Raw genomic sequence first — 54,592 nt, forward strand, 5'->3', positions numbered from 1 at the left:
GAACGGCTGCGCGACCCTTCTGGCTTACCTGTTTTTGCTTTTGTCATCGGTCCTCGCCTGTTAACCAACCTTTAGAACCCGCCGTAGATCCCCTTGTGGGAGCGGGCTTGCTCGCGAAGGCGGTGTGTCATTCAGCATTGATGTCGACTGGTACACCGCCTTCGCGAGCAAGCCCGCTCCCACATTGGATTGGTGTTGGGCCGGTTACACCGCGACATGCATGAAGTCCTGGGACTGTGCCAACGCAAACGGGCTGAACACTTGCCAGCTCTGCTCGCGCTGGAACCGGCCCTGCACGAACGCGCCAATCGCGCCGTTCAACTCGCTCGGCGGCACCGCTTCCAGGCTGTCCTGGGCAAAGTGCTGCAAGCCGTAGACTTCATCGACCATCAACCCGGCAAACACGTCTTTGTATTCCACCACCAGCACCCGCCGTTGCTTGCGCCCCCCCGACAACTCATGCCCAAGCTCTTTATCCGAAAAGAAGGCGCAGATATCCATGATCGGCAGCAACCGCCCGCGCAAGTTGGCCACGCCCTTGACCCAGGGTTTGACGCCGGGCAGTTGGGTGCAGCGCGGTTCATGCAGGACTTCGCTGACTTCGCCCATCGGCGCGACGTACCAGTGCTCACCCAGGCGAAAACCGATGCCGCTCCAGCTGTCCTGGCGGGTCGGCTGGGACGGCAAATCCGCCGCCAGCACGCGACAACGCTGGTCGATCTGCAGCAGCAGTTCGAAAGCCGTCAGCGACTCGGTCATGGCCGGGGGATCAACCGGCCAGCACGTTGTTCAGGGTTTTGATCAGGGTGTCTTCGTCGACCGGTTTGGTCAGGTAGTCCTTGGCGCCTTGGCGCGTGCCCCAGACCTTGTCGGTTTCCTGATCCTTGGTGGTGATGATGATCACCGGGATGTGCCCGGTTTCCGGGTCTTTGGTCAACTGGCGGGTGGCCTGGAAACCGTTGAGGCCGGGCATGACGATGTCCATCAGCACGGCGTCGGGTTTTTCCTGGCGGGCCAGGGCCACGCCGTCGGCGCCGTTTTCGGCTTTCAACACTTCATGACCGTGCTTTTCCAGCATGCCGGTCAGTTTGTACATTTCAGTCGGCGAATCATCGACGATCAGAATACGTGCCATGGTCTTCCCCATTCTTGTCAACGCCGGGCCCGCTGGCCGAGCGTCACTGTGCGTGTCCTACTGCGGCAAAACGGCGGCGAAGCCCGGTACATGGGCCTGGATCGCGTTCAGCAGTTCTTCCTTGCTGAAAGGCTTGGTCAAAAACTGGTCGGAGCCGACGATGCGCCCCTTGGCCTTGTCGAACAGCCCGTCCTTGGACGACAGCATAATCACTGGCGTGGACTTGAACGCACTGTTGTTCTTGATTAAAGCGCAGGTCTGATAACCATCCAGACGCGGCATCATGATGTCGACAAAGATAATGCCCGGATGATTGTCGGCAATCTTGGCCAGCGCATCGAAACCGTCGATGGCCGTGATGACTTCACAGCCTACGTTTTTCAGCAGCGTTTCGGCGGTGCGGCGAATCGTCTTCGAATCATCGATCACCATGACCTTCAAGGCGCTGGAATGCTGTTCCATAAATGCTCTACCGTCGCCTTTGAGAAACAATTTGTCCGTTTGACGGCTCGAAACCCTTGATACTGAAGGGCCAGCGCGACATGGCGACCTTTTTAGCACAGTCTCAATAACCAATCTATCGGCCGACCCGCGCAGAGGTTTTTCCTTGACCGGGAACACACTCAGCGCCACTCTGACGCCACTTTTTCGTGTCCATTCGGGCCACCCCATTTCGAGGAAAAACCCATGAGCGTTCGCGTCGGGATTGTCATGGACCCTATCGCCAGCATTTCCTATAAAAAGGATAGCTCGCTGGCCATGCTGCTGGCTGCGCAGAAGCGCGGCTGGGAACTGTTCTATATGGAACAGAAGGATTTGTACCAGGGCGAAGGTGAAGCACGGGCGCGGATGCGGCCGCTGAAAGTCTTCGCCAACCCTGAGAAGTGGTTCGAACTGGAAGACGAGACCGACGCGCTGCTGAGCGATCTGGACGTGATCCTGATGCGCAAGGATCCGCCGTTCGACATGGAATTCGTCTACTCCACGTACCTGCTGGAGCAAGCCGAGCGCGCGGGCGTGCTGGTGGTCAACAAGCCGCAGAGCCTGCGCGACTGCAACGAAAAACTGTTCGCCACGCTGTTCCCGCAGTGCACGCCGCCGACCGTGGTCAGCCGCCGCGCCGACGTGTTGCGTGAATTCGCCGCCAAGCACGGCGACGTGATCCTCAAGCCGCTGGACGGCATGGGCGGCACGTCGATCTTCCGTCACCGCGCGGGCGATCCGAACCTGTCGGTGATTCTGGAAACCCTGACCGCGCTGGGCACCCAGCAGATCATGGGCCAGGCCTATCTGCCGGCGATCAAGGATGGCGACAAACGCATCCTGATGATCGACGGCGAGCCGGTGGATTACTGCCTGGCGCGGATTCCTGCCGCTGGCGAAACCCGTGGCAACCTCGCCGCCGGTGGCCGTGGCGAAGCCCGCCCGCTGAGCGACAAGGATCGCTGGATCGCCGCCCAGGTTGGCCCGACCTTGCGTGAGAAAGGCCTGCTGTTCGTGGGCCTGGATGTGATCGGCGAGCACCTGACCGAAATCAACGTCACCAGTCCGACGTGCATTCGCGAGATTGATAACGCGTTTGGCACCGACATTGGTGGCCTTTTGATGGATGCCATCGATCAGAAGCTCAAGGCCCGTTGATATAGAACAGCCAAGAAACGACCAACATTGCGTTATCATCCCCGGCCTGTAAAAAACGCGATGTTGGTTTTCTTGTCATGACGCTCCCGTCCGATCTGCCCGCTGAACTCGCCCATATTGGCGTGCGCCCGGCCGATCGCCTCGGTTTTACCCTGTTTCTCGCGGCGTTGATTCACTTGGCCTTGCTGTTGGGCGTCGGCTTTTCGATGGTGGAACCCAAGCAGATCAGCAAAACCCTGGAAATCACCCTCGCCACCTTCAAAAGCGAAACCAAGCCGAAGAAGGCTGACTTCCTGGCCCAGGAAAATCAGGAAGGCAGCGGCACCCTGGATAAAAAGGCGATCCCCAAGACCACCGAGGTCGCGCCGTTCCAGGACAACAAGGTGCAGAAAGTCACCCCGCCACCGGCCGCCAAACCTGAAGTGCAGGAAGCCGCGCCCAAGGCTGCCGTGACCACCGTCGCGCCAAAGCCGAAAAAAGCCGCCGCCAAAAACGAAGAACCCAAGACCCAGCCCAAACCCGCCGTGGCCGCGCCGACGTTCGACAGCTCGCAGCTGTCCAGCGACATCGCCAGCCTGGAAGCGGAGCTGGCCAACGAACAACAGCTGTACGCCAAGCGCCCGCGGATTCACCGCTTGAGCGCGGCCTCGACCATGAAAGACAAGGGCGCCTGGTACAAAGACGAGTGGCGCAAGAAGGTCGAGCGCATCGGCAACCTCAACTACCCCGACGAAGCGCGGCGCAAGCAGATCTACGGCAATTTGCGCCTGATGGTCTCGATCAACCGCGATGGTTCGCTGTATGAAGTGTTGGTGCTGGAATCCTCCGGGCAACCGCTGCTGGATCAGGCAGCCCAGCGGATCGTGCGGCTGGCGGCACCGTTTTCGCCGTTTACCGGGGATTTGTCGGATATCGACCGGTTGGAAATCATCCGTACCTGGAAATTCGCCCGCGGCGACAAACTCTCCAGTAATTGACACCCCAAAAATCCCTCTTGTGGGAGCGAGCCTGCTCGCGAAGAGGGAGTGTCAGTTACATGAATGTTGCCTGACACACTGCATTCGCGAGCAGGCTCGCTCCCACATTTGATCTCGATTGTTTGCAGGATTGAGGCATTTCCTGTGCATCCCCAGCTTGTCAGTTCGCCCCTCCAACGCCACACTAGCGCTCATGAAGAACGTCAGCCCCAGCTACCTCAAGCATCACTTCCTGATCGCCATGCCTCACATGGCCGACCCGAACTTTGCGCACACCTTGACCTACATCGTCGAGCACACGGCCAATGGCGCCATGGGGCTGGTGGTCAACCGTCCGCAAGACCTGAACCTGGCCGATATCCTCGAACAACTGCGTCCTGACATCGAGCCACCCGTGCTCTGCCAGCACGTGCCGATCTTTATCGGCGGGCCGGTGCAGACTGATCGCGGCTTTGTCCTGCATCCGTCGGGTAAAACCTTCCAGGCGACCGTTGATCTGGAAGGCGAGTTGTCCTTGTCTACCTCTCAGGACGTGCTGTTCGCCATCGCTGACGGCGTCGGCCCGGCGAAAAGCGTGATCACCCTCGGTTACGCAGGCTGGGAAGCCGGGCAACTGGAGGCCGAACTGGCCGACAACGCCTGGCTGACCTGCCCTTACAACGCCGACATCCTGTTCAACACCAGCAGCGAGTCGCGCCTCGAAGCGGCGGCCCGGCACCTGGGGATCAATCTCAGCCTGCTGACCAGCCAGGCGGGCCACGCCTGATGGCCCTGCGACTGATTCTGGGTTTTGACTACGGCACCAAACAGATCGGCGTAGCGGTCGGCCAGGTGATTACCGGCCAGGCCCGCGAGCTGTGCACCTTGAAGGCGCAAAACGGTATTCCCGACTGGAATCAGGTCGAAGCCCTGATCAAGGAATGGAAGCCCGACGCCGTGGTGGTCGGCCTGCCGCTGAACATGGACGGCACGCCCAGCGACATGTGCCTGCGGGCCGAGAAGTTCGCCCGCCGCCTCAATGGCCGCTACAACCTGCCCTTCTATACCCACGACGAACGCCTGACCACTTTCGAGGCCAAGGGCGAGCGGCGTGATCGTGGTGGGCAAAAAGGCAGTTACCGCGACAACCCGGTCGATGCCATCGCCGCCGCCCTGCTGCTGCAAGGCTGGCTCGACGAAAACACCGCACTGTTCGAATCCTGAAGAGCCGCTGCAAGCGACTCTCTATAGCGACAACCCGAGCCAAACCCCGCACGCACCGGCTCGGGCCCAAGAAGGAGCAACCATGAGCCTGCCCAATCCCGCCGAACTGATCAGCCAGATGGCGATCCGTCTCAAGGCACACCTGGAACACCGTGGCATCAGCGAACCGCGCTACATCGGTATTCGTACCGGTGGCGTCTGGGTCGCCCAGGCGTTGCTCGATGAACTGGGCAGCGACTCGCCGCTCGGCACGTTGGACGTCTCCTTCTACCGCGACGACTTCAGCCAGAACGGTCTGCACCCGCAAGTGCGCCCTTCGGCCCTGCCGTTCGAGATCGAAGGCCAGGACCTGGTGCTGATCGACGACGTGCTGATGAGCGGCCGCACCATCCGCGCCGCCATGAACGAATTGTTCGACTATGGCCGCCCGGCCAGCGTGACGCTGGTGTGCCTGCTGGACCTGGACGCCGGCGAGCTGCCGATCCGACCGAACGTGGTCGGCGCGACCCTGGCCCTGGCCGCTCACGAACGAGTGAAGCTGTCCGGCCCTTCGCCGCTCGTACTTGAACTGCAAGACCTCGCCCTTTAATTCGCCCTATTGAGAGTCCCCCTCGCGATGACGCCTCTAGAAACCAAGCGCCCGCTGCAGCTCAATGATCAGGGCCAGCTGCGCCACTTCCTCTCGCTCGACGGTTTGCGCCGCGAGTTGCTGACGGAAATCCTCGACACCGCCGACTCGTTCCTCGAAGTCGGCGCCCGGGCGGTGAAGAAGGTCCCGTTGCTGCGCGGCAAGACCGTGTGCAATGTGTTCTTCGAGAACTCGACCCGTACCCGCACCACCTTCGAACTGGCAGCCCAGCGCTTGTCGGCGGACGTGATCACCCTGAACGTGTCGACATCCTCGGCGAGCAAGGGCGAAACCCTGCTCGATACCCTGCGCAACCTGGAAGCCATGGCCGCCGACATGTTCGTCGTGCGCCACGGTGACTCCGGCGCCGCGCACTTCATCGCCGAGCACGTATGCCCGCAAGTGGCGATCATCAACGGTGGCGACGGCCGTCACGCGCACCCGACCCAGGGCATGCTCGACATGCTGACGATTCGTCGGCACAAGGGCGGTTTCGAAAACCTTTCGGTGGCCATCGTCGGCGACATCCTGCATTCGCGGGTCGCGCGCTCGAACATGCTCGCGCTGAAAACCCTCGGTTGCCCGGACATCCGCGTGATCGCGCCGAAAACCCTGCTGCCGATCGGCATCGAGCAATACGGCGTGAAGGCCTACACCGACATGGCCGAAGGCCTGAAAGACGTCGACGTGGTGATCATGCTGCGCCTGCAGCGTGAACGCATGACCGGCGGCCTGCTGCCGAGCGAAGGCGAGTTCTATCGCCTGTTCGGCCTGACCACCGCGCGGCTGGCCGGGGCGAAGCCGGATTGCATCGTCATGCACCCGGGGCCGATCAACCGAGGAGTGGAGATTGAGTCGGCGGTGGCCGACGGCCCGCACTCGGTGATCCTCAATCAGGTCACCTACGGTATTGCGATTCGTATGGCCGTGCTGTCCATGGCCATGAGCGGGCAAACTGCCCAGCGCCAATTCGAGCAGGAGAACGCCCAGTGAAACTCAGCATTCTCGGCGCCCGCGTCATCGATCCAACCTCGGGTCTGGATCAAGTTACCGATATTCATATTGAAGCCTGCAAGATCGTCGCCCTTGGCGCGGCACCGGCCGGTTTTGTTCCGGTCGAGACCATTGACGCCAAAGGCCTAGTGGCCGCGCCCGGCCTGGTGGACCTGAACGTCGCCCTGCGCGAACCGGGCTACAGCCGCAAAGGTTCGATTGCCAGCGAAACCCGCGCCGCTGCGGCCGGTGGCGTGACCAGCCTGTGCTGCCCGCCGAAAACCAAACCGGTGCTGGACACCTCGGCCGTGGCCGAACTGATCCTCGACCGCGCCCGCGAGGCAGGCAACACCAAGGTCTTCCCGATTGGCGCCCTGAGCAAAGGCCTGGATGGCGAGCAGCTTGCAGAGCTCGTTGCCTTGCGCGACGCCGGTTGCGTGGCCTTCGGCAACGGCCTGGAGAGCTTCCGCAACACCCGCACCCTGTGCCGGGCGCTGGAATACGCAGCGACCTTCGACCTGACAGTGATTTTCAACTCACAGGACCATGACCTGGCCGAAGGTGGCTTGGCCCATGAAGGCCCGACCGCGAGTTTCCTTGGTCTGCCGGGGATTCCGGAAACCGCCGAAACCGTGGCCCTGGCCCGGGATCTGCTTCTGGTCGAGCAAAGTGGCGTGCGTGCGCACTTCAGCCAACTCACCAGCGCCCGCGGCGTGGCCCTGATTGCCCAGGCCCAGGCTCGTGGATTGCCGGTGACTGCCGATGTCGCCCTGTACCAACTGATCCTGACCGACGAAGCGCTGATCGACTTCAGCAGCCTCTATCACGTCCAGCCGCCGCTGCGCACCCGCGCCGACCGCGATGGCCTGCGTGCAGCGGTGAAGTCCGGGGTGGTTTCGGCCATCTCCAGCCATCACCAGCCCCATGAGCGCGATGCCAAACTGGCGCCGTTCGGTGCGACTGAACCGGGGATCAGCAGCGTTGAACTGCTGCTCCCGTTGGCGATGACGCTGGTTGAGGATGGTTTGCTCGATTTGCCGACGCTGCTTTCGCGCCTGAGTGCCGGCCCTGCCGAGGCGTTGCGCCTGCCGGCGGGCAAGTTGGCGGTGGGTGGCGCGGCGGATATCGTGCTGTTCGACCCAGCGGCCTCCACAGTGGCCGGTGAAACCTGGCTGTCCAAGGGCGAAAACTGCCCGTTTATCGGCCATAGCCTACCGAGTGTGGTGCGCTACACCCTGGTGGATGGGCGGATTAGCCACCAGGCTTAAGACCGCGTCGCCTGCATTCGCGAGCAAGCCCGCTCCCACAGGGGGAACGCATTCCCATGTGGGAGCGGGCTTGCTCGTGAAGATTTACTCGAAGGTGCCTTAGTCCTTAGGTCATTCAGCATCCCCATTACCAACTAGCTCTCATCTACGGGCTGACATCCTCGCGTCACATCCTCATCAACCCATCCATAACAAGAACATCCCTTCAAGCCATAAAGAAAACAGCCACTTATCAGTACGAAAGTTCTGACGTCTCACAATCCAAATGAAAAGAGCCTCATAACAATAAGAAACACCCTACAATTTATCAGATGCAAATTTTCAGTCCGCCATCTAGCATTCAAACAACCCAAGGAGAACCACCCAGGCAACTCTCTGCAACAGAGACGCAAGGCAAAGGAGCAGCACATGAAAAATGGACTTACATTGCCAGGCAGCCCTGAAAATGAAAAAGCTCAGTAACCAAATGCATTACGCCTATCCAGTGCTTCTCTTGATCACCTCCGCCATAGGAGTATTGACCGTAGCGAATAACCTTAGCGCTGGTTTATACAGAGCTGACCAAGATTCGATCGGACTACCGATAGGCGAAATGTTCATTATTTGCATAATGCTATTGGTCATGCATTTAGTGCAGGTATTCAGCAGCAGAAAGGCCAGAGCTAACTTTTACGGCCGAATTTTGCTTACTGCGTTATCACTGATTTCTGCGGCGCTATCGTCGATGATCCTCGCCGGCTGTATCACTTACTGGTTCATTCCTGACCATATAATTATTGCAATCTCTTATAGCTTCACTGCGGTCGCATTTGGTGCATTTCAAATCCAATTATTAAAAACAGGGCGGATTGGTCGGCAGACTTAAGTCCGTGTTACCGGCCTTCGCGAGCAAACCCGCTCCCACAGGGGGAACGCATTCCCATGTGGGAGCGGGTTTGCTCGCGAAGGCTTACTGACAGACACCCTCTTTAGCGGGAGGCCGCCCGGTTACTGATGGTGTTCACCACGGAAACCTGGGTATTGAGCGTCCAGAAGTCAAAAAGCACCCCCAGGAAGAACACCCCGCCCGTCACCAGGTACAGCAAACCGCTGATCCACTTCCCCTGATACATCCGGTGTACGCCGAACACGCCCAGAAACGTCAGCAGAATCCACGCCACGCTGTATTCGATCGGCCCGGCCTCAAAGCGCAGGTCGGCCTCACGGTCCATGGCCGGGATCAGGAACAGGTCGATCAGCCAGCCGATACCCAGCAAGCCGAAGGTGAAGAACCAGATCGTCCCGGTCACCGGCTTGCCGTAATAGAAGCGGTGAGCCCCGGTGAAACCGAAAATCCACAGCAGGTAACCGATCAGTTTGCTGTGGGTGTCTTGATAGGCTGCGGGGTGTTGATAGGTGTTCATGAAGGTCCTCGAATCACACGATAGATAAATATTGTTGAATTCTTTGTGACTTTTTTACAGGCGTCCGACGTATGGCAAATGCTACCTTCACTCCCGTCAAAGCCTTGTAGTACAAGCGCTCTGTCCGACAATTGCGTCAACTAGCTGCTTATTTGGTTCCGTTGACCCCAAGGTCCAATCGACCAACGGCCTCGGAAGGGTCAAAAAAGCTGTTATAAAGTTGCGCGCTAACCCATATGAGCCTTGCCTAATGCGTCCATTTTTCAAGACATGGCTAACCATTTGCCTTTTGATGCCACTGGCCGCCCACGCCACCAATCGTGAGCAACGTCTTCCTAACGTTAATGGTTACACCCCGAAATCCCATGTTTCTGCTCCTTCGAGCAAAAACAAGCAATCTGCCAAACACTCCACCACGCTGGCCACCGCCAACAGCAAGCTGGTGCCGCCGATGGCGACCAAGCAAAGCAGCAATGTGTTGAGTCGTGCAGTCAACGTCCTCGGTACTCCATACCGTTGGGGCGGCAGCAGCCCAAGTAAAGGGTTCGATTGCAGTGGCTTGGTGAAATACGCGTTCAACGACGCGACATTCGACCTGCCACGCACCTCGAACGCCATGGCCAGCGGTCATGGCCAGAAAGTCGATCGCGCGGATCTGAAGCCGGGCGATCTGATTTTCTTCAACATCAAGAGCCGTCGGGTCAATCACGTTGCCATTTACCTGGGCAACGATCGCTTCATCCACGCACCTCGCCGTGGCAAAGCAGTGTCCATCGATACGCTGAAGAAGCCGTATTGGGAAAGCCACTACGTGGTAGCCAAGCGGGTTCTGCCAAAAGAACCGAACCAGATGCGCGTTGTTCAGCGCTGATCCAGCAATGATCGTTCCCACGCAGAGCGTGGGAACGATCACTTCCTCTTAGAAGTTATCCGGCGACCGCGCCTTTTCCCGCGCATGCTCGCGGCTGATCAAGCCCTTGGTCACCAATTCCTTCAAGCACATATCCAGCGTCTGCATCCCCAGGTTGCCCCCGGTCTGGATCGACGAGTACATCTGCGCCACCTTGTCCTCGCGGATCAGGTTACGGATCGCCGAGGTGCCGAGCATGATCTCGTGCGCCGCAATTCGCCCACCACCAATCTTCTTGACCAGCGTTTGCGACACCACAGCCAGCAGCGACTCGGACAGCATCGAGCGCACCATCGACTTTTCGTCCCCCGGAAACACGTCCACCACCCGATCGATCGTCTTCGCCGCCGACGTGGTGTGCAGCGTGCCAAACACCAGGTGACCAGTCTCAGCGGCGGTCAACGCAAGACGAATGGTTTCCAGATCGCGCATCTCCCCCACCAGAATCACATCCGGATCTTCCCGCAATGCCGAACGCAACGCAGTGGCGAAGCTGCGGGTATCACGGTGGACTTCGCGCTGATTGATCAGGCATTTGCGTGATTCGTGGACGAACTCGATCGGATCTTCGATGGTAAGGATGTGGTGATGGCGATGGTTGTTCAGGTAATCGATCATCGCTGCGAGGGTGGTGGACTTGCCGGAACCGGTCGGTCCGGTCACCAGCACCAGGCCACGAGGGGCTTCGGTAATCTTGCGAAACACATCGCCCATGCCGAGGTCGTCCATGCTCAGGACCTTCGACGGAATGGTGCGGAACACCGCGCCGGCGCCGCGATTCTGGTTGAACGCATTGACCCGAAAGCGCGCCACGCCCGGCACTTCGAAGGAGAAGTCAGTCTCCAGGTGCTTTTCGAAGTCCACCCGCTGGGTGTCGTTCATGATGTCGTAGATCAGCTCGTGCACCTGTTTATGGTCCAGGGCCGGCAGGTTGATGCGCCGCACATCGCCATCGACACGAATCATCGGTGGCAGGCCGGCAGACAGGTGCAAGTCGGACGCGCCCTGTTTGGCGCTGAATGCCAGCAGCTCAGTGATATCCATAGCGCTCCTCAATTCCAGTAGAATGCCGCGAACCTTCAGACCGCCGGCGCCTCTTGATGTCCACGATAGCAGACAACATTCTCCAGGTTAGTTCGCGCATACATGCGGCAACAGTTGCTGCCAAACGCGACGAGCACAGCGTCCAGCTACTGGCCGTGAGCAAGACCAAGCCCGCCGAAGCCCTGCGTGAAGCCTACGCCGCCGGGCTGCGGGACTTTGGCGAGAACTATCTGCAGGAAGCCCTGGGCAAACAGCTCGAATTGGCCGACCTGCCCTTGATCTGGCACTTCATCGGCCCCATTCAATCGAACAAGACTCGCGCTATCGCCGAGCACTTCGCTTGGGTGCATTCCGTGGATCGTTTGAAAATCGCACAACGCCTGTCCGAACAACGTCCTGCCGATCTGCCGCCGCTGAACATCTGCATCCAGGTCAACGTCAGCGGTGAGGACAGCAAGTCCGGCTGCACCCCGGCCGACCTGCCGGCCCTGGCCAAGGCCATCAGCGAATTGCCGCGCCTCAAATTGCGCGGGTTGATGGCGATCCCTGAGCCGACTGAAGATCGCGCCGCCCAGGACGCCGCTTTTGCTGCTGTGCAGCACCTGCAAGCCAGCCTCGAACTGCCGCTCGACACACTTTCCATGGGCATGAGCCACGACCTCGAGTCGGCCATCGCCATGGGCGCCACGTGGGTCCGCATCGGTACAGCCCTGTTTGGCGCTCGCGGCTCTCAACAAATGCATGGCCAGCCTTGAACAATGGCTGACTCCTCTCTTGATAAGGACCTGACATGAGCAAGACTCGTATTGCCTTTATCGGTGCCGGCAACATGGCCGCCAGCCTGATCGGTGGCCTGCGCGCCAAAGGTCTGGACGCGGCCCACATCCGCGCCAGCGATCCCGGCGCGGAAACCCGCGCTCGTGTAAGCGCCGAGCACGGCATCGAAGTATTCGCCGACAACGCCGACGCCATCCAGGACGCCGACGTGGTCGTGCTGGCGGTCAAACCCCAGGCAATGAAAGCCGTGTGCGAAGCCATTCGCCCAAGCCTCAAGCCGAATCAACTGGTGGTGTCCATCGCCGCCGGCATCACCTGCGCCAGCATGAACAACTGGCTCGGCGCCCAGCCAATCGTGCGCTGCATGCCCAACACCCCGGCGCTGCTGCGTCAGGGCGTGAGCGGTTTGTTCGCCACGGCTGAAGTGACGGCCGAGCAACGCCAACAGGCCCAAGAGTTGTTGTCTGCCGTCGGCATCGCGCTGTGGCTGGACGAAGAGCAACAACTGGACGCGGTGACCGCCGTTTCCGGCTCGGGCCCGGCGTACTTCTTCCTGTTGATCGAAGCGATGACCGCAGCGGGTGTGAAACTCGGTCTGCCGGCGGACATCGCCGCGCAACTGACCCTGCAAACCGCACTGGGCGCCGCGCACATGGCGGTGGCCAGTGACGTCGACGCCGCGGAACTGCGTCGCCGCGTGACCTCGCCTGCGGGCACCACGGAAGCAGCCATCAAGTCGTTCCAGGCCGGGGGCTTCGAAGCCCTGGTCGAAAAAGCACTCGGCGCCGCGGCACACCGCTCGGCCGAGATGGCCGAACAACTGGGTCGCTAATCAGCTCTTACAAAGGAATCAATGATGCTCGGACTCAATGACGCTGCCGTTTTTATCATCAAGACGCTGGGCAGCCTGTACCTGCTGATCGTGCTGTTGCGCTTCATCCTGCAACTGGTTCGGGCGAACTTCTACAACCCGCTCTGCCAGTTCATCGTCAAAGCCACCCAACCGCTGCTTAAACCGCTGCGCCGGGTCATCCCGAGCATGTTCGGGCTCGACATGTCGTCGCTGGTGCTGGCGCTGATCATTCAAATGCTGCTGATCGCGGTGATCCTGCTGCTCAAAGGCTTCATGGTGGATTGGGTGCTGTTGGTGCCTTGGGCATTGATCGCGTTGTTCTCGCTGTTCTTGAACATCATTTTCTACGCGATGATCATCAGCGTGATCCTGTCCTGGGTCGCCCCGGGCAGCCACAATCCGGGCGCCGAACTGGTCGCTCAGATTACTGAACCGGTACTCGCTCCGTTCCGCCGAATCATTCCGAACCTGGGCGGCCTGGATATCTCGCCGATCTTCGCGTTTATCGTGATCCAGCTGCTGCAAAGCTGGCTGATCCCGCGCCTGGCGTACTTTGCGTTCATGCCGCAGGGATTGCTTGGGCTGATCTGATCGGGGTGACCGACAGGCTGACCGCGTCATCGTTCTTCGCGAGCAAGCCCGCTCCCACATTTGGAATGCATTCCCCTGTGGGAGCGGGCTTGCTCGCGAAAGGCGCACCTCGACCCAACTGAATGAAATCAGGCCCGCCCATTGCTTGCTGCTACGGGCAGCGGTCTTTAGACTTACGCCTCATTTCAACGAGAGCAGGGTCGATGCCAACTGCCTTTCCCGCCGATTCTGTTGGTCTGGTGACGCCGCAAGTGGCGCACTTCAGTGAACCCCTGGCCCTGGCCTGCGGCCGTTCGCTCCCAGCTTATGACCTGATCTACGAAACCTACGGCACGCTGAACGCCACGGCGAGCAACGCCGTGCTGATCTGCCACGCCTTGTCCGGCCACCATCACGCTGCCGGCTTCCACAGCCCCGACGACCGCAAACCCGGTTGGTGGGACAGCTGCATCGGCCCCGGCAAGCCAATCGACACCAACAAGTTCTTCGTGGTCAGCCTGAACAACCTCGGCGGCTGCAACGGCTCCACCGGCCCGAGCAGTATCAACCCGGAAACCGGCAAGCCATTCGGCGCCGACTTCCCAGTGCTGACCGTGGAAGACTGGGTGCACAGCCAGGCGCGCCTGTCCGACCTGCTCGGCATCAGCCAGTGGGCGGCGGTCATCGGCGGCAGCCTCGGCGGCATGCAGGCCTTGCAGTGGACCATCACTTACCCCGACCGCGCGCGGCATTGCCTGGCCATCGCCTCGGCGCCCAAGCTGTCGGCGCAGAACATCGCGTTCAACGAAGTGGCGCGCCAGGCGATCCTCACCGACCCCGAGTTCCACGGCGGCTCGTTCCAGGAAGCCGGCGTGATCCCCAAACGCGGCTTGATGCTCGCGCGGATGGTCGGGCACATCACCTACCTGTCCGACGACTCCATGGGCGAGAAATTCGGCCGTGGCCTGAAGAGCGAAAAGCTCAACTACGACTTCCACAGCGTCGAGTTCCAGGTCGAGAGCTACCTGCGTTATCAGGGTGAAGAGTTTTCCGGGCGTTTCGACGCCAACACTTACCTGTTGATGACCAAGGCCTTGGACTACTTCGACCCGGCGGCGAATTTCGACGATGACCTGGCGAAAACCTTCGCCGGCGCTACGTCCAAGTTCTGCGTGATGTCCTTCACCACCGACTGGCGCTTCTCCCCTGCCCGCTCCCGGGAACTGGTGGACGCGCTGATGGCGGCCAAAAAAGACGTGTGCTACCTCGAGATTGACGCTCCGCAAGGCCACGACGCCTTCCTGATTCCGATCCCGCGTTATTTGCAGGCGTTCAGCAATTACATGAACCGAATTAGTTTGTGAGTAAGCCATGAGAGCTGATCTGGAAATCATCCAGGAATGGATTCCCGCCGGTAGCCGCGTGCTCGACCTCGGTTGCGGCGACGGCGAACTGCTGACCTGGCTGCGGGACAACAAGCAAGTCACCGGTTATGGCCTGGAAAACGACGCGGACAACATTGCCGAGTGCGTGGCCAAGGGCATCAACGTGATCGAGCAGGACCTGGACAAGGGCCTGGGCAACTTTGCCAGCAACAGTTTCGACATCGTGGTCATGACCCAGGCGCTGCAAGCCGTGCACTACCCGGACAAGATCCTCGACGAAATGCTGCGGGTCGGTCGCCAGTGCATCATCACCTTCCCCAATTTTGGTCACTGGCGCTGCCGCTGGTACCTGGCGAGCAAGGGCCGGATGCCGGTGTCCGAGTTCCTGCCGTACACCTGGTACAACACGCCGAACATTCACTTCTGCACTTTCGGCGACTTTGAAGAGTTGTGCCGCGAACGTGAAGCGAAGGTCATTGATCGGCTTGCCGTGGATCAACAGCACCGACACGGGTGGGCCAGTAAGCTATGGCCTAATCTATTAGGTGAGATCGGTATCTACCGCGTCAGCAGCCCAGGGCTGCAAGACCACAAGGTCGCGGTCTGAACCACGCCATTTCAAGGAGAACGATCATGGGTCGTCTAGCGCTGTTTCTACTTACTGCCTGCCTGAGCGTCACCGCCATGGCCGCCGACATCATCAAGGGCGAGCGCCAGGAAACCTTTGGCGACGTGACGGTGCACTACAACACCTTCAACTCCACGTACCTGACACCGGACATTGCCAAAGCGGCGGAACTGGTGCGCAGCAAGAACCAGGGTGTGATCAACGTTTCGGTGATCAAGGACGGCAAGCCGCTGATCGCCCAGGTCAACGGCACCATCAAAGACCTCACCAGCCAAAGCGTGCCGCTGAAATTCAAACAGATCACCGAACAAGGCGCGGTTTACTACATCGCGCAATACCCGGTGGAGCAGCAGGAGGTCCGCACCTTTGAAATCAAGGTGCAGAACGGCGACAAAATCAACACCATCAACTTCAACCAAGAGCTTTTCCCCGGCGAATGATGAACTTCACGCAACTCGTACTGGCCAGCCATAACGCCGGCAAACTCAAGGAACTCCAGGCCATGCTCGGCGACTCGGTGCAACTGCGCTCGATCGGCGAGTTCAGCAGCGTCGAGCCTGAAGAAACCGGCCTGTCGTTCGTCGAAAACGCCATCCTCAAGGCCCGCAACGCCGCGCGCATTTCCGGTCTGCCGGCACTGGCCGATGATTCGGGGCTGGCGGTGGATTTCCTTGGTGGTGCGCCAGGGATCTATTCCGCTCGTTATGCCGACGGCAAGGGCGATGCGGCGAATAACGCCAAGCTGCTCGATGCTATGAAAGACGTGCCTGAAGCCGAGCGCGGCGCGCAGTTCGTCTGCATCCTGGCGCTGGTGCGGCATGCCGACGATCCGCTGCCGATCCTGTGCGAAGGCCTGTGGCACGGGCGCATTCTGCCGGCGGCCAGCGGCGAACACGGTTTTGGCTACGACCCGCTGTTCTGGGTGCCCGAGCGTGATTGCTCCAGCGCCGAGCTGAGCCCGAGCGACAAGAACCTGATCAGCCACCGCGCCCGTGCAATGGATCTGCTGCGCCAGCGTCTGGGCCTGAAATGACCCACGACTCATCCGCGTCGCCGCTGATCTTCGGTGGCGCCGCACAATCGCCTCGGGCCGCGTTGCCTACGCTGCCGCCCCTGGCGCTGTACATCCACATCCCGTGGTGTGTGCGCAAATGCCCTTATTGCGACTTCAACTCCCACACCGCCAGCCCGGTGCTGCCGGAAGAAGAGTATGTCGACGCGTTGCTGGCAGACCTCGATCAGGATTTGCACGCGGTCTACGGCCGAGAGCTGAGCTCGATTTTCTTCGGTGGCGGCACGCCAAGCCTGTTCAGCGCCGAGGCGCTGGGTCGTTTGCTTAAAGGTGTGGAACAGCGCATTCCGTTTGCCAGCGACATCGAAATCACCCTGGAAGCCAATCCGGGAACGTTCGAGCAAGAGAAGTTCGTCGCCTACCGCGCGCTGGGCATCAATCGCCTGTCGATCGGCATCCAGAGCTTCCAGGAAGAGAAACTCAAGGCCCTGGGGCGGATTCACAACGGTGACGAAGCGGTACGAGCCGCCGGCATGGCTCGTCAGGCCGGGTTCGACAACTTCAATCTGGACCTGATGCACGGCTTGCCCGATCAGTCCCTGGACGATGCATTGAGCGACCTGCGCCAGGCCATCGCCCTGAAGCCGACCCACTTGTCCTGGTATCAGCTGACCCTGGAACCGAACACGGTGTTCTGGAACCAACCGCCGACGCTGCCGGAAGACGACACCTTGTGGGACATTCAGGAGGCCGGGCAGGCGTTGCTGGCCGAGCACGGTTACGCGCAATACGAAGTTTCGGCCTATGCCCAACCCGGTCGTCCGGCGCGGCATAACCTCAACTATTGGAGTTTCGGCGACTTCATCGGCATCGGCGCCGGCGCCCACGGCAAGCTCAGCCACCCGGACGGGCGCATCGTCCGCACCTGGAAGACGCGCTTGCCGAAGGATTACCTCAACCCGGGCAAAAGCTTCAAGGCGGGCGAGAAAGCCCTGACTAATGATGAGCTGCCATTTGAGTTCCTGATGAATGCCCTGCGCCTGACCGAGGGCGTCGAATCGCGCCTGTATCCAGAGCGCACCGGGCTGCCCCTGGAAAGCCTCGCCGAAGGTCGCCGGGAAGCCGAACAAAGCGGCCTGTTGCAGGTCGAACCGTCACGTCTGGCGGCCACCGAGCGCGGACAACTGTTCCTCAACGACTTGCTGCAGACATTTCTGAGCTGATTTCAGCCTTAAGGGAAAACCAATGGATTTGATCCTCGACCTGCTCGCCACCGTGTCCCGCTGGAGCCGCAGCAACCTGTCGGAAATCTCGCTGGCCCTGGTGGGCTGCCTGCTGGTGCTGTTCGGCGCGGACATCAAAGGCTGGGTCGAACAACGCCTGGGCGGCATCGCCGGCGCCCTGCGCGTCCCGCTGATGGCCCTGCTGTGCATGGTCGGCAGCGGCGTGGCGCTGATCTACGCCACGCCATGGATCATCAAAGGCCTGAGCCAGTTCAACAACTACAGCCTGGCGCCGGTGTTGTTGGTGGTGCTGGTACTGATCGGCGTAGTGGCTGACCGCCGCTGAATCCCGAACACACCACAAAACAAATGTGAGAGCGGGCTTGCTCGCGAAAGCGTCGTGTCAGCCAACATCGATGTTGAATGAACAACCGCCTTCGCGAGCAAGCCCGCTCCCACATTAGGTTGTGATCCAACGTATTTTTCCGACAGTCAGGGAAGATCATGAGTAAAAAGCTGCTGGATGAGACAAGCAAATTTCTCAGCTACGTGTTGCGTCACGAGCCGCAGGCCATTGGCCTGGAACTGGATATCGACGGCTGGGCGTATATCCACACGCTGATCAGCGGCGCGGCACGCGACGGTAGAACCCTGGATCGACAATTGATCCAGCAAGTCGTCGACAGCAGTGACAAGAAGCGCTTTTCGATATCCGACGACGGTCAACGCATTCGCGCCGTACAGGGCCATTCGACAAAAACCGTCGACCTGCAATTCGAAGAAAAACGCCCTCCTGCAACGCTGTACCACGGCACCGCGACTCGGTTCATGGCATCGATCCAAGAACAGGGGCTGATTCCGGGGTCCCGGCACCACGTGCACCTGTCCCAAGAAGTCGAAACCGCCAATGCCGTAGGCCAGCGCTATGGGACGGTGGTGATTCTGAAGGTGGCGGCATTGCAGATGCTGGAGCAAGGCTACAAGTTCTACCAGGCCGAGAATGGCGTCTGGTTGACGGAACAAGTGCCAGTGACGTTCATCACGCCTCTTTAACAAAAGCGGCGCAAAACAAATGTGGGAGCGGGCTTGCTCGCGAAGGCGGTGTGTCATTCAACAGTGATGTTGACTAATACGACGCCTTCGCGAGCAAGCCCGCTCCCACATTGGGTGTTGCGTAGGGCTTAGGACTGTTTCTCGAACTTCAGGTCCCACACGCCATGCCCAAGCCGTTCGCCGCGGCGTTCGAACTTGGTGATCGGGCGTTCGGTCGGGCGCGGGACGCATTTACCGTCTTCGGCGAGGTTGCGGTAGCCCGGCGCGACGTTCATCACTTCAAGCATGTATTCGGCGTACGGTTCCCAGTCGGTGGCCATGTGCAGAATGCCGCCGACCTTCAACTTGCTGCGCACCAGTTCAGCGAACGACGCCTGAACGATACGGCGCTTGTGGTGACGGCTCTTGTGCCATGGGTCCGGGAAAAACAGCATCAGGCGATCGAGGCTGTTGTCGGCGATGCAATGGTTGAGCACTTCGATCGCGTCGCAATCGTAGACCCGCAGGTTGGTCAGGCCTTGGGTCAGCACGCCATTGAGCAGCGCGCCGACACCCGGACGGTGAACTTCCACACCGATGAAATCCTGCTCCGGCGATGCCGCAGCCATTTCCAGCAGCGAATGGCCCATGCCGAAGCCGATTTCCAGCGAACGCGGTGCCGAGCGGCCGAACACTTGGTCGAAGTCCACCGGCGCATCGGCCAGCGGCAGGACGAACAGCGGCGTGCCCTGCTCCAGGCCTTTTTGTTGGCCTTCGGTCATGCGCCCGGCGCGCATCACGAAACTCTTGATGCGGCGGTGTTGGCGCTCTTCGCCTTCTTCCGGCTGGATAGGCGTTTCGTTCGATTCAGTCATCAATGGCTCTTACTTGATCAGACCATCCAGCGGCGAGGAGGCGCTGGCATAGAGTTTTTTCGGCATGCGGCCGGCGAGGTAGGCCAGGCGACCTGCAACGATGGCGTGTTTCATGGCTTCGGCCATCATGATCGGCTGCTGGGCGTGGGCGATGGCCGAATTCATCAGCACCGCTTCACAGCCCAGTTCCATGGCGATGGTGGCGTCGGAGGCAGTGCCGACACCGGCATCCACCAACACTGGAATCTTGGCTTCTTCGAGGATGATCTGCAGGTTGTACGGGTTGCAGATCCCAAGACCGGTGCCGATCAGGCCGGCCAGCGGCATGACTGCGATAACGCCGATTTCCGCCAGTTGACGGGCGATGATCGGGTCATCGCTGGTGTAGACCATCACGTCGAAACCTTCCTTGACCAGCACTTCGGCGGCCTTGAGGGTTTCGATCACGTTGGGGAACAGGGTTTTCTGGTCTGCCAGCACTTCCAGCTTCACCAGGTTGTGGCCACCGAGCAGCTCGCGGGCCAAACGGCAGGTGCGCACGGCCTCGGTCGCGTCGAAGCAACCGGCGGTGTTCGGCAGGAAGGTGTAGCGATCCGGCGACAGGACTTCGAGCAGGTTCGGTTCGCCGGGGTTCTGGCCCAGGTTGGTGCGGCGCACGGCGAAGGTGACGATCTCGGCACCCGAGGCTTCGATGGCCAGGCGGGTTTCTTCCATGTCGCGGTACTTGCCGGTGCCTACCAGCAAACGCGACTGGTAAGTACGACCGGCCAGGACGAAGGGCTTGTCGCTACGAACGATGCTCATGGGAAATCCTCTGTAGGGGTGAGGTTCTTGCAGAATTCTGTGCCCTTGCGGGCCGGGCGACTAGCCGCCGCCGATGGCGTGCACGACTTCGACACTGTCGCCGTCGTTCAGCGTGGTGTCGGCATGCTGGCTGCGCGGGACGATATCCAGATTGAGTTCGACCGCCACCCGGCGTCCGGTCAGATCCAGACGGGTCAGCAGGGCCGCAACGGTTTCACCGTCGGGCAGTTCAAGGGATTCGCCGTTCAACTGAATGCGCATGCAAGAAGCCGCCATCATTTTTAGGGGCTGGCATTCTAGCCCGATCAGTCTTGGCGACCCAAGCCATTCGTCTTGAAACACGATTCCGTAGGAGCTGCCGCCGGCTGCGATCTTTTGATCTTGCTTTTGGAAGGTCAAAAGATCGCAGCCGGCGGCAGCTCCTACAGGGTTAGCTCAAGCGCCAGGCGGCGAGGCCCAGGCAGAACCAGCCGACCAGGAATGCCAGACCACCGAAGGGCGTAACGATGCCGAGCTTGCTCACGCCAGTGATCGTCAGCAAATACAAACTGCCGGAAAACAGCAGGATGCCGATGGCGAAGGATGCCCCGGCCCAAGTGATCAGGCGACCGGGAATCTGCGAGGCCAACAGCGCCACGCCCAGCAGCGCCAGGGTGTGCACCAGTTGGTAGGTGACGCCAGTGTGGAAAATTGCGAGGTATTCCGGCGTCAGACGGTTTTTCAAGCCATGGGCGGCGAACGCGCCAAGGGCAACGCCGGTGAAGCCGAAGAAAGCGGCCAGCATCAGAAAGCCACGCAGCATGAAGAACTCCAGTCAGACTCGATCAACAGGGTCTGTATAATGGCCCGCTCAACGGGTTCGGCCAAGCCATCTCTATGCTGCGTTTAATTTTGCGACGATTCACGAAAGCCCTGCTCTGGTTCGCGGGCGGCAGCGTGTTGCTGGTTCTGATCTTTCGCGTAGTGCCGCCACCGGGCACGGCGCTGATGGTCGAGCGCAAGGTCGAATCCTGGTTCGACGGCGAACCCATCGACCTGCAACGCACCTGGCAGCCCTGGGACCAGATCTCCGACGACCTGAAAGTCGCAGTGATTGCGGGCGAAGACCAGAAGTTCTCTGAACACTGGGGCTTCGATTTCGGCGCGATTCAAGCGGCGTTTGCCCATAACGAACGCGGCGGCACGATTCGCGGTGCCAGTACATTGAGCCAGCAGGTGTCGAAAAATCTGTTTTTGTGGTCCGGTCGTAGCTGGCTGCGCAAAGGCCTGGAGGCGTGGTTTACCGGGTTGATCGAAGTGTTGTGGCCCAAGCAGCGGATTCTTGAGGTTTACCTGAACAGCGTTGAATGGGATGACGGTGTGTTTGGCGCTGAAGCGGCGGCCCGGCATCACTTTGGTGTGAGCGCCAAAGGTCTTAGCCGTCAGCAATCGAGCTTGCTGGCCGCTGTACTACCAAACCCGAGGGTATGGAGTGCTAGCCATCCAACCAACTACGTGGCGCGGCGGGCCGGGTGGATTCGGCAGCAGATGAGCCAGTTGGGTGGTGAAAGCTATCTGGTGGGGCTCAATGATTCGCGGCGCGCGCCTTGGTCTCAGTAACGCCGCAAATCCCCTGTGGGAGCGGGCTTGCTCGCGAATGCGGTGTATCAGTCAACATCATTGCCGAATGACACACCGCATTCGCGAGCAAGCCCGCTCCCACAGGGGGTTATGTGTCGAGCACAGAAACAAAAACGCCCCGATCATCACTGATCGGGGCGTTTTTTATTGGCGGTTCACCGGTTAGGCAGCGATCGACAACTTGAGCTTGTTCATCGCGCTCTTCTCGAGCTGACGAATACGCTCGGCCGACACGTTGTACTTCTGCGCCAGGTCGTGCAGCGTAGCTTTTTCTTCTGCCAGCCAGCGCTGGTAGAGGATGTCGCGGCTGCGGTCGTCCAGCACTTCCAGCGCTTCGTGCAGGTTGTGGTTGGAGTTGTCGCTCCAGTCGGCATCTTCCAGTTGACGGGCCGGGTCGTACCGGTGGTCTTCCAGATAGTTGGCCGGCGACTGGAAAGCACTGTCGTCGTCCGCTTCCGCGGCCGGGTCGAAGGCCATGTCATGGCCGGTCAGGCGACTTTCCATCTCGCGCACTTCCCGCGGCTCTACGCCGAGGCTTTCCGCCACGCGGTGGACTTCCTCGTTGTTCAGCCACGCCAGACGTTTCTTCTGGCTGCGCAGGTTGAAGAACAGTTTGCGCTGGGCCTTGGTGGTCGCGACTTTCACAATGCGCCAGTTGCGCAGGATGAACTCGTGGATTTCCGCCTTGATCCAGTGCACAGCGAACGAAACCAGGCGCACACCCATTTCCGGGTTGAAACGCTTCACGGCTTTCATCAAGCCGACGTTGCCTTCCTGGATCAGGTCAGCCTGGGCCAGGCCGTAGCCGGAATAGCTACGGGCAATGTGTACGACAAAACGCAGGTGGGCGAGCACCATCTGCCGAGCCGCCCCCAAATCCTGCTCATAATAGAGACTCTCGGCCAGTTCACGCTCCTGCTCCGGAGTCAGCAATGGAATGCTGTTCACCGTGTGCACATAGGCCTCCAGGTTTGCGCCTGGGACCAGAGCATAAGCAGGTTGCAAAGAAGTGGTCATACGAAAAAACCTCCGACTTACATAACTCGTGCAGTTCAGCACTGCGAAAATTGACCGGAAACCAAAGGACAAGTTCCCATAAAAACCGAAAGGTCAATACGCGCAAAAAGATACTACTTCGGCGCCAACTCCCTGAGATGACGTGCGACTGCAATCCATGCACCGATATAACCCAACAGCACCGCGCCAAGCAAGAGCGACAGACCATCGGCAACTGGCACTCCGGCCAGCGCAAAATTACTGCCGTACAAGCCGGCCAAACCAACCACTGCGTCGTTCAGCCAGTTCAGGCCGAACGCCAGGACGCCCCAGGAAAGAATCCCCGCACCGAAGCCATATAACGCGCCCATATACAGAAAGGGCCTGCGCACATAGCTGTCCGTGCCGCCGACGAGTTTAATCACTTCTATCTCTGTGCGGCGGTTTTCAATATGAAGACGAATGGTATTGCCTATCACCAAAAGTAATGCAGACACCAAAAGCACGGTCAGACCGAAGACAAACCGGTCACCCAGCTTGAGGATGGCGGCCAGACGCTCGACCCAGACTAGATCAAGTTGTGCCTGTTGTACCTTCGGCAATTCGGAAAGTTTTTGTCGTAATGCTTCAAGCGTGGGCTTGTCGACCTCGTTCGGCGTCACCAACACCACGCCTGGCAGCGGGTTTTCCGGCAGCTCCTTGAGCGCCTCGCCCAGACCGGACTGCTGCTGGAACTCTTCCAGCGCCTGATCACGGCCGACGTATTCAGCATCCGCGACGCCGGGCATGCCTTTGATCTGCTCGCGCAGCGACTCGCCCTGCTCCGGACTGGCGTTGAGTTCCAGATAAAGGGAAATCTGCGCCGCACGCTGCCAGGAACCGCCCAGTCGCTCGACGTTATTCAGCAAAAGTGACAGCCCCATGGGCAAACTCAGGGCCACCGCCATCACCATGCAGGTGAAGAAACTGCCGATCGGCTGCTTGCCCAACCGACGCAGACTGTCCAGCAGGCTGGCGCGATGGCTTTCGATCCAGGCGCGCACCAGCGTGGCGAAATCCGGGCCGTCGTCATCGTCGCGTTTTTTCTTTTGCGGTTGCGGGTCGGCAGCCTTCGGGGCTACGCGCTCGGAAACCTTGGGGCTGCGTGTCGCACTCATACGCCAGCCTCCCCGTCACCGATCAATCGACCGCGCTGCAAGGTCAGCATGCGGTGGCGCATGCGGGCGATCAGGGCCAGGTCGTGACTGGCGATAAGCACGCTGGTGCCCAGACGGTTGATGTCTTCGAACACGCCCATGATCTCAGCCGCCAGGCGCGGGTCGAGGTTACCGGTCGGTTCATCCGCCAGCAGCAAGGCCGGGCGGTGAACGATGGCGCGGGCAATGCCGACACGCTGTTGCTGACCGGTGGACAGATCACCCGGGTACAGATCGGTCTTGTCCGAGAGCGCCACGCGCTCCAGGGCCGAGTCTACACGCTTGGCGATCTCGGGCTTGGACAGGCCGAGGATCTGCAACGGCAGTGCGATGTTATTGAACACCGTGCGATCGAACAGCAACTGGTGGTTCTGGAACACCACGCCAATCTGCCGCCGCAGGTAAGGAATCTGTGCGTTGCTGATGGTGCCCAGGTCTTGGCCGGCCAGCAGCAATTTGCCGGTGGTCGGACGCTCCATGGCCAGCAACAGCCGCAACAAGGTGCTTTTACCGGCACCGGAATGGCCGGTGACAAACAAGAACTCACCCCGACGGACTCGAAAGCTCAGCTCATGCAAGCCGACGTGACCGTTCGGGTAGCGTTTACCGACCTGTTCGAAACGAATCATGAACGCTCCCGCTCGGCAAACAATGCCTGGACAAAGGGTTCTGCTTCAAAGGTACGCAAATCATCGATGCCTTCACCGACGCCGATGTAGCGGATTGGCAAACCAAACTGCTTGGCCAGGGCGAAAATCACCCCGCCCTTGGCGGTGCCGTCAAGCTTGGTCAGCGCCAGACCCGTCAACTGCACGGTCTGGTTGAACTGCTTGGCCTGGCTGATGGCGTTCTGGCCAGTACCGGCGTCAAGCACCAACAGCACTTCGTGCGGCGCGTCGACGTCGAGTTTACTGATGACCCGGCGAACCTTTTTCAGTTCTTCCATCAGGTTGTCTTTGGTGTGCAAACGACCGGCGGTGTCGGCGATCAGCACGTCGATGCCACGGGCCTTGGCGGCCTGCACGGCATCGAAGATCACCGAAGCGGAGTCGGCGCCAGTGTGCTGGGCGATCACCGGGATCTTGTTGCGCTCACCCCAGACCTGCAATTGCTCCACCGCCGCGGCACGGAAGGTGTCACCGGCGGCGAGCATGACTTTTTTGCCTTCCAGTTGCAGCTTCTTCGCCAGTTTGCCGATAGTGGTGGTTTTGCCTGCGCCGTTGACGCCGACCACCAGAATCACGAACGGCTTGTTCTGCGAGGTGATTTTCAGCGGCTGCTCGACAGGCTTGAGCATCGCCGCCAGTTCCGCTTGCAGGGATTTGTACAGCGCGTCGGCATCGGCCAGTTCTTTGCGCGCGACTTTCTGGGTCAGGCGCTGAATGATCACCGACGTCGCCTCGACGCCCACGTCGGCGGTCAGCAGACAGGTTTCGATGTCTTCGAGCAGTTCGTCATCAATGATCTTCTTGCCGAGGAACAGGCTGGCCATGCCTTCGCCGATGCTGGCGCTGGTCTTGGACAGGCCTTGCTTGAGGCGGGCGAAGAAACCGGCCTTGGTCTCTTCGGTGCGCGGCGGCTCGGCTGGGGTTTCGATGATGGCGACAGGTGCATCGACGACAGGCGCGATGACCGGTGCAGGTGCAGGTGCAGGTGCAGGTGCAGGTGCAGGCTCTGGCGCTTGCACAATCGGCGCAACTGGCGCAACTGGCGCAACGAATGCAGGCACGACAGGCTCTGGAGCAACCGGCGCAGGCTCGGCCACGATGACTGGCTCAACAACCGGTTCAACCACCGGCACATGAACCGGCTCAGGGGTAAACGCAATCGGCGCTGGAATCGGTGGAGTAACGTGCGGTGCCAGCTCGTCTTCAACCAATGCCACCGGCTCTTCCGCCACCGGCAATGTCAGCCAGGGTTCAGCGGCTGGCGTCAGCGGCAACTCGGCCACGACTTCGACTTGAGGCTCAGGCTCAGGCTCAGGCTCAACCGGTTGCAATACCGGCTCGACGCTCGGCAGAACGATTGGTGCCGGCTCTTCTTCTATTACCGGCGTGGGAATGGGCTCAGGAGTGGCCTGTGGCTGTTCGACGACGGTTTCCTGCGGCTTTTTGCGCAGCCATCCGAACAGGCTTTTCTTCTCGCCAGCCGCAGCTGGGGTCTTCTTGTCGTCGTTGGAACCAAACATGGAGGACGGCTATCTCACGGTAGCGGCGCGCCAAAGGGCGCCCCGGCAAATAAATATTCGATGCAGAACAGACTGCGATTGACCCAGCTTGTTCACGCGCAACAATTTGTCGAAGTGCCAACGGCACCTCAAAGGTCGACTAATACGAAGGACTGGACCGGCATCGTCGGCGAAAACGCAGAGTCTAGCTGACAAACTCAAAGCTTCTGCCGAGAACCCATACAACCTGCGAACCGATAAAAGGCTCACAGGCGTGGCCGCCAGTAAAACGGATCAGTATCCTAGCACCCTCTCGCCCGCCGACGCTAAGAACTAGCGGGCAGTCCCAAAGGTTTAAAAACGTATGAATGCTCTAGCCCGCCGCGCTGCAGGCCTGCTGCTCAGCACAGTTTGTCTGCCCCTCTCGGCCCTGGCTGCCGATCCGCAACCCACCCACGAATTCACCCTCGACAACGGTTTGAAGGTCGTCGTGCGCGAAGACCATCGTGCGCCGGTGGTGGTGTCCCAGGTCTGGTACAAGGTCGGCTCCAGCTACGAGACCCCGGGCCAGACCGGCCTGTCCCACGCCCTCGAACATATGATGTTCAAGGGCAGCGAGAAAGTCGGCCCCGGCGAAGCGTCGCTGATCCTGCGCGACCTCGGCGCCGAAGAGAACGCCTTCACCAGCGACGACTTCACGGCTTACTACCAAGTGCTGGCCCGCGACCGCCTGGGCGTGGCCTTCGAACTGGAAGCCGACCGCATGGCCAACCTGAAGCTGCCGGCCGACGAGTTCAGCCGCGAGATCGAGGTTATTAAGGAAGAACGTCGCCTGCGTACCGACGACAAGCCGATGTCCAAGGCCTACGAACGCTTCAAGGCCATGGCCTACCCGGCCAGCGGCTATCACACGCCGACCATCGGCTGGATGGCTGACCTGGATCGCATGAAGGTCGAAGAGCTGCGCAACTGGTACAAATCCTGGTACGTGCCGAACAACGCCACGCTGGTCGTGGTTGGCGATGTCACCCCGGATGAAGTCAAAGCCCTGGCCCAGCGTTACTTCGGCCCGATCGCCAAGCGTGACGTGCCCCCGGCGAAAATCCCGCTGGAACTGGCCGAGCCCGGCGAACGGCAGATCACCCTGCATGTGCAGACCCAACTGCCAAGCCTGATGCTGGCCTTCAACGTCCCAAGCATCGCCACCGCTGAAGACAAACGCTCGGTAAACGCCCTGCGTCTGATCTCGGCCCTGCTCGACGGCGGCTACAGCGGTCGCATACCGACACAACTGGAGCGCGGCGAAGAGCTGGTGTCCGGCGGTTCGTCGAGCTACGACGCCTACACCCGTGGCGACAGCCTGTTCACCCTGTCCGCCAGCCCGAACACGCAAAAGAAGAAAACCATGGCCCAGGCCGAAGCCGGCCTGTGGAAGTTGCTCGAACAACTGAAAACCACCGCGCCATCGGCTGAAGAGCTGGAGCGCGTGCGGGCCCAGGTCATTGCCGGCCTGGTCTACGAGCGTGACTCGATCACCAGCCAGGCCACCTCTATCGGCCAACTGGAAACCGTCGGCCTGTCGTGGAAACTGATGGACACCGAACTGGCCGATCTGGAAAGCGTTACCCCCGAAGACATCCAGAAAGCCGCCAAGCTGTATTTCACCCGCGAACGTCTCAGCGTCGCCCATGTACTTCCACTGGAGACGACTCATGAGTGAGCGTAAAAAACCGCGCCTGGCACTGATCGGGCTGATCCTGGTGGCATTGATCGGTTCGGCAACCGTCTACCTGTTGCGCCCTGATGATTCCAAGGCCAGCGAAGCCCTCGATAAAGCCAAGTCCAGCCAGAAACTGCAATCCCTGGCTGAACTCGACGGCAAGGCTCCGAGCCATCGCAACATGAATGTGCAGAGCTGGAGCACCGCCGAAGGCGCCAAGGTGTTGTTCGTCGAAGCCCGTGAGCTGCCGATGTTCGACATGCGCCTGATCTTCGCCGCCGGCAGCAGCCAGGACGGCAACACACCCGGCCTCGCGCTGCTGACCAACGCCATGCTCAACGAAGGCGTGGCCGGCAAAGACGTCGGAGCCATCGCTCAGGGCTTCGAAGGCTTGGGCGCGGACTTCGGCAACGGTGCTTACAAGGACATGGCGGTCGCGTCACTGCGCAGTTTGAGCGCCGTGGACAAACGGGAGCCGGCCTTGCAGTTGTTCTCTGAAGTCATCGGCAAGCCGACCTTCCCCGCCGACTCGTTCGCACGCATCAAGAACCAGATGCTCGCCGGTTTCGAATACCAGAAGCAGAACCCCGGCAAACTGGCCGGTCTCGAACTGATGAAGCGTCTTTACGGCGATCACCCTTACGCCAACTCCAGCGACGGCACGGCGAAAACCGTTCCGGCGATCACCCTGGCGCAGCTGCGGGCCTTCCATGAGAAAGCCTACGCCGCCGGCAACGTGGTGATTGCGCTGGTCGGCGATCTGTCCCGCGCCGAGGCCGAGGCGATTGCCGCGCAAGTCTCCAGCGCCCTGCCAAAAGGTCCGGCCCTGGCGAAAATCCCGCAACCAGCCGAACCGAAGGCCAGCATCGGCCACATCGAGTTTCCGTCCAAGCAGACCAACCTGATGCTCGCGCAACTGGGCATCGACCGTGACGACCCGGACTACGCGGCACTGTCCATGGGCAACCAGATTCTTGGTGGCGGTGGTTTCGGCACGCGATTGATGAGCGAAGTGCGCGAGAAGCGTGGCCTGACTTATGGCATCTATTCGGGTTTCACCCCGATGCAGGCCCGTGGTCCGTTCATGATCAACCTGCAGACCCGCGCCGAAATAAGCGAAGGCACCCTGAAACTGGTGCAGGACGTACTCGCGGACTACCTTAAAACCGGCCCGACCCAGAAAGAACTCGACGATGCCAAGCGTGAACTGGCCGGCAGCTTCCCGCTGTCCACCGCCAGCAACGCCGATATCGTCGGCCAACTCGGCGCCATGGGCTTCTACAACTTGCCGCTGAGCTATCTGGAAGACTTCATGCAGCAGTCCCAGAGCCTGACTGTCGAGCAGGTGAAAGCCGCACTGAACAAACACCTGAGCACGGACAAAATGGTCATCGTCACCGCTGGTCCGACCGTGCCGCAAAAGCCGTTACCGGCCCCATCTGATAAACCCACCGAGCAGCCGCTCGGGGTTCCGGAGCATTAATGGCCACTCGTCCTAAAAAACCTGTTCACAACGTGCATAACGGCGTGAACCAACTGCGCATCATCGGCGGTGAATGGGGCAGCCGAAAGCTGAGCTTCCCCGATGCGCCGGGCCTGCGTCCGACCCCGGACCGGGTGCGTGAAACCCTGTTCAACTGGCTCGCGCCGTACATCGCCGGGGCCAAGGTGCTGGACCCGTTTGCCGGCAGCGGCGCGTTGTTCCTCGAAGCCTTGTCCCGTGGCGCCGCCATGGGCCAGGCGCTGGATGCGAGCAACATCGCGGTGTCCAGCATCAAGGAACACCTCGGCACCCTGCGCTGCACCACCGGCCAGGTGCAAACCGCCGATGCCCTGCGCTACCTGGAAATCCAGGCAGCGACGGCGTACGACGTGGTGTTCCTCGACCCGCCGTTCAACCAGGATCTATTGCCAGGGGTTTGCGCCTTGCTCGAAGAGCGTCAGTGGCTGGCCGATGACGCCTGGGTCTACACTGAAAGCGAAAACGCCCCATCGGCGCTGGGTTTGCCGGGTAACTGGCGCCTGCATCGTGAGCAGAAATCCGGACGGGTGTACTACGCGTTGTGGCAACGTACGGCAAAGATCGCTGAATAATCGACTAGCCTGAAAAGGTGCGCACTGTTTGCGCACCGTTGCAACGAGAGCAATCGTGTCCCATCCGCCAGAACGCTTCACCCCGGCCTTCGGGCTCAGTAACCCGCACTTGCAAACCTTGTGGGGACCGCTATGGCGCAAAACCACGCATATCGAACGTGACCGTGAACGCCTGTGGCTCGAGGATGGCGACTTCCTCGACCTCGACTGGCACGGTCCGCACACCGCCACGGCGCCATTGGTGCTGGTATTACACGGGCTGACCGGTTCGTCGAACTCGCCTTATGTGGCGGGCCTGCAAAAAGTCCTCGGGGATCAAGGCTGGGCCAGCGTTGCGCTGAATTGGCGCGGCTGCTCGGGGGAGCCGAATCTGTTGCCGCGCAGCTACCACTCCGGCGCCAGCGAAGACCTGGCCGAAGCCATCCAGCACCTGAAAGCCAAACGACCCCTCGCGCCATTGTATGCAGTCGGCTATTCCCTGGGCGGCAACGTGCTGCTCAAGCATTTGGGCGAGACCGGCAGCAACAGCGGCGTGCTCGGGGCCGTGGCGGTGTCGGTGCCGTTTCGCCTCGATCAATGTGCCGACCGTATCGGCCAGGGTTTTTCCAAGGTCTACCAAGCGCATTTCATGCGCGAGATGGTCGCCTACATCAAGAACAAGCAGCGCCAGTTCCAGCATGACGGGCGCGAGGATGGCCTGGCCGCTTTGGCCGCACTGGGCCCCCTGGAAAACATGCGCACCTTCTGGGATTTCGATGGCCGGGTCACCGCGCCGTTGAACGGTTTTGTGGATGCCGAGGATTATTATCGCCGCGCGTCCAGTCGTTATTTCCTGGGGGAAATTCGCACGCCGACCCTGATCATTCAGGCGGCGGACGATCCCTTCGTATTCCCCCACAGCTTGCCGCTGGCTGATGAATTGTCCGCCTGCACTCAATTTGAATTGCAGGCCAAGGGCGGGCATGTCGGCTTCGTCGACGGATCGTTCCGGCAACCGAGTTACTACCTGGAACGCCGCATTCCCCAATGGCTCACCGCTGCGGGTCGCGAGTAAGGCCATGGACACCGATCAGGGCGAGTCGATTCGTTTCTGGCAAACGGCACCACTGGCCGGGGTCGAGCTGTTATCCGCGCGCTACATCGAACACCGCTTCGCGCCCCATGTGCATGACGGCTATGTCATCGGCATGATCATGGCCGGCGCCCAGCGATATCGCTATCGCGGCGCCGAGCATCTGGCGGGCAGCGGCACGCTGGTCTTGATCAACCCCGATGAGCTGCACACCGGGCATAAAGGCACGGAGGACGGCTGGTTGTACCGGGCGTTTTATCCGGACAGCGGGCAGATTCTGTCGTTGTTGGCCGAGCTGGAATTGCCGACCAACGAATTGCCGGCGTTCGGCGCCACGCTGTATCGCGATCCGGATCTGGTGAAAGGTTTCTGCCAGTTGCACCGCTTGCTGGAGAGCCCGTCCACGGCGCTGCAACAGCAAACGGTCTGGCGGGAAATGATGCTGTCGCTGCTGCAACGCCACGCGGCGGTGCCGATTGCCGGCAAACCCGGCAAGGAACATAGGGCGGTGAGCCTGGCCAAGGACTTGCTGCATTCGCAATTGGCGGCGCCCCCTTCGCTGGAGGAACTGGCGGCGGCGGTGAACCTGTCGCCCTTCCACTTCGCCCGGGTATTCCGCCGCGCCACCGGCATGCCGCCGCACACCTGGCTGATGCAACAACGCATCGCCCGGGCGCGGGCGTTGTTACAGGGCGGGTGTTTGCCGCTGGAGGTTGCTACGCAGTTGGGGTTCGCGGATCAGAGTCATCTGAGCCGGCAGTTCAAGCAGGTTTATGGGGTGGGGCCGGGGGCGTATCGCAGTGCCCGGCAGCTACCCGAATACTGAACTCGACACAGAACCCAATGTGGGAGCGGGCTTGCTCGCGAATGCGATGTGCCAGTCAACATCTTTGCTGAATGACATACCGCATTCGCGAGCAAGCCCGCTCCCACAGGGGATCTTCTGTGTGTGGGGGTTTATTCGCCGGTAGCGACGCCCCGCGCCGGCTCATTGATCCATTCACTCCACGACCCGGCATACAACGATCCCAACGGATATCCCGCCAGGCACAACGCAAACAGGTTGTGACACGCCGTCACGCCCGATCCGCAATACGCCACCAATTCCGTCGGCGAGCGATCACCGAGTTTCGCCGCAAACCGCTGCTTGAGCTGATCGGCCGGCAGAAAACGTCCGTCACTGCCCAGGTTCTCGGTGAACGCCGCACATTGCGCACCGGGAATATGCCCGGCAATCGGGTCGATCGGTTCGACTTCGCCCTTGAAGCGCGGCAACGCGCGGGCATCGAGCAAGGTCAGCGCAGGCTGGCCGAGACGTTGCTGGAGTTGTTCAGCGCTGAGCAACAACGAAGCATCCGGCGTCCCGCTGAAGGTGCCACGCAACACGGAAGGCGCATCGAGACTCAGCGGCAACCCCGCCGCGTGCCAGGCCTTGAGCCCGCCATCGAGGATGAATACGCCGTCGCGTTTGCCCAGCCAGGCCAGCAACCACCACGCCCGCGCCGCGTAGGCACCGGGACCGTCGTCGTAGAGAACCACTTCGCTGTCCGCGTTGATGCCCCAGGCTTGCAGACGTTCGATCAGGTCTTCGGGTTCAGGCAACGGATGACGCCCAGTGACACCCTTGATGATCGTCCCGCTCAGATCCCGCTCCAGATCGGCAAAGCTCGACCCGGCGATATGCCCTTCGGCATAGCTACGCTGACCGTAGTCCGGGTCTTCGAGGGCAAAACGACAATCCAGAATTACCAGCCCCGACTGCTCCTTTTTCTGGTCCAACGCTTGCGGGCTGATCAGTTGCGCAATGGGCATAACGGGCTCCTGTGCTTAAGTCGGTGGTTGATCCTACTGCACTTCTTCCAGGGCTTGGGCCAGTGGCACGTAAAACTCTTCGAACAGTGCATTGACCTGGTCGCGCGCCTGATCGGTGACAAACCCGGCTTCCAGTACCAGCACCTGATACACGCCGCGCTTGATCGCCTGCTCGCTCAAGTGCTTGGAGTTTTCCCGCGTGGTGCACAGGAAACGCACCCAGGACGTGAGGATGATCCAGGCATTGATCGTCAGGGATTCGATCTGCACGCGGTCCATGTTGAGGATGCCGGCCTCGACGAACCCGACATAGATGGCCGTGCCCTGGATCACGCAGCGCTGGGAAAAACGCCGGTAACGGGCAGCGAGGTCCGGGTCGCTCTCGAGCAAATGTTCGAGGTCGCGATGCAGGAACCGGTAGCGCCACATGGCCGACAGCAGCTCCTTGAGGTAGTAGCGCTTGTCTTCCACTGTGGCGGCGCGGCCCTGGGGTGGACGTAGGAAACTGTCCACCAGGGTTTCGTACTCACTGAACAACACGGCGATGATCGCCTGCTTGTTGGGGAAGTGGTAGTACAAGTTGCCCGGGGAAATTTCCATGTGGGCAGCGATGTGGTTGGTGCTGATGCTGCGCTCGCCCTGTTGATTGAACAGCTCCAGGCTGTTCTGCACGATGCGCTCGCTGGTTTTGATCCGTGGGGCCATGGCTTGAGCTTTAATTCAGAGTGCGATGACGGGCATCTTACGACCTATCCGGGAGTGGATAAAACAAAGGTGCGTCAGGAAGTCATTTGACTTTCTAGAGCATAGACTCTAAAAAGTGCCTAATTACAATAAATCCGGAGCCGACCATGACTGCCGACATTGCTTATCTGCAGAACCTACAGCAGCCGTTGGACGAGCTCCAGACTTTGTTCGAGGCGCAACGCGTCGCCTACGCCGCCAACCCCATGCCACCGGCCGCCCAGCGCCAGCAATGGCTCAAGGCGTTGCGCGATCTGTTGAGCAATGAACGGCAGGCGTTGATCGATGCGATCAGCCAGGATTTCAGCCATCGCAGCGCCGACGAAACCCTGCTCGCCGAGCTGATGCCGAGCCTGCACGGCATTCACTACGCCAGCCAGCACCTCAAGGGCTGGATGAAACCGTCGCGGCGCAAGGTCGGCATCGCGTTTCAACCGGCGTCAGCCAAAGTGGTTTATCAGCCATTGGGCGTGGTCGGCGTGATCGTGCCCTGGAACTACCCGTTGTATCTGGCCATCGGGCCGTTGGTGGGGGCGTTGTCGGCGGGTAACCGGGTGATGCTCAAACTCAGCGAATCCACGCCGGCCACCGGTTTGCTGCTCAAGGAGTTGCTCGCTCGGGTCTTCCCGCAAGACTTGGTCTGCGTGGTACTGGGTGAGGCGGATATCGGCGTCGCGTTCTCCCGGCTGAAGTTTGATCACTTGCTGTTCACCGGCGCCACCAGCATCGGCAAACACGTGATGCGCGCGGCAGCCGAAAACCTGACCCCGGTGACCCTCGAACTGGGCGGCAAGTCCCCGGCCATCGTTTCCCGCGACGTGCCCCTCAAGGACGCCGCCGAACGCATCGCTTTCGGCAAGACCCTCAACGCCGGGCAAACCTGCGTGGCCCCGGACTACGTGCTAGTGCCGGAAGAGCGTGTCGGCTCTTTCGTCGAAGCTTATCGCCAGGCCGTTCGCGGGTTTTATCCGACCCTGGCCGACAACCCGGACTACACCGCCATCATCAATGACCGACAACTGGCGCGGCTCAACGGCTACCTCAGTGACGCCACCAGCAAAGGTGCGCTGCTGATCCCGTTGTTCGACCAAGGCCAGGGCCGGCGCATGGGCCACAGTTTGCTGCTGAATGTCAGCGACGACATGACGGTAATGCAGGACGAAATCTTCGGCCCGCTGCTGCCGATCGTGCCCTACAGCGATCTGGATCAGGCGTTTGCCTACATCAATCAACGCCCTCGCCCACTGGCGCTGTACTACTTCGGCTACGACAAGCGCGAACAAAATCGCGTACTCCACGAAACCCATTCCGGCGGCGTGTGCCTGAACGACACGCTGCTGCACGTCGCCCAGGACGACATGCCATTCGGTGGCATCGGTGCTTCGGGCATGGGCCATTACCACGGCCACGAAGGTTTCCTGACGTTCAGCAAGGCCAAGGGTGTGCTGATCAAACAGCGCTTCAACGCGGCGAAGCTGATTTACCCGCCGTACGGTACAGCGATCCAGAAACTGATTCAGAAGCTGTTTATCCGCTAACGCTCCTCACCGCCGGGTAATAACAATAATGAGCCCAAGCCTGTCCGATACACCCGCGCTGTCACGGCGCAGTTTGCTGAAGTTCAGCCTGGGCGCCAGCGCCTTCCTGGCCACGGCCGGGTTGGGCGCCAGTCTCACTGGTTGCTCGTCGAGTATTTCCGCTGACGGTTTTGCGATTCTGCGCAGCGGCGACCTGCTGTTTTTGCGGGCCTTGATTCCGGTGATGCTCGACGGCGCCGTGGCCAGCGAGAAAATGCCGGCGGCGGTCGATGGCACCCTGAAAACCCTGGATAACGGCCTCAATCATCTCTCGCCGGAAATGCTCAAGCTGACCCGGCAATTGTTCGATGTGCTCGGGATGGCCGTGACTCGCGGGCCGCTGACCGGAATCTGGGGCAGTTGGGAAAATGCTTCCGCCGATGAGATCCGGCACTTCCTCGATCGTTGGGAAAACAGCTCGTTGAGTTTGCTGCGCATGGGGCATAGCTCATTGCTGCAGTTGGTGATGATGGCGTGGTACAGCCGGGCGGAGTCCTGGGCACATTGCGGGTATCCGGGGCCGCCCACGGTTTGAATCCGTGGCGCGCCCGCCATTCGCGAGCAGGCTCGCTCCCACAGGGGTTAGGCGATCCAATGTGGGAGCGAGCCTGCTCGCGAAGGCGTCAGCCGATTCACCACAGCCCTCAAAAATAACTATAAGAGAACCCAAACATGCCCGTACCCGATCCGTTCCGCGAAGGCCTGGCCCGTGGCTGGAAAACCTACAACGGCGCGCAACTGACCCAGGACCTGACCCTGGAAGCCGACGTAGCCATCATCGGCAGCGGCGCCGGCGGCGGGACCACGGCGGAAATCCTCAGCGCCGCTGGCTACAAGGTGCTGCTGATTGAAGAAGGCCCGCTGAAAACCAGCAGCGACTTCAAGATGCTCGAAGACCAGGCCTACGCCAGCCTCTATCAGGAAGGCATCGGCCGCATGAGCAAGGACGGCGCGATCACCATTCTTCAGGGCCGGGCAGTGGGCGGCACCACGTTGATCAACTGGACCTCAAGCTTCCGCACCCCGGACCCGACCCTGGAACACTGGGCCAAGGAACACAACGTCATAGGTCACAGCCCCGCCGAGATGGCGCCGTGGTTCGAAAAAATGGAACAACGCCTCGGCGTCGCACCGTGGAGGGTTCCGCCCAACGCCAACAATGACGTGATCCGCAAAGGCTGCGAGCAACTCGGCTATAGCTGGCACGTGATCCCGCGCAATGTTCGCGGCTGCTGGAACCTCGGCTACTGCGGCATGGGCTGCCCGACCAACGCCAAGCAATCGATGATGGTGACCACCATTCCGGCGACTCTGGAAAAGGGCGGCGAGCTGCTCTACTTGGCCCGCGCCGAGAAACTGTCGATCAAGGACGGCAAGGTCACCGGCCTTGATTGCGTGGCGATGGACGAGCGTTGCGTCGCGCCCACCGGTCGCACCATCACGGTCAAGGCGCGGCATTACGTGCTGGCCGGCGGCGGGATCAACAGCCCGGCGCTGCTGTTGCGTTCCGATGCGCCCGACCCGCACAAACGCCTGGGCATCCGGACGTTCCTGCATCTGGTGAACATGTCCGCCGGGCTGTTCGACGAGGTGATCAACCCTTTTTATGGGGCGCCGCAGTCGATCTATTCCGACCATTTCCAATGGCAGGACGGCACCACCGGCAAAATGTCCTACAAGCTTGAAGTCCCACCCCTGCAACCGGCGTTGGCGGCGACGTTGCTCGGCGGCTTCGGCCAGGAAAACTCGCAGCACATGGAAAACCTGCCCCACACCCACGCCATGCTCGCGTTGCTGCGGGACGGTTTCCACCCGGACAGCCCTGGCGGCAGCGTCGAGTTGCGCGGCGATAACACGCCGGTGCTCGACTATCAGGTTTCACCTTACGCCTGGGACGGCTTGCGTCGGGCGTTCCACAGCATGGCCGAGATCCAGTTTGCCGGTGGCGCCAAAGCGGTGATGCCGATGCACGCCGACGCGCGCTACGTGAAAACCATGGCCGAGGCCCGCACCCTGATCGACGGTTTGAGCCTTGAGCTGTATCGCACGCGCCTGGGCAGCGCCCATGTGATGGGCGGTTGCGCAATGGGTGAAGACCCGAAGAATGCCGTGACCGACAGCCTTGGCCGGCATCATCAGATCAGTAACCTGTCGATCCACGATGGCTCGCTGTTCCCCACCAGCATTGGCGCAAACCCGCAATTGTCGGTGTACGGGCTGACCGCACAACTGGCGACGGCGTTGGCCGAGCGCCTGAAAAATCCATGAAAAACCGCAATATTCCCATCGTCTATAGTGCTTTCTTACCTAACAGGCGACTTTCCCGACCGGGAAGGCTGCGATACCATCCGAGTCCCCAACGGACTCCCGCCAGGACGACGCGATGAACCGAGTGTTGTACCCAGGTACCTTCGACCCTATTACCAAGGGCCATGGCGATCTGGTCGAACGCGCCGCGCGCCTGTTCGATCATGTGATCATCGCTGTCGCTGCCAGCCCGAAGAAAAACCCGTTGTTTCCCCTGGAACAGCGTGTGGAGCTGGCCCGCGAGGTCACTAAACATCTGCCCAACGTTGAAGTCGTCGGCTTCTCGACTCTGCTCGCGCATTTTGCCAAAGAGAAGAATGCCAACGTGTTCCTGCGTGGTTTGCGCGCGGTGTCGGACTTCGAATACGAATTCCAGCTGGCCAACATGAACCGCCAATTGGCGCCGGATGTGGAAAGCCTGTTTCTCACCCCGTCCGAGCGTTATTCGTTCATTTCCTCGACGCTGGTCCGTGAAATCGCAGCCCTGGGCGGTGATATCACCAAGTTTGTCCACCCAGCGGTGGCGGACGCCCTCACCGAACGCTTCAAGAAGTAGGAGCTGCCGAAGGCTGTGATCTTTTGCAGCCGCCGCAGACTGAGATCCCCTGCACTTGATCGCGCCCGCGTGCACTGCGGGCGCCAATGCGGCACAATTGCGCGCATTGGTTTATTGCGCCCGGGCCTGCCGCCCTGGCTGGAGTTAGCATGTCCCTGATCATCACCGACGATTGCATCAACTGCGACGTCTGCGAACCCGAGTGCCCGAACGCCGCCATTTCCCAGGGCGAAGAGATCTACGTGATCGACCCGAACCTGTGCACCCAGTGTGTCGGCCACTATGACGAGCCGCAGTGCCAGCAAGTCTGCCCGGTGGATTGCATTCCGCTGGACGAGGCGCATCCGGAGACTGAAGAACAGTTGATGGAGAAGTACCGGATTATCACTGGTAAGGCTTGAGTCACTTGGCGTCTGTGAGGACGACTTCGCGAGCAAGCCCGCTCCCACATGGGATCTGCTGTGTTCACACACTCTGATTAACAACCCAGATCAAATGTGGGAGCGGGCTTGCTCGCGAAGGCGCCGTCCGCCACACCGAAAATCTAACTGCCTTCACTCCCGCTGCTCAAACCCCTCCCCGATACACCCCAGGCACCGCACAAACGCGGCTTTCGCCGGATCGACTACCAACGCCTGCCCCGCATCGCCCACGCCGCCGCCCAGTGCGGTAAACGGCAACGACACCACAAACACCCCCGCACCAATCACCGTTGCCGCCACCAGCAACGGTCGGGCAATCAGCAAGTCGCCGATCATGGCGTAGGCCGGTGGATTCTGGATGGTGTAGCGCGGGTCGCCGCTGCCGTTTTCAGCCGCCAGCGCCGGCACACCGGCGCTCAGCAACAGGGCAACGACAAAGGTTCGAAACGAATTCATGGCACGGTCCTTCGGCTAGGCAGTGAGAACACTGACTATAGACCGTCGGACGTCTCAGCTCTGGCAGCGCGGGCAAAAGACGCTGGCGCGCTGGCCTAGCGTCACGCTACGCAACTCTGTACCGCAGACTTTGCACGGCTCGCTGCCACGACCATAGACGAACAGTTCCTGCTGGAAATAGCCCGGCTGGCCGTCACCACCGATAAAGTCGCGCAACGTCGTACCGCCACGCTCGATGGCATGGGCAAGGATGCGTTTGATCTCGATCGCCAGTTTCAGGTAGCGCGCCCGGGAAATGCTCTTGGCTTCGCGGCGCGGGTCGATGCCGGCGGCGAACAGCGCTTCTGTCGCGTAAATATTGCCGACGCCGACCACCACCGCGTTGTCCATGATGAACGGCTTGACCGCCATGGAGCGCCCACGGGATTGCTGGAACAACCGCTCGCCGTCGAACAGATCGGTCAACGGCTCCGGCCCCAGGCGCAGCAGCAATTCGTGATTGAGCGGGTCGAGGCTCCAGAGCATCGCGCCAAACCGTCGCGGGTCGGTGTAACGCAGGGCCAGGCCCGACTCGAGCTCGATATCCACATGTTCATGCTTGGCCGCCGGCGTGCCGACTTCCACCAGACGCAAATTGCCCGACATGCCCAAATGACTGATCAAGGTGCCAACCTCGGCATTGATCAACAGGTACTTGGCGCGGCGCTCCACCAGCACGATGCGCTGGCCGGACAGGCGCACGTCCAGGTCTTCGGGGATCGGCCAGCGCAGACGCCGCTCACGCACGATGACCCGGCTGACCCGTTGGCCTTCCAGGTGCGGAGCGATGCCCCGGCGGGTGGTTTCGACTTCTGGCAGTTCAGGCATGCTGTTCTCAGGAAAGACCGGGTACTCAGTGAGCGCCGAGGTCACGAATCGTTTGTTTGAGGGTCTCGAAATCGTAATCCGAGAGGCCGACATAATCGAGCACCAACGGCCCGATGCTGTTCCACTCGTGGTCCTCGGTCTGGTTGCCCAGCACTCGATAGGACGCACAAATGTGCTCGGCCATTTTCAGGATCGACAGCAGGTTTTTCAGCTGACTGTTGCGCGAAGACTCATCACTGAAGATCGCCAAGGCATTGTGGTGATTGGCGATGGCAGCGCTGATGTGCTCCGGCAAGCGCCAGGACTTGGCGGTGTAGTAACCGACCACGGCATGGTTGGTGTTGTAGACCCGGTTCTCGGTGTCCACGACCCGGCATTCGGCACTCGCGCTGGCGTAGGCTTCTTCCAGGGTTTTCATGTAATCCGGGAAACGCTTGAGCATCAGCGGCACGCCGCAGTCGTGGAACAGGCCCAACGCATACGCCTCGTCGCCGGCCTGGGAGCCGATGCGCTTGGCCAAGGTCAGGCAGGTCATCGCCACATCCTGGGCCGTGTCCCAGAAACGGTTCAGGGTGACGATGGTGTCGTCGTTCATCTCGCCCTTGATCGACTGCGCGTTGATCAGGTTGATGATCGAACGGCTGCCCAGCAGGTTCACCGCACGCTGGATCGAGGCGATCTTGTTGCTCAAGCCGTAATACGGCGAGTTGACGATTTTCAGCAATGCCCCGGAGAGGCCCGGGTCCTGGGCGATCAGCTTCGCGATCACTTCCAGGTCCGGATCAGGCATGTACTGCTCCATCTGCAGATCCACCATGATCTGCGGCTGGGCCGGCACGCTGATGCCTTGCAGGGACTGTTGAATCTGTTCGGAAGTCAGCTCTTGGGACATAAGTACACACTCTGGGACAGGCGCCGATTCTAACCTTTATAAAGTTGGATCCGACACACTGGCTGGCAGATCGCCGAAAATTTCATCCAATGCCCGGTATCGCCACAGGTCTATCTGCCGAGCCGGGGCCTTGCGCAACACGCTATACTCCCGCTCTTTTTTCCGGAGCGACGTCATGTCCCTGCCTAGCCTGCGCCTCAAAGCCAACGCCGACCGACGCCTGCGAAACGGCCACTTGTGGGTCTACAGCAACGAAATCGACGTGGCCGCCACCCCGTTGCACGGCTTCAAGGCCGGTGACCAGGCGATCCTCGAAGCCGCCAGCGGCAAGCCGCTGGGCATCGTGGCCATGAGCCCGAACAACCTGATCTGCGCCCGCCTGCTGTCGCGCGACATCAAGTTGCCGCTGGACAAATCGCTGCTGGTGCATCGCCTGAACGTCGCCCTGTCCCTGCGTGATCGCCTGTTCGACAAGCCGTTCTATCGCTTGGTCTACGGTGATTCCGACTTGCTGCCGGGCCTGGTCGTCGACCGTTTCGGCGACATCCTGGTGGTGCAGATCGCTTCGGCGACCATGGAAGCCCATAAAGAAGACGTGATCGCGGCGCTGACCCAAGTGCTCAAGCCAAGCGGCATTCTGTTCAAGAACGACTCCGCCGCCCGCGACGCCGAAGGCCTCAACCGCTACGTCGAAACCGTGTTCGGCCTAGTGCCGGAGTGGGTCGCGCTGGAAGAGAACGGCGTGAAATTCGAAGCCCCGGTCATCCAGGGCCAGAAAACCGGCTGGTTCTACGACCACCGCATGAACCGCGCACGCCTGGCGCCTTACGCCAAAGGCAAACGCGTGCTCGACCTTTACAGCTACATCGGCGGCTGGGGCGTGCAAGCGGCCGCGTTCGGCGCCAGTGAAGTGTTCTGCGTCGACGCGTCGGCCTTCGCCCTCGACGGTGTCGAGCGCAACGCTGCGTTGAACGGCGTCGCCGAGAAAATGACCTGCATCGAAGGCGACGTGTTCGAAGCCCTGAAAGAGTTGAAAGCCAGCGAAGAGCGTTTCGACGTGATCGTGGCCGACCCGCCGGCGTTCATCAAACGCAAGAAAGACATGAAGAACGGTGAAGGCGCCTACCGTCGCCTGAACGAGCAAGCCATGCGCCTGCTCAGCAAGGACGGCATCCTGGTCAGCGCTTCGTGCTCGATGCACCTGCCGGAAGATGACCTGCAGAACATCCTGTTGACCAGCGCCCGTCACTTGGACCGCAACATCCAGATGCTGGAACGTGGCGGTCAAGGCCCGGATCACCCGGTGCACCCGGCCATCGCCGAAACCCGCTACATCAAGAGCATTACCTGCCGTCTGCTGCCAAACAGCTGATAACGCAGGTTTGACGGGGAGCCAGCAGGCTCCCCGTTTGCTTTTCCACACACAATTACCCCTTTTAATTCTTCTGTTTCTTACACTTGCCGTCCTACTGACGTGCAGGAAGTTTCCGTGCATCTTTTATTCTAAAGAATAAGACCTACAAATTATCTGAGACCTGAAGATCGCTCCCACAAAATTAATGGAACATTCCTACCGAACTTCCCCTTGATAAGAACTCATTACAAACTATGATTGAGTTGTCACCAAGAAGTGACACTCACAATCACTTACAAGGAGTTCAAATATGAAAGCAGTTACTCTGGAAACCAACAAAATCGCTAACCTGGCTTTTCTGGTCGCCCCCAAAGCCCGTTAAGTAATTGAGACGCTGGGGAGTGCCGGCTTACCCAGCGTTTTCTATGGAACCGTCCAGAGCGAACCGCCCTTCATGCATATAAACCCTCATCTCTTCATTCTGCCCCGCCCACCTGGCCAAATCGTCTGGGATTACCGAAGCCACAAGCAGTTTGAACTCAACCTTGAGTATTCAACCCGGCTTGCACAACTTATCGACAACCTTGGGTCATTCGATAACGGCAATATAATAGACACGCAATTTCTGAACACCGGAATACTGACAACTTCAATACAAGGCACTAATGAATGGGGCTGGGATGAACTATCAAAGATATTTCATATCGGCACCAAGAACATACCTTGCGAATATACCCCACAGAATATTTATGAATGGTCGAGGCATTATCTGGACCATTGCAACGACGTATTGACCTCCAGCGCTCCTGACGCCGATTTTGAGCGCCGGCCGGCCCGCGAGCTGATCAGTTTGCCAGCCCGCTCCGGGTTGCCGGCCGATAGCCTGGCCGATGCCCTGGTTCTGCGTAAGACCTGCCGGTCTTTCACCGGTAAAGCGGTGTCCCTCGGCGACGTCAGCACATTGCTTTATCTGTCCCTCGGCTACCTGAAAGAGCGCGAAGACAATATCGACGAGACGGTCGCCGAAGGCTTGACTGCCCGCCGCAGCAGTCCTTCGGGCGGAGGCTTGAATGCCTGCGAAGGTTTTCTGCAGGTGCAAAACGTCGATGGCCTGGCGCCTGGGCTCTACGCCTATCACCCGGCTGATCACGCGTTGAGTTTCGTCAACCCACTGCCCGGTTCGCCTCTGGGTCAGTTGCTGTGCGGCCAACACTTCATCAATAACCTGCCCGCCGGCCTGTTCATCACCGCGCGCTTCGACAAGTTGTGGTGGAAATACCAGCACTCCCGGGCTTATCGGATGGCCTACGTTGAGGCCGGTCATATTTCCCAGACTTTCCAACTGGTGGCCACCGCATTAGGCCTGGGCACCTGGCTGACTGGGGCACTGACAGACGATCAGGTCGAAACGCTGCTGGGACTTAAGGACAGTGCGGAGCAACCGTTGTTTTTTGTCGGCTGCGGCCAGAGCGACGGGCAGGTGATGTGCAAGGAGCTGAAAGCTTTGCTGAACGAGGGCCCGCCACAATGACCAGTGCCTCTTCTCTCCCGGATTTCTGGGCCCGGCGCTTCACCCTGGGCGACTGGAATACCCGAGCCTCGGTGCGGGTCACCGAACATTCATACCTGTTGCCGTCGGATCTGGACCAGCAATTGGAAACGCGACACTGGTTCCCGCCAGCCTTTCTGCCCTATCTGAGTCACCCGAGCATCAAAGCGGCAGGCCAGTCGGTTATCCATCGCCTATCGGCCAATCACCTCGTGTATTTCCTCGACTACACCACCCTGCTGGAACACCGCATCGTCAACCGCGCGGTGGAAATCATCGTCCACGGCGAGCTGGATATCAGCGTGCCGCAGCGGATGAAAACCGCTGCCCTGCAGCTCTACACCGACGAAGGTTTTCACGCGCTGTTCTCCAACAGCCTTGCCGAGCAGATTGCCGATCATTACGGCATCACCCAGCGTCCGGTGATGCCACACCGCATAACCCGGCTGAACGCCCTGCTTGAGCAAACCCCGGACCGGTACAAGACACTGGCCTGGTTTCTGGTGGGCTTCGTCTCGGAGACGATCATCGCCCGGGAACTGCTCGAGGTGTGTCGCGACACGCTGGTGTCCTGCGCCCAGGAAATGCTCAGGGACCACCTCACTGACGAGGCTCGTCACAGTCGCTACTTTTCAGAGGTGTTCCACTATTTGTGGCTGACCCTGACCAGCAGCCAACGCACGTTCGCCGCCAAATGGCTGGTGGAAATCATCCTGGTGTTCTTTGAAGTCGATGAGCGCTGGCTCAAGGAAAGCCTGCACAGCGCGGGACTGAATGGTGCTTGTGTTGCGGACGTTCTCGGCGAGCTGGCCGATGCGCAAGCCGCCGTGCTACGGGCTCGCTCAGGGGCCGGCGCTACGCTCCAGGCCCTACGCAACGCGGGCTTCTTCGACCTGCGCAGCAACCAGCAACTTTTCATGCAGGCAGGACTTGTCGATGGATGAAGGAAAACCGGCTGTCAGTCTCAAAAAGCGCCGTGCCGCGGTCATCCTGTTGATGACCATGGTGTTGCTCGGGGTCTTTCCGCTGGATGTCCTGCTGCCTTCATTTCCTGCGCTGGCTGAACATTTCCGGACCACCCCGGCGGACATCGCGTTTTCCATCAGTTTGTTCGCCGTCGGCATTTCCCTGTCTCAGCTGCTGATCGGGCCGTTGTCGGACACCATCGGACGCAAGGGCTTGCTGCTGGCGGGCATGGCGGTGTCGATCATCGGCGCGGTGGGTTGCCTGTTGTCCACCGAGTATTCCTGGTTCCTGTTGTTCCGGGTGGTCCAGGCCATCGGCTGCGGTTGTTTTGTGCTCACTCAAGCGCTGGTTCAAGACCTGTTCGAAGGCAAGGAGCGGGATCGCCTGAGGATTCTCATGGTGACCGCCAGCGGGATCTTCATTTCCATTTCGCCCCTGGCCGGGACCCTGTTGCAACAAGCCATGGACTGGCCCGGCAGCTTTGTGGCCTTTATCGCCCTGGCAGGTGCCGTGTTTCTGAAAGCCTGTTTCTTTCTGGAAAACCAGCGCCCGCCCCATGCTGTGCGCCAGGGCATCGTCCAGTCATACCGGGTGGTCTACCGCGATGCGGGGTTTATGGGCTACTGGTTGATTGCCTCGATTGCCTTTGCCTGCCACTTCTCCTTCATTGTCATTTCGCCGCTGATCTTCATGGACCAGTTGCAGCTTTCGCCCTACGCATTCTCGCTGACGCTGCTGCTCTATGGTCTGGCTTACATCTTTGGCGGCATCATCGCCCGGATTATCGGCGGCCGGATCGCCCCCAACACACAAATCATCGTAGGCCTGGGCCTGATCTTCTTTTCGGGCTTGATGATGCTCATGCTTTCAACAGGGCTGGGGCTGTCGACCCTGACGGTGTTGATCCCGATGATCATCTGCACCGCCGGCACCACCATTGCCCGCCCCGTTGCCACGTCCAAAGCCATGGAGGTCTTTCCGGACAAGGCGGGCACGTCGGCGGCGGCGGGCAATACGCTGGTGTTTATCTCCGGCGGGCTGATCAGCGCCCTGATCAACCTGAGCAGCACCGACCTGCAGACAACCCTGGCCCTCAGTTTCCTGCTGTTGAGCGCCATCGGTATCGGCCTCAATGCGCGGATTACCCGGCGTCACCGGGTGCTGACGGTCGGGTGAAAGCTGCCGGTCGTCATCCCACACGCTGCGTCAGCGCTGGATCAACACTTTCCGGCATTCCCTCCTGACGCCAGCGGTGTAGAATCGCTGGATTCATCGCCATTCATCCCCCGGCGGGTTTATGAGCTCAGGCTGAGGCAAGCGGCGATCCCGCAAAGTCATCGGCAACTTCCGGACACACGGCCATTTCTGAGTGTTCCAGACGTCAATAGAAGCTCACTCCCCTTTGATACCTGATTAGCCGCCCGGAGTGCTCCATGCCTGATTACCGCTCGAAAACATCCACCCACGGCCGCAACAGGGCCGGTGCCCGCGCACTGTGGCGCGCCACGGGGATGAAAGATGACGACTTCAAGAAGCCGATCATCGCCATTGCCAACTCGTTCACCCAGTTCGTACCGGGCCACGTCCACCTCAAGGACCTGGGCCAACTGGTCGCCCGTGAAATCGAACGGGCCGGTGGCGTAGCGAAAGAATTCAACACCATCGCCGTGGATGACGGCATCGCCATGGGCCACGACGGCATGCTGTATTCGCTGCCGAGCCGCGAGATCATCGCCGACTCCGTCGAGTACATGGTCAACGCCCACTGCGCCGACGCCATCGTCTGCATCTCCAACTGCGACAAGATCACCCCTGGCATGCTGATGGCCGCTCTTCGCCTGAACATCCCGGTGATCTTCGTTTCCGGCGGCCCGATGGAGGCCGGCAAGACCAAACTCGCCAGCCACGGCCTCGACCTCGTCGATGCCATGGTGATCGCCGCCGACTCCAGCGCTTCTGACGAGAAAGTCGCTGAATACGAGCGCAGCGCCTGCCCGACGTGCGGTTCGTGCTCCGGCATGTTCACCGCCAACTCGATGAACTGCCTGGTCGAAGCCCTGGGCCTGGCCTTGCCGGGTAACGGTTCGACCCTGGCCACCCACAGCGACCGCGAACAGCTGTTCCTGCAAGCCGGCCGCACCATCGTCGACCTGTGCAAGCGTTACTACGGCGACAACGATGAGTCGGTGTTGCCGCGCAACATCGCCAACTTCAAGGCGTTCGAAAACGCCATGACCTTGGACATCGCCATGGGCGGTTCCACCAACACCATCCTGCACTTGCTGGCCGCCGCCCAGGAAGCCGAGATCGACTTCGACCTGAAGGACATCGACCGCCTCTCCCGCCACGTACCGCAACTGTGCAAAGTCGCGCCGAACATCCAGAAGTACCACATGGAAGACGTGCACCGCGCCGGCGGCATCTTCAGCATCCTCGGCTCCCTGGCCCGTGGCGGCCTGCTGCACACCGAGCTGCCGACCGTGCACAGCAAGAGCATGGCCGAAGGCATCGCCAAGTGGGACATCACCCAGACCAACGACGAAGCCGTGCATCACTTCTTCAAGGCCGGTCCGGCGGGCATCCCGACGCAAACCGCGTTCAGCCAGTCGACCCGTTGGGAAACCCTGGACGACGACCGTGAAAACGGCTGCATCCGCAGTGTCGAGCACGCGTACTCGCAAGAAGGCGGCCTGGCCGTTCTGTACGGCAACATCGCCCTCGACGGTTGCGTAGTGAAAACTGCTGGCGTCGACGAGTCGATCCACGTGTTCGAAGGCAACGCGAAGATCTTCGAAAGCCAGGACAGCGCCGTACGCGGCATCCTCGCTGACGAAGTGAAGGCCGGCGACATCGTGATCATCCGTTACGAAGGCCCGAAAGGCGGCCCGGGCATGCAGGAAATGCTGTACCCGACGTCCTACCTGAAATCCAAAGGCCTGGGCAAAGCCTGCGCCCTGCTCACCGACGGTCGTTTCTCCGGCGGTACCTCGGGCCTGTCCATCGGTCACGCTTCGCCAGAAGCTGCTGCCGGCGGCGCGATCGGTCTGGTGCAGGATGGCGACAAAGTACTGATCGACATTCCGAACCGCTCGATCAACCTGTTGATCAGCGATGAAGAACTGGCCGCACGCCGGGTCGAGCAGGATCAGAAAGGCTGGAAGCCAGTCGAGAAGCGCCCACGTAAAGTGACCACCGCGCTGAAAGCCTACGCTCTGCTGGCCACCAGTGCCGACAAGGGTGCCGTGCGGAACAAAGCGATGCTTGATGGGCTGTAAGCCTTAGTCGCAGACATAAAAATGCCCCGCCAAGTGCGGGGCATTTTTTTTGCATTCAACTTAATCAAATGTGGGAGCGGGCTTGCTCGCGAAGAGGGAGTGTCAGTCGAGATCAATGCTGCCTGACACACCGCCTTCGCGGGCAAGCCCGCTCCCACAGGGGATGTGTGTTGATCACAATAATGGATTTACACAGCCCTGTTGATCGTTCCCACGCTCCCGCGTGGGAATGCCTCAAGGGACGCTCTGCGTCCCGTGACGCAGAGCGTCACGGGCTGCATTCCCACGCGGAGCGTGGGAACGATCATCGCAGTGTTTATTGGATCTCTTCAGGCTTCACGATCACCCAATTCTTGTCCGCCGTGACCGGCAACCCTTCCTTGGCCTGGGCCGCTGCGTGTTTGGCCATCATGCCGTTAATCTGGGTCATGTATTTGTCTTTGCGGTTGACCCACAAGTGGATGCCACCCTTGGCCACGTCGACGCTGTGGAACAGCATGTAGCCGTCGCTGCTCGGGGTATCGCCGCCCACCAGCACCGGTTTTTTCCATTCATCGATGTAGGTCAGGATCGCCGCTTGCTTGCCAGCCATCCAGGTCGCTGGCGTCCACAGGTACGGGGTCAATTCGAGGTCGAGGTTGGCCTTCTCGTCATACTTGCCGGCGGTGATCTGCTTGCGCGCGGTGGTCAGTTCGCCGGTCTTGCGGTCCTTGAGCAGCGTGGTCACGCCGATCACGTTCTGCGGTTTGACGTTGTAGCCGTACTTCGGATCCGCCGCGACCATGCGCACCAGTTCTTCGGAGGCGGCGGTCATCACGTAGACCTCGATGCCGTTCTCCATCAGTTTGTTGTACAGCTCGGCCTGGCCGGTGAAGACTTTCGGCGGCTGGACGTCGATGGTCTTGACCACATCGCCGTCGTAATAAGTGCTCGGTACCGGTTTGCCGGACGCCATCAGCTCATCGACATAACCCTTGAGTTCTTTAAGCGTGAAGCCAGAGAACACCTGGGCGACCCATGGGTAGCACACCATGTCGTCGATTTCGCAGAGGCGATAGTAGTAGCTGAACAGGCTTTCCTTGTGGTCGGCGGTGTCCTTGAACGGAATCAGTTTCAGGGAGGGGTCGAGCTTCTCGCGGGTGATCAGGCCCTTGTTTTCCATGAACGGCAGCAACGACTCTTCGAGGTCGTAGCGGTAACTGGTGTTGTCCATGTCGAACACCGCGAAGTTACCCTTGTTGGCGTTGGCCGCAATCATCGCGTCCAGCGCCTTGGCCTGATCGGCAGGCCAGTGCTTCAAATCCGTGGCAAATACCTGGCCGGCGAGGCCGAGGCAGAGTGCAGCAGCCAGCATTTTCGGTGCGAACTTCATCTGCATGCTTCCTTATAAAGAGACCTGATTCAAAGACATCGACGCTAACAAAAAACTGTGACAGTTCCCGCCTGCCCGCGACCGCTTGTGTCCCTATCGCGCCAGCTGCATCCCCGACAGCGACACCCGCTTATTCCAAAAACGACAGTCCACCTCTGTTTTTGGTATTAATTCATTAGATATCAAGCTGTTAGGCTTGCCGGTTCGCAGTCACACACGAAGGTGGCTGGCACAAGTCTATGGAGTCTTTATGAATCTGCCGCTGATTCTCAATTTGCTGGTGTTCCTCGCCCTGCTCTTTGGCCTGGCGCAAACCCGTCACACCTCTTGGAGCTTAGCCAAGAAAGTCCTGCTCGCATTGGTGCTGGGCGTAGTCTTCGGTGTGGCGTTGCACACGATTTACGGTGCCGGCAACCCGGTGCTGAAAACGTCGATCGGCTGGTTCGATCTGGTCGGCAACGGTTACGTGCAGTTGCTGCAAATGATCGTGATCCCGCTGGTGTTCGCCTCGATCCTCAGCGCTGTTGCTCGCCTGCACAACGCCTCGTCCCTGGGCAAGATCAGCTTCCTGACCATCGGCACGCTGCTGTTCACCACCGCCATCGCGGCGCTGATCGGCATCGGCCTGACCAACCTGTTCGGCCTGACTGCCGAAGGCCTTGTCGCCGGCACCCAGGAAATGGCGCGCCTGCAAACCATCCAGACCGACTACGCGGGCAAGGTCGCCGACCTGAATGTGCCGCAGTTGCTGCTGTCGTTCATCCCGCAGAACCCGTTCGCCGACCTGGCCCGGGCCAAGCCGACCTCGATCATCAGCGTGGTGATCTTCGCCGCGTTCCTCGGGGTCGCCGCGTTGCAACTGTTGAAAGATGACGTCGAGAAAGGTCAGAAAGTGATCAACGCCATCGACACCCTGCAAGCCTGGGTGATGCGTCTGGTGCGCCTGGTGATGAAGCTGACCCCGTACGGCGTATTGGCGCTGATGACCAAAGTGGTCGCTGGCTCCAACCTGCAAGACATCATCAAGCTCGGCAGTTTCGTGGTGGTGTCCTACATCGGCCTGGGCCTGATGTTCGTGATCCACGGTGTGCTGGTGTCGGCGGCCGGGATCAACCCGCTGCGTTTCTTCCGCAAGATCTGGCCGGTGCTGACGTTCGCGTTCACCAGCCGCTCCAGCGCCGCGACCATTCCGCTGAGCATCGAAGCCCAGACCAGCCGTTTGGGCATCCCGCAATCCATCGCCAGTTTCGCCGCTTCGTTCGGCGCGACCATTGGCCAGAACGGCTGTGCCGGTCTGTACCCGGCGATGTTGGCAGTGATGGTGGCGCCAACCGTGGGCATCAACCCGCTCGACCCGCTGTGGATCGCGACGCTGGTGGCGATTGTGACCCTGAGTTCCGCCGGTGTGGCGGGCGTGGGTGGCGGCGCGACGTTTGCCGCGTTGATCGTGCTGCCGGCCATGGGCTTGCCGGTGTCACTGGTGGCGTTGCTGATTTCGGTTGAGCCGCTGATCGACATGGGCCGCACGGCGTTGAACGTCAGTGGGTCGATTACGGCGGGGGCGATTACCAGCCAGATCATGCAGCAGACGGACAAAGAGCTGCTGAATGCGGATGAGCATGCGGAGTTGGCTCAGGCTTAAGATTTTCAGCGACTGAGCGGGCCTCTTCGCGAGCAAGCCCGCTCCCACATTGGAACGCGTACTCCATGTGGGAGCGGGCTTGCTCGCGAAGCTTTTAGGCCTTTTCCCAAACTTCGAAGTTGTACGCCGGCTTGTCATCCATCGCCGGATTCTCGATGTTGGAAACCAGTTTCCACTGGTTCAAATCAAACTCCGGAAACCACGCATCCCCGTCCGGGCTCAGCGCCACGCGCGTCAGGTACAGCCGATCGGCCTGTGCCAACCCTTGGGCATACAACTGCGCCCCACCAATCAGCATCAACTCATCGACGCCCTGCTCTTTCGCCCAGGCTTCGGCGCGAACCACGGCAGCCTCCAGCGACGGATAAACCTCCGCGCCTTCCAGCACCAGATCCACCTGACGGCTGACCACGATGTTCAACCGCCCCGGCAGCGGACGACCGAGGGAATCCCAGGTCTTGCGACCCATGATGATCGGCTTGCCCAGGGTGGTGGCCTTGAAATATTTGAAGTCCCCCGGCAGGTGCCAGGGCATGCTGTTGTCGACGCCGATCACTCGGTTTTCACCGAGGGCTGCGATCAGGCTGAGGGGGAGTGATTTAGTCATGCCGGCGAGGATACCAGAGCCTCCCTTTCCCCGATAAGCGCCACAGCGGTTATGCTCACCGTTCATTTAAGCGACGGGATGCCGCGTGACTGAACTGAATAACCTCTGGCTGACGGAAACCATTCGCCTGCGCGAAGAACACGCCGGCCCTCTGGATGATCTGGAAGCCAACCGACTGGCCCGCAACGCCGGCGGTGATCTGCCGAGCCGCATACAACGCCGGGCCCTGTGGCTGGCCGAGCGCGATGGACTGAGCGTCGCTCTCAAACACTGGCTGCAAGGTGCGCGGCTAGCGCTGTTGGTGCTCGCGATACTGGCCGTGGTCAGCGGCGCCGGCCTGGCATTTGCCGCACTGGGCGACGGGCAAGTCGCGGTGAATGTGTTCTGGGCCTTGGGCAGTTTGCTCGGGCTGAACCTGATTCTGCTGCTGAGCTGGGCCTTGGGCCTGATGTTCGCCGGTTCACACGGCGCCACCCTCGGACGCTTGTGGCTGTGGCTCAGCGAAAAACTCGCCCGGGACGCCAAAGCCGCGCAACTGGCCCCGGCTCTGCTGCTGTTGCTGCAACGACACAAACTCAATCGCTGGGCCGTTGGTGTGCTGATCAACAGCCTGTGGTTGTTGGCGATGCTCAGTGCCTTGGCGATTTTGCTGACGCTGATGGCGACCCGGCGCTACGGCTTCGTCTGGGAAACCACCCTGCTCAGTGCCGACACCTTTGTGGCGATGACCCAAGCCCTCGGCGCCCTGCCTTCGTTGCTCGGTTTCAACGTGCCGACGGTGGAGATGATCCGCGCCAGCGGCGACACCGCGCTCAATATCGAAAGCGCCCGCCAGGCCTGGGCCACATGGCTGGTCGGCGTGCTGGTGGTTTACGGCGTGCTGCCGCGCCTGCTGCTGGCGCTGTTTTGCCTGTGGCGCTGGAAAACCGGCCAGGCTGGATTGCGCCTGGACCTGAACCTGCCCGGCTACGCGCAATTACGCGAACGCCTGATGCCCACCAGCGAACGCCTGGGCATCAGCGATGCCGCTCCGGATCAGCTTCACCGCGTCGAAAGCAGCGTCAGTGACCTGCACAGCGAAGGCGCGCTGTTGGTGGCCATCGAACTCGACGACCAACGTCCATGGCCGCCGCCACTGCCAAAGTCCGTGAGCGACGCCGGTATCCTCGACAGCCGCGAGTCCCGCCATAAGCTCCTCGAACAACTCAGCCGCTTTCCCCCGGCGCGCCTGGCGATTGCCTGCGATCCGCGCCGCTCACCGGATCGCGGCAGCCTGGCGTTGATCGCCGAATTGGCGCGCAACGCCACGGCCACCCGAGTCTGGTTGCTGCAAGCGCCAACCGGCGAAGCGCTGGATGCCGCGCGTCTCGGCGACTGGCACGTAGCACTGCAACAACTTGAACTGCCCTTCGCCGACTGCGCGCCCATGAACTGGCTGGAGACGGGTCATGACTAAGCCTTTAAAGCTCGCGGTCGTCGGCCACACCAACGTCGGCAAGACGTCGTTGCTGCGCACCCTGACCCGTGACGTCGGTTTCGGCGAAGTGTCCCATCGGCCCAGCACCACCCGGCACGTCGAAGGTGCGCGGCTGTCGGTAGACGGCGAGCCGCTGCTCGATCTCTACGACACGCCAGGCCTGGAAGACTCCATCGCCCTGCTCGATTACCTCGAACGCCTGGAACGTCCGGGCGAACGCCTCGACGGCCCGGCGCGGCTGGCGCGATTCCTGGAGGGCAGCGAAGCCCGGCAACGCTTCGAACAGGAAGCCAAGGTGCTGCGCCAACTGCTGGCCTCGGACGCTGGCCTGTATGTGATCGACGCCCGGGAGCCGGTGCTCGCCAAGTACCGCGATGAACTGGAAGTGTTGGCCAGTTGCGGCAAACCGTTGCTGCCGGTGCTGAATTTCGTCAGCAGCTCTAACCATCGCGAGCCGGATTGGCGTGAAGCGTTGGCGCGCCTCGGGTTGCATGCGCTGGTGCGGTTCGACAGCGTTGCTCCGCCGGAGGATGGCGAACGCCGGTTGTACGAAAGCCTCGCGCTGCTGCTGGAAAACGCAAGGCCGCAACTGGAACGGCTGATCACCGATCAACAGGCCCAGCGCCTGGCTCGCCAGCAGAGTGCGGCGCGATTGATTGCCGAATTATTGATCGATTGCGCCGCGTGCCGGCGCAGCGTCAGCAGCGAGGCGGAACTGGAACAACAAGCGATCAGCGAACTGCGCAAAGCCGTGCGCCAACGGGAACAGCGTTGCGTCGAAGCCCTGCTCAAGCTCTACGCCTTCCGCCCGCAAGACGCCGCAGCCAGTGATTTGCCGCTGCTCGATGGGCGCTGGGGCGACGACCTGTTCAACCCCGAAACCCTCAAGCAACTCGGGGTGCGGGTGGGCGGTGGTATCGCGGCGGGTGCGGCGGCGGGTGCTGGCGTGGACTTGCTGGTCGGCGGCCTGACCCTCGGCGCCGCCGCGCTCGCCGGAGCCATCGCCGGTGGCGCCCTGCAAACCGCCCGCAGTTACGGCAGCCGCTTGCTGGGCAAGATCAAGGGCCAGCGCGAACTGACCGTCGATGACAGCGTGCTGCGGCTGTTGGCCCTGCGCCAGCGGCAGTTGGTGCAAGCCCTGAACCAGCGCGGGCATGCGGCGATGGACAGCATCCAGGTGGCCACGCCCCAGGACAAGACCTGGCGCGAAGGCAAACTGCCCGAGGCGCTGAACAAGGCGCGGGCGCATCCGCAGTGGTCGTCGCTGAATCCGCAGGCGAAGTTAAGTCAGGCGGAACGGCAGGAGCAGGTTGAGGGGTTGGCGCAGCAACTTTAGATTGGCTGTGCCGGGGCCGGCGTCTTCGCGAGCAAGTCGAATCGTCGCACCGCCGCTCCCACAGGGGAATGCATTTCAAATGTGGGAGCGGCGGTGCGACGATTCGACTTGCCCGCGAAGGCCGCAACTCGGATTCACTGAATGGACGCTACCAC

60 protein-coding genes (2 of these 60 only partly in view) are annotated in these 54,592 nt (G+C 60.6%); 38 read left to right on the top strand and 22 right to left on the bottom strand.

Annotation, left to right across the window (positions count from 1 at the left end):
* The 4 genes from ACIQY3_RS21030 to pilG all read right to left on the bottom strand — a co-directional run.
* A protein-coding gene (locus ACIQY3_RS21030; protein ID WP_403023009.1) for a methyl-accepting chemotaxis protein crosses the window boundary here: on the bottom strand, positions 1-47 show its 5' portion. The gene continues 2,011 nt to the left of window position 1, outside the view; the window shows 47 of its 2,058 coding nt (coding positions 1-47); its start codon is at positions 45-47; its stop codon lies off the left edge, out of view.
* A gap of 157 nt (positions 48-204) precedes the next feature.
* Positions 205-759 carry a chemotaxis protein CheW gene (locus tag ACIQY3_RS21035; RefSeq protein ID WP_403023012.1) on the bottom strand — a complete coding sequence of 185 codons (555 nt, stop codon included), beginning with the start codon at positions 757-759 and terminating at the stop codon, positions 205-207.
* Positions 760-769: 10 nt separating this feature from the next.
* Positions 770-1,135, bottom strand: coding sequence for a twitching motility response regulator PilH (pilH, locus tag ACIQY3_RS21040; protein WP_007897961.1), 366 nt, complete (start codon positions 1,133-1,135; stop codon positions 770-772).
* Positions 1,136-1,192: 57 nt separating this feature from the next.
* Positions 1,193-1,597 carry a twitching motility response regulator PilG gene (pilG, locus tag ACIQY3_RS21045; RefSeq protein ID WP_008152601.1) on the bottom strand — a complete coding sequence of 135 codons (405 nt, stop codon included), beginning with the start codon at positions 1,595-1,597 and terminating at the stop codon, positions 1,193-1,195.
* A gap of 225 nt (positions 1,598-1,822) precedes the next feature.
* Between pilG and gshB the strand changes: the two genes are divergently transcribed.
* From gshB to ACIQY3_RS21085, 8 genes are all read left to right on the top strand, one after another.
* The gene (gene gshB, locus ACIQY3_RS21050) at positions 1,823-2,776 is read left to right on the top strand and encodes a glutathione synthase (RefSeq protein ID WP_403023016.1); all 954 of its coding nucleotides are present in this window, start codon (positions 1,823-1,825) and stop codon (positions 2,774-2,776) included.
* A gap of 77 nt (positions 2,777-2,853) precedes the next feature.
* The gene (locus ACIQY3_RS21055) at positions 2,854-3,753 is read left to right on the top strand and encodes an energy transducer TonB (protein WP_403023019.1); all 900 of its coding nucleotides are present in this window, start codon (positions 2,854-2,856) and stop codon (positions 3,751-3,753) included.
* A 193-nt stretch (positions 3,754-3,946) separates the two neighbouring features.
* On the top strand, positions 3,947-4,519 hold the full coding sequence (locus ACIQY3_RS21060; protein ID WP_403023022.1) for a YqgE/AlgH family protein: 573 nt from the start codon (positions 3,947-3,949) through the stop codon (positions 4,517-4,519).
* A complete protein-coding gene (ruvX, locus tag ACIQY3_RS21065; protein WP_005792259.1) occupies positions 4,519-4,956 on the top strand; it encodes a Holliday junction resolvase RuvX in 438 nt (145 codons plus the stop codon). The genes ACIQY3_RS21060 and ruvX overlap by 1 nt, the downstream gene beginning before the upstream one ends.
* Positions 4,957-5,038: 82 nt before the next feature.
* Positions 5,039-5,545, top strand: a complete 507-nt coding sequence (gene pyrR, locus ACIQY3_RS21070) for a bifunctional pyr operon transcriptional regulator/uracil phosphoribosyltransferase PyrR (RefSeq protein WP_403023026.1) — start codon at positions 5,039-5,041, stop codon at positions 5,543-5,545.
* A 27-nt stretch (positions 5,546-5,572) separates the two neighbouring features.
* Entirely contained in the window at positions 5,573-6,577 is a 1,005-nt protein-coding gene (locus ACIQY3_RS21075) for an aspartate carbamoyltransferase catalytic subunit (protein ID WP_403023029.1), read from the top strand.
* Complete coding sequence (locus tag ACIQY3_RS21080; RefSeq protein WP_403023032.1) at positions 6,574-7,845, top strand: dihydroorotase; 1,272 nt, start codon at positions 6,574-6,576, stop codon at positions 7,843-7,845. The genes ACIQY3_RS21075 and ACIQY3_RS21080 overlap by 4 nt, the downstream gene beginning before the upstream one ends.
* A gap of 445 nt (positions 7,846-8,290) precedes the next feature.
* Positions 8,291-8,710 carry a hypothetical protein gene (locus ACIQY3_RS21085; protein WP_403023035.1) on the top strand — a complete coding sequence of 140 codons (420 nt, stop codon included), beginning with the start codon at positions 8,291-8,293 and terminating at the stop codon, positions 8,708-8,710.
* A 103-nt stretch (positions 8,711-8,813) separates the two neighbouring features.
* Here the strand turns inward: ACIQY3_RS21085 and ACIQY3_RS21090 are convergent, their stop codons facing one another.
* Complete coding sequence (locus ACIQY3_RS21090) at positions 8,814-9,248, bottom strand: NINE protein (protein WP_403023038.1); 435 nt, start codon at positions 9,246-9,248, stop codon at positions 8,814-8,816.
* Positions 9,249-9,498: 250 nt separating this feature from the next.
* Here ACIQY3_RS21090 and ACIQY3_RS21095 point away from each other — a divergent pair, with 250 nt between their 5' ends.
* On the top strand, positions 9,499-10,119 hold the full coding sequence (locus tag ACIQY3_RS21095) for a C40 family peptidase (protein WP_403023042.1): 621 nt from the start codon (positions 9,499-9,501) through the stop codon (positions 10,117-10,119).
* Between the two features lie 48 nt (positions 10,120-10,167).
* On the opposite strand, the gene ACIQY3_RS21100 is transcribed toward ACIQY3_RS21095, so the two are convergent.
* Positions 10,168-11,202 carry a type IV pilus twitching motility protein PilT gene (locus ACIQY3_RS21100; protein ID WP_201190041.1) on the bottom strand — a complete coding sequence of 345 codons (1,035 nt, stop codon included), beginning with the start codon at positions 11,200-11,202 and terminating at the stop codon, positions 10,168-10,170.
* 56 nt (positions 11,203-11,258) lie between these two features.
* Between ACIQY3_RS21100 and ACIQY3_RS21105 the strand changes: the two genes are divergently transcribed.
* From ACIQY3_RS21105 to ACIQY3_RS21150, 10 genes are all read left to right on the top strand, one after another.
* A complete protein-coding gene (locus ACIQY3_RS21105; RefSeq protein ID WP_403023048.1) occupies positions 11,259-11,957 on the top strand; it encodes a YggS family pyridoxal phosphate-dependent enzyme in 699 nt (232 codons plus the stop codon).
* 35 nt (positions 11,958-11,992) lie between these two features.
* Complete coding sequence (gene proC / locus ACIQY3_RS21110) at positions 11,993-12,811, top strand: pyrroline-5-carboxylate reductase (protein WP_403023051.1); 819 nt, start codon at positions 11,993-11,995, stop codon at positions 12,809-12,811.
* Between the two features lie 24 nt (positions 12,812-12,835).
* Positions 12,836-13,423, top strand: coding sequence for a YggT family protein (locus ACIQY3_RS21115; protein ID WP_054044414.1), 588 nt, complete (start codon positions 12,836-12,838; stop codon positions 13,421-13,423).
* Between the two features lie 203 nt (positions 13,424-13,626).
* Positions 13,627-14,766 (top strand): homoserine O-acetyltransferase, encoded by a 1,140-nt coding sequence (locus ACIQY3_RS21120; protein ID WP_403023054.1) that lies wholly within the window; start codon positions 13,627-13,629, stop codon positions 14,764-14,766.
* A gap of 7 nt (positions 14,767-14,773) precedes the next feature.
* Complete coding sequence (gene metW / locus ACIQY3_RS21125; protein ID WP_403023057.1) at positions 14,774-15,394, top strand: methionine biosynthesis protein MetW; 621 nt, start codon at positions 14,774-14,776, stop codon at positions 15,392-15,394.
* Between the two features lie 26 nt (positions 15,395-15,420).
* Positions 15,421-15,855 (top strand): DUF4426 domain-containing protein, encoded by a 435-nt coding sequence (locus ACIQY3_RS21130; protein ID WP_403023060.1) that lies wholly within the window; start codon positions 15,421-15,423, stop codon positions 15,853-15,855.
* The gene (gene rdgB, locus ACIQY3_RS21135) at positions 15,852-16,448 is read left to right on the top strand and encodes an RdgB/HAM1 family non-canonical purine NTP pyrophosphatase (protein ID WP_403023063.1); all 597 of its coding nucleotides are present in this window, start codon (positions 15,852-15,854) and stop codon (positions 16,446-16,448) included. The genes ACIQY3_RS21130 and rdgB overlap by 4 nt, the downstream gene beginning before the upstream one ends.
* Positions 16,445-17,650: a radical SAM family heme chaperone HemW gene (hemW, locus tag ACIQY3_RS21140; RefSeq protein WP_403023066.1), complete on the top strand. Its 1,206-nt coding sequence runs from the start codon at positions 16,445-16,447 to the stop codon at positions 17,648-17,650. The genes rdgB and hemW overlap by 4 nt, the downstream gene beginning before the upstream one ends.
* 22 nt (positions 17,651-17,672) lie before the next feature.
* Complete coding sequence (locus ACIQY3_RS21145; RefSeq protein ID WP_150642306.1) at positions 17,673-17,996, top strand: DUF3392 domain-containing protein; 324 nt, start codon at positions 17,673-17,675, stop codon at positions 17,994-17,996.
* A gap of 158 nt (positions 17,997-18,154) precedes the next feature.
* On the top strand, positions 18,155-18,703 hold the full coding sequence (locus ACIQY3_RS21150) for an RNA 2'-phosphotransferase (RefSeq protein WP_403023070.1): 549 nt from the start codon (positions 18,155-18,157) through the stop codon (positions 18,701-18,703).
* 128 nt (positions 18,704-18,831) lie between these two features.
* On the opposite strand, the gene trmB is transcribed toward ACIQY3_RS21150, so the two are convergent.
* The 4 genes from trmB to ACIQY3_RS21170 form a co-directional block, all read right to left on the bottom strand.
* Positions 18,832-19,557 carry a tRNA (guanosine(46)-N7)-methyltransferase TrmB gene (gene trmB, locus ACIQY3_RS21155; protein WP_054616931.1) on the bottom strand — a complete coding sequence of 242 codons (726 nt, stop codon included), beginning with the start codon at positions 19,555-19,557 and terminating at the stop codon, positions 18,832-18,834.
* A gap of 9 nt (positions 19,558-19,566) precedes the next feature.
* On the bottom strand, positions 19,567-20,361 hold the full coding sequence (locus tag ACIQY3_RS21160) for a thiazole synthase (RefSeq protein ID WP_008068101.1): 795 nt from the start codon (positions 20,359-20,361) through the stop codon (positions 19,567-19,569).
* A 60-nt stretch (positions 20,362-20,421) separates the two neighbouring features.
* Entirely contained in the window at positions 20,422-20,622 is a 201-nt protein-coding gene (gene thiS, locus ACIQY3_RS21165) for a sulfur carrier protein ThiS (protein ID WP_054044430.1), read from the bottom strand.
* 169 nt (positions 20,623-20,791) lie between these two features.
* Positions 20,792-21,163, bottom strand: a complete 372-nt coding sequence (locus tag ACIQY3_RS21170) for a DUF423 domain-containing protein (RefSeq protein WP_403023075.1) — start codon at positions 21,161-21,163, stop codon at positions 20,792-20,794.
* A gap of 74 nt (positions 21,164-21,237) precedes the next feature.
* On the opposite strand from ACIQY3_RS21170, the gene mtgA reads away from it, so the two are divergent.
* Positions 21,238-21,960 carry a monofunctional biosynthetic peptidoglycan transglycosylase gene (gene mtgA / locus ACIQY3_RS21175; RefSeq protein WP_403023078.1) on the top strand — a complete coding sequence of 241 codons (723 nt, stop codon included), beginning with the start codon at positions 21,238-21,240 and terminating at the stop codon, positions 21,958-21,960.
* Between the two features lie 183 nt (positions 21,961-22,143).
* Here the strand turns inward: mtgA and rpoH are convergent, their stop codons facing one another.
* From rpoH to ftsY, 4 genes are all read right to left on the bottom strand, one after another.
* Positions 22,144-22,998, bottom strand: coding sequence for an RNA polymerase sigma factor RpoH (gene rpoH, locus ACIQY3_RS21180; RefSeq protein WP_003176698.1), 855 nt, complete (start codon positions 22,996-22,998; stop codon positions 22,144-22,146).
* A 113-nt stretch (positions 22,999-23,111) separates the two neighbouring features.
* The gene (ftsX, locus tag ACIQY3_RS21185) at positions 23,112-24,134 is read right to left on the bottom strand and encodes a permease-like cell division protein FtsX (RefSeq protein ID WP_054044437.1); all 1,023 of its coding nucleotides are present in this window, start codon (positions 24,132-24,134) and stop codon (positions 23,112-23,114) included.
* Positions 24,131-24,802: a cell division ATP-binding protein FtsE gene (ftsE, locus tag ACIQY3_RS21190; protein ID WP_201190075.1), complete on the bottom strand. Its 672-nt coding sequence runs from the start codon at positions 24,800-24,802 to the stop codon at positions 24,131-24,133. The genes ftsX and ftsE overlap by 4 nt, the downstream gene beginning before the upstream one ends.
* Complete coding sequence (gene ftsY, locus ACIQY3_RS21195) at positions 24,799-26,361, bottom strand: signal recognition particle-docking protein FtsY (protein WP_403023089.1); 1,563 nt, start codon at positions 26,359-26,361, stop codon at positions 24,799-24,801. Before ftsY ends, ftsE begins: the two co-directional genes overlap by 4 nt.
* A gap of 343 nt (positions 26,362-26,704) precedes the next feature.
* On the opposite strand from ftsY, the gene ACIQY3_RS21200 reads away from it, so the two are divergent.
* The 5 genes from ACIQY3_RS21200 to ACIQY3_RS21220 are packed head-to-tail and all read left to right on the top strand — an operon-like array spanning position 26,705 to position 32,052.
* Complete coding sequence (locus ACIQY3_RS21200) at positions 26,705-28,060, top strand: M16 family metallopeptidase (protein ID WP_403023092.1); 1,356 nt, start codon at positions 26,705-26,707, stop codon at positions 28,058-28,060.
* On the top strand, positions 28,053-29,543 hold the full coding sequence (locus ACIQY3_RS21205; protein ID WP_403023095.1) for a M16 family metallopeptidase: 1,491 nt from the start codon (positions 28,053-28,055) through the stop codon (positions 29,541-29,543). Before ACIQY3_RS21200 ends, ACIQY3_RS21205 begins: the two co-directional genes overlap by 8 nt.
* The gene (rsmD, locus tag ACIQY3_RS21210; protein ID WP_403023098.1) at positions 29,543-30,154 is read left to right on the top strand and encodes a 16S rRNA (guanine(966)-N(2))-methyltransferase RsmD; all 612 of its coding nucleotides are present in this window, start codon (positions 29,543-29,545) and stop codon (positions 30,152-30,154) included. Before ACIQY3_RS21205 ends, rsmD begins: the two co-directional genes overlap by 1 nt.
* Positions 30,155-30,209: 55 nt before the next feature.
* The gene (locus ACIQY3_RS21215; RefSeq protein WP_403023101.1) at positions 30,210-31,208 is read left to right on the top strand and encodes a hydrolase; all 999 of its coding nucleotides are present in this window, start codon (positions 30,210-30,212) and stop codon (positions 31,206-31,208) included.
* A gap of 4 nt (positions 31,209-31,212) precedes the next feature.
* Positions 31,213-32,052, top strand: a complete 840-nt coding sequence (locus ACIQY3_RS21220) for an AraC family ligand binding domain-containing protein (RefSeq protein WP_403023105.1) — start codon at positions 31,213-31,215, stop codon at positions 32,050-32,052.
* 131 nt (positions 32,053-32,183) lie between these two features.
* Here the strand turns inward: ACIQY3_RS21220 and ACIQY3_RS21225 are convergent, their stop codons facing one another.
* Together ACIQY3_RS21225 and ACIQY3_RS21230 are read right to left on the bottom strand one after the other, a co-directional pair.
* Positions 32,184-33,038 carry a sulfurtransferase gene (locus ACIQY3_RS21225; RefSeq protein WP_403023108.1) on the bottom strand — a complete coding sequence of 285 codons (855 nt, stop codon included), beginning with the start codon at positions 33,036-33,038 and terminating at the stop codon, positions 32,184-32,186.
* 33 nt (positions 33,039-33,071) lie between these two features.
* Positions 33,072-33,743 (bottom strand): TetR/AcrR family transcriptional regulator, encoded by a 672-nt coding sequence (locus ACIQY3_RS21230; RefSeq protein ID WP_403023110.1) that lies wholly within the window; start codon positions 33,741-33,743, stop codon positions 33,072-33,074.
* A 146-nt stretch (positions 33,744-33,889) separates the two neighbouring features.
* Between ACIQY3_RS21230 and ACIQY3_RS21235 the strand changes: the two genes are divergently transcribed.
* The 5 genes from ACIQY3_RS21235 to ACIQY3_RS21255 all read left to right on the top strand — a co-directional run bounded on the left by ACIQY3_RS21235 (position 33,890) and on the right by ACIQY3_RS21255 (position 38,623).
* Positions 33,890-35,320, top strand: a complete 1,431-nt coding sequence (locus ACIQY3_RS21235; RefSeq protein WP_403023113.1) for a coniferyl aldehyde dehydrogenase — start codon at positions 33,890-33,892, stop codon at positions 35,318-35,320.
* A 28-nt stretch (positions 35,321-35,348) separates the two neighbouring features.
* Positions 35,349-35,894, top strand: a complete 546-nt coding sequence (locus ACIQY3_RS21240; protein ID WP_403023115.1) for a twin-arginine translocation pathway signal protein — start codon at positions 35,349-35,351, stop codon at positions 35,892-35,894.
* A gap of 137 nt (positions 35,895-36,031) precedes the next feature.
* Positions 36,032-37,627, top strand: a complete 1,596-nt coding sequence (locus tag ACIQY3_RS21245; RefSeq protein ID WP_403023118.1) for a GMC family oxidoreductase N-terminal domain-containing protein — start codon at positions 36,032-36,034, stop codon at positions 37,625-37,627.
* Positions 37,628-37,742: 115 nt separating this feature from the next.
* Positions 37,743-38,222 (top strand): pantetheine-phosphate adenylyltransferase, encoded by a 480-nt coding sequence (gene coaD, locus ACIQY3_RS21250; RefSeq protein WP_007945531.1) that lies wholly within the window; start codon positions 37,743-37,745, stop codon positions 38,220-38,222.
* Between the two features lie 149 nt (positions 38,223-38,371).
* Entirely contained in the window at positions 38,372-38,623 is a 252-nt protein-coding gene (locus ACIQY3_RS21255) for a YfhL family 4Fe-4S dicluster ferredoxin (RefSeq protein WP_038358877.1), read from the top strand.
* A gap of 153 nt (positions 38,624-38,776) precedes the next feature.
* Here the strand turns inward: ACIQY3_RS21255 and ACIQY3_RS21260 are convergent, their stop codons facing one another.
* The 3 genes from ACIQY3_RS21260 to ACIQY3_RS21270 are packed head-to-tail and all read right to left on the bottom strand — an operon-like array spanning position 38,777 to position 40,805.
* On the bottom strand, positions 38,777-39,100 hold the full coding sequence (locus ACIQY3_RS21260) for a multidrug transporter (RefSeq protein ID WP_403023123.1): 324 nt from the start codon (positions 39,098-39,100) through the stop codon (positions 38,777-38,779).
* Positions 39,101-39,154: 54 nt separating this feature from the next.
* On the bottom strand, positions 39,155-39,967 hold the full coding sequence (gene mutM / locus ACIQY3_RS21265; RefSeq protein ID WP_054044464.1) for a bifunctional DNA-formamidopyrimidine glycosylase/DNA-(apurinic or apyrimidinic site) lyase: 813 nt from the start codon (positions 39,965-39,967) through the stop codon (positions 39,155-39,157).
* 25 nt (positions 39,968-39,992) lie between these two features.
* A complete protein-coding gene (locus tag ACIQY3_RS21270; RefSeq protein ID WP_403023190.1) occupies positions 39,993-40,805 on the bottom strand; it encodes an HDOD domain-containing protein in 813 nt (270 codons plus the stop codon).
* A gap of 229 nt (positions 40,806-41,034) precedes the next feature.
* Here ACIQY3_RS21270 and ACIQY3_RS21275 point away from each other — a divergent pair, with 229 nt between their 5' ends.
* From ACIQY3_RS21275 to ilvD, 5 genes are all read left to right on the top strand, one after another.
* Entirely contained in the window at positions 41,035-42,231 is a 1,197-nt protein-coding gene (locus ACIQY3_RS21275; RefSeq protein ID WP_403023127.1) for a class I SAM-dependent rRNA methyltransferase, read from the top strand.
* A gap of 436 nt (positions 42,232-42,667) precedes the next feature.
* Positions 42,668-43,744, top strand: a complete 1,077-nt coding sequence (locus tag ACIQY3_RS21280; protein WP_403023130.1) for a SagB family peptide dehydrogenase — start codon at positions 42,668-42,670, stop codon at positions 43,742-43,744.
* Positions 43,741-44,706: a diiron oxygenase gene (locus ACIQY3_RS21285; protein ID WP_403023133.1), complete on the top strand. Its 966-nt coding sequence runs from the start codon at positions 43,741-43,743 to the stop codon at positions 44,704-44,706. The genes ACIQY3_RS21280 and ACIQY3_RS21285 overlap by 4 nt, the downstream gene beginning before the upstream one ends.
* Complete coding sequence (locus ACIQY3_RS21290) at positions 44,699-45,904, top strand: MFS transporter (protein ID WP_403023136.1); 1,206 nt, start codon at positions 44,699-44,701, stop codon at positions 45,902-45,904. Before ACIQY3_RS21285 ends, ACIQY3_RS21290 begins: the two co-directional genes overlap by 8 nt.
* A gap of 257 nt (positions 45,905-46,161) precedes the next feature.
* Positions 46,162-48,003 carry a dihydroxy-acid dehydratase gene (ilvD, locus tag ACIQY3_RS21295; RefSeq protein ID WP_403023139.1) on the top strand — a complete coding sequence of 614 codons (1,842 nt, stop codon included), beginning with the start codon at positions 46,162-46,164 and terminating at the stop codon, positions 48,001-48,003.
* 316 nt (positions 48,004-48,319) lie between these two features.
* Here ilvD and ACIQY3_RS21300 read toward each other — a convergent pair whose 3' ends face one another.
* Positions 48,320-49,375, bottom strand: a complete 1,056-nt coding sequence (locus tag ACIQY3_RS21300) for a hypothetical protein (protein WP_054616946.1) — start codon at positions 49,373-49,375, stop codon at positions 48,320-48,322.
* 250 nt (positions 49,376-49,625) lie between these two features.
* Between ACIQY3_RS21300 and ACIQY3_RS21305 the strand changes: the two genes are divergently transcribed.
* Complete coding sequence (locus ACIQY3_RS21305) at positions 49,626-51,017, top strand: L-cystine transporter (protein ID WP_403023142.1); 1,392 nt, start codon at positions 49,626-49,628, stop codon at positions 51,015-51,017.
* 94 nt (positions 51,018-51,111) lie between these two features.
* Here the strand turns inward: ACIQY3_RS21305 and ACIQY3_RS21310 are convergent, their stop codons facing one another.
* Complete coding sequence (locus ACIQY3_RS21310) at positions 51,112-51,624, bottom strand: dihydrofolate reductase (RefSeq protein WP_403023145.1); 513 nt, start codon at positions 51,622-51,624, stop codon at positions 51,112-51,114.
* 85 nt (positions 51,625-51,709) lie between these two features.
* Between ACIQY3_RS21310 and ACIQY3_RS21315 the strand changes: the two genes are divergently transcribed.
* Positions 51,710-53,080 carry a DUF2868 domain-containing protein gene (locus ACIQY3_RS21315; protein WP_403023148.1) on the top strand — a complete coding sequence of 457 codons (1,371 nt, stop codon included), beginning with the start codon at positions 51,710-51,712 and terminating at the stop codon, positions 53,078-53,080.
* On the top strand, positions 53,073-54,437 hold the full coding sequence (locus ACIQY3_RS21320; protein WP_403023151.1) for a GTPase/DUF3482 domain-containing protein: 1,365 nt from the start codon (positions 53,073-53,075) through the stop codon (positions 54,435-54,437). The genes ACIQY3_RS21315 and ACIQY3_RS21320 overlap by 8 nt, the downstream gene beginning before the upstream one ends.
* 148 nt (positions 54,438-54,585) lie before the next feature.
* Here the strand turns inward: ACIQY3_RS21320 and ACIQY3_RS21325 are convergent, their stop codons facing one another.
* On the bottom strand, positions 54,586-54,592 hold the 3' portion of the coding sequence (locus tag ACIQY3_RS21325; RefSeq protein WP_403023154.1) for a hypothetical protein. 416 nt of this gene lie beyond the right edge of the window; the window shows 7 of its 423 coding nt (coding positions 417-423); the start codon falls outside the window, past its right edge — the gene reads right to left on this strand; the stop codon is at positions 54,586-54,588.

It is taken from the genome of Pseudomonas sp. NPDC096950 (genome assembly GCF_044762525.1).
Taxonomy (GTDB): domain Bacteria; phylum Pseudomonadota; class Gammaproteobacteria; order Pseudomonadales; family Pseudomonadaceae; genus Aquipseudomonas.

Excerpts from the sequence above, each read along its gene's own strand:
- ACIQY3_RS21035 (WP_403023012.1), bottom strand. The coding sequence starts at position 759 with ATGACCGAGTCGCTGACGGCTTTCGAACTGCTGCTGCAGATCGACCAG.
- pilH (WP_007897961.1), bottom strand. The coding sequence starts at position 1,135 with ATGGCACGTATTCTGATCGTCGATGATTCGCCGACTGAAATGTACAAA.
- pilG (WP_008152601.1), bottom strand. The coding sequence starts at position 1,597 with ATGGAACAGCATTCCAGCGCCTTGAAGGTCATGGTGATCGATGATTCG.
- gshB (WP_403023016.1), top strand. The coding sequence starts at position 1,823 with ATGAGCGTTCGCGTCGGGATTGTCATGGACCCTATCGCCAGCATTTCC.
- ACIQY3_RS21055 (WP_403023019.1), top strand. The coding sequence starts at position 2,854 with ATGACGCTCCCGTCCGATCTGCCCGCTGAACTCGCCCATATTGGCGTG.
- ACIQY3_RS21060 (WP_403023022.1), top strand. The coding sequence starts at position 3,947 with ATGAAGAACGTCAGCCCCAGCTACCTCAAGCATCACTTCCTGATCGCC.
- ruvX (WP_005792259.1), top strand. The coding sequence starts at position 4,519 with ATGGCCCTGCGACTGATTCTGGGTTTTGACTACGGCACCAAACAGATC.
- pyrR (WP_403023026.1), top strand. The coding sequence starts at position 5,039 with ATGAGCCTGCCCAATCCCGCCGAACTGATCAGCCAGATGGCGATCCGT.
- ACIQY3_RS21075 (WP_403023029.1), top strand. The coding sequence starts at position 5,573 with ATGACGCCTCTAGAAACCAAGCGCCCGCTGCAGCTCAATGATCAGGGC.
- ACIQY3_RS21085 (WP_403023035.1), top strand. The coding sequence starts at position 8,291 with ATGAAAAAGCTCAGTAACCAAATGCATTACGCCTATCCAGTGCTTCTC.
- ACIQY3_RS21090 (WP_403023038.1), bottom strand. The coding sequence starts at position 9,248 with ATGAACACCTATCAACACCCCGCAGCCTATCAAGACACCCACAGCAAA.
- ACIQY3_RS21095 (WP_403023042.1), top strand. The coding sequence starts at position 9,499 with ATGCGTCCATTTTTCAAGACATGGCTAACCATTTGCCTTTTGATGCCA.
- ACIQY3_RS21100 (WP_201190041.1), bottom strand. The coding sequence starts at position 11,202 with ATGGATATCACTGAGCTGCTGGCATTCAGCGCCAAACAGGGCGCGTCC.
- ACIQY3_RS21105 (WP_403023048.1), top strand. The coding sequence starts at position 11,259 with ATGTCCACGATAGCAGACAACATTCTCCAGGTTAGTTCGCGCATACAT.
- proC (WP_403023051.1), top strand. The coding sequence starts at position 11,993 with ATGAGCAAGACTCGTATTGCCTTTATCGGTGCCGGCAACATGGCCGCC.
- ACIQY3_RS21115 (WP_054044414.1), top strand. The coding sequence starts at position 12,836 with ATGCTCGGACTCAATGACGCTGCCGTTTTTATCATCAAGACGCTGGGC.
- ACIQY3_RS21120 (WP_403023054.1), top strand. The coding sequence starts at position 13,627 with ATGCCAACTGCCTTTCCCGCCGATTCTGTTGGTCTGGTGACGCCGCAA.
- metW (WP_403023057.1), top strand. The coding sequence starts at position 14,774 with ATGAGAGCTGATCTGGAAATCATCCAGGAATGGATTCCCGCCGGTAGC.
- ACIQY3_RS21130 (WP_403023060.1), top strand. The coding sequence starts at position 15,421 with ATGGGTCGTCTAGCGCTGTTTCTACTTACTGCCTGCCTGAGCGTCACC.
- rdgB (WP_403023063.1), top strand. The coding sequence starts at position 15,852 with ATGATGAACTTCACGCAACTCGTACTGGCCAGCCATAACGCCGGCAAA.
- hemW (WP_403023066.1), top strand. The coding sequence starts at position 16,445 with ATGACCCACGACTCATCCGCGTCGCCGCTGATCTTCGGTGGCGCCGCA.
- ACIQY3_RS21145 (WP_150642306.1), top strand. The coding sequence starts at position 17,673 with ATGGATTTGATCCTCGACCTGCTCGCCACCGTGTCCCGCTGGAGCCGC.
- ACIQY3_RS21150 (WP_403023070.1), top strand. The coding sequence starts at position 18,155 with ATGAGTAAAAAGCTGCTGGATGAGACAAGCAAATTTCTCAGCTACGTG.
- trmB (WP_054616931.1), bottom strand. The coding sequence starts at position 19,557 with ATGACTGAATCGAACGAAACGCCTATCCAGCCGGAAGAAGGCGAAGAG.
- ACIQY3_RS21160 (WP_008068101.1), bottom strand. The coding sequence starts at position 20,361 with ATGAGCATCGTTCGTAGCGACAAGCCCTTCGTCCTGGCCGGTCGTACT.
- thiS (WP_054044430.1), bottom strand. The coding sequence starts at position 20,622 with ATGCGCATTCAGTTGAACGGCGAATCCCTTGAACTGCCCGACGGTGAA.
- ACIQY3_RS21170 (WP_403023075.1), bottom strand. The coding sequence starts at position 21,163 with ATGCTGCGTGGCTTTCTGATGCTGGCCGCTTTCTTCGGCTTCACCGGC.
- mtgA (WP_403023078.1), top strand. The coding sequence starts at position 21,238 with ATGCTGCGTTTAATTTTGCGACGATTCACGAAAGCCCTGCTCTGGTTC.
- rpoH (WP_003176698.1), bottom strand. The coding sequence starts at position 22,998 with ATGACCACTTCTTTGCAACCTGCTTATGCTCTGGTCCCAGGCGCAAAC.
- ftsX (WP_054044437.1), bottom strand. The coding sequence starts at position 24,134 with ATGAGTGCGACACGCAGCCCCAAGGTTTCCGAGCGCGTAGCCCCGAAG.
- ftsE (WP_201190075.1), bottom strand. The coding sequence starts at position 24,802 with ATGATTCGTTTCGAACAGGTCGGTAAACGCTACCCGAACGGTCACGTC.
- ftsY (WP_403023089.1), bottom strand. The coding sequence starts at position 26,361 with ATGTTTGGTTCCAACGACGACAAGAAGACCCCAGCTGCGGCTGGCGAG.
- ACIQY3_RS21200 (WP_403023092.1), top strand. The coding sequence starts at position 26,705 with ATGAATGCTCTAGCCCGCCGCGCTGCAGGCCTGCTGCTCAGCACAGTT.
- ACIQY3_RS21205 (WP_403023095.1), top strand. The coding sequence starts at position 28,053 with ATGAGTGAGCGTAAAAAACCGCGCCTGGCACTGATCGGGCTGATCCTG.
- rsmD (WP_403023098.1), top strand. The coding sequence starts at position 29,543 with ATGGCCACTCGTCCTAAAAAACCTGTTCACAACGTGCATAACGGCGTG.
- ACIQY3_RS21220 (WP_403023105.1), top strand. The coding sequence starts at position 31,213 with ATGGACACCGATCAGGGCGAGTCGATTCGTTTCTGGCAAACGGCACCA.
- ACIQY3_RS21225 (WP_403023108.1), bottom strand. The coding sequence starts at position 33,038 with ATGCCCATTGCGCAACTGATCAGCCCGCAAGCGTTGGACCAGAAAAAG.
- ACIQY3_RS21230 (WP_403023110.1), bottom strand. The coding sequence starts at position 33,743 with ATGGCCCCACGGATCAAAACCAGCGAGCGCATCGTGCAGAACAGCCTG.
- ACIQY3_RS21235 (WP_403023113.1), top strand. The coding sequence starts at position 33,890 with ATGACTGCCGACATTGCTTATCTGCAGAACCTACAGCAGCCGTTGGAC.
- ACIQY3_RS21240 (WP_403023115.1), top strand. The coding sequence starts at position 35,349 with ATGAGCCCAAGCCTGTCCGATACACCCGCGCTGTCACGGCGCAGTTTG.
- ACIQY3_RS21245 (WP_403023118.1), top strand. The coding sequence starts at position 36,032 with ATGCCCGTACCCGATCCGTTCCGCGAAGGCCTGGCCCGTGGCTGGAAA.
- coaD (WP_007945531.1), top strand. The coding sequence starts at position 37,743 with ATGAACCGAGTGTTGTACCCAGGTACCTTCGACCCTATTACCAAGGGC.
- ACIQY3_RS21255 (WP_038358877.1), top strand. The coding sequence starts at position 38,372 with ATGTCCCTGATCATCACCGACGATTGCATCAACTGCGACGTCTGCGAA.
- ACIQY3_RS21260 (WP_403023123.1), bottom strand. The coding sequence starts at position 39,100 with ATGAATTCGTTTCGAACCTTTGTCGTTGCCCTGTTGCTGAGCGCCGGT.
- mutM (WP_054044464.1), bottom strand. The coding sequence starts at position 39,967 with ATGCCTGAACTGCCAGAAGTCGAAACCACCCGCCGGGGCATCGCTCCG.
- ACIQY3_RS21275 (WP_403023127.1), top strand. The coding sequence starts at position 41,035 with ATGTCCCTGCCTAGCCTGCGCCTCAAAGCCAACGCCGACCGACGCCTG.
- ACIQY3_RS21280 (WP_403023130.1), top strand. The coding sequence starts at position 42,668 with ATGCATATAAACCCTCATCTCTTCATTCTGCCCCGCCCACCTGGCCAA.
- ACIQY3_RS21285 (WP_403023133.1), top strand. The coding sequence starts at position 43,741 with ATGACCAGTGCCTCTTCTCTCCCGGATTTCTGGGCCCGGCGCTTCACC.
- ACIQY3_RS21290 (WP_403023136.1), top strand. The coding sequence starts at position 44,699 with ATGGATGAAGGAAAACCGGCTGTCAGTCTCAAAAAGCGCCGTGCCGCG.
- ilvD (WP_403023139.1), top strand. The coding sequence starts at position 46,162 with ATGCCTGATTACCGCTCGAAAACATCCACCCACGGCCGCAACAGGGCC.
- ACIQY3_RS21300 (WP_054616946.1), bottom strand. The coding sequence starts at position 49,375 with ATGAAGTTCGCACCGAAAATGCTGGCTGCTGCACTCTGCCTCGGCCTC.
- ACIQY3_RS21305 (WP_403023142.1), top strand. The coding sequence starts at position 49,626 with ATGAATCTGCCGCTGATTCTCAATTTGCTGGTGTTCCTCGCCCTGCTC.
- ACIQY3_RS21310 (WP_403023145.1), bottom strand. The coding sequence starts at position 51,624 with ATGACTAAATCACTCCCCCTCAGCCTGATCGCAGCCCTCGGTGAAAAC.
- ACIQY3_RS21320 (WP_403023151.1), top strand. The coding sequence starts at position 53,073 with ATGACTAAGCCTTTAAAGCTCGCGGTCGTCGGCCACACCAACGTCGGC.